60 protein-coding genes and 1 tRNA gene are annotated in these 54,949 nt (G+C 66.1%); 40 read left to right on the forward strand and 21 right to left on the reverse strand.

The window, feature by feature from the left end; genetic code table 11:
* Positions 1-185 precede the first annotated feature (185 nt).
* Both pdeM and JJ918_RS13795 read right to left on the reverse strand, forming a co-directional pair.
* Positions 186-896 (reverse strand): ligase-associated DNA damage response endonuclease PdeM, encoded by a 711-nt coding sequence (gene pdeM, locus JJ918_RS13790; protein ID WP_291888415.1) that lies wholly within the window; start codon positions 894-896, stop codon positions 186-188.
* A 277-nt stretch (positions 897-1,173) separates the two neighbouring features.
* Entirely contained in the window at positions 1,174-3,654 is a 2,481-nt protein-coding gene (locus JJ918_RS13795; RefSeq protein ID WP_291888418.1) for a ligase-associated DNA damage response DEXH box helicase, read from the reverse strand.
* A gap of 330 nt (positions 3,655-3,984) precedes the next feature.
* Between JJ918_RS13795 and JJ918_RS13800 the strand changes: the two genes are divergently transcribed.
* The 11 genes from JJ918_RS13800 to JJ918_RS13850 all read left to right on the forward strand — a co-directional run bounded on the left by JJ918_RS13800 (position 3,985) and on the right by JJ918_RS13850 (position 11,657).
* Entirely contained in the window at positions 3,985-4,929 is a 945-nt protein-coding gene (locus JJ918_RS13800) for a hypothetical protein (RefSeq protein ID WP_291888421.1), read from the forward strand.
* Between the two features lie 95 nt (positions 4,930-5,024).
* Complete coding sequence (locus tag JJ918_RS13805; protein ID WP_291888424.1) at positions 5,025-5,855, forward strand: mechanosensitive ion channel domain-containing protein; 831 nt, start codon at positions 5,025-5,027, stop codon at positions 5,853-5,855.
* Positions 5,856-5,920: 65 nt separating this feature from the next.
* The gene (locus tag JJ918_RS13810; protein WP_291888427.1) at positions 5,921-6,226 is read left to right on the forward strand and encodes a DUF6460 domain-containing protein; all 306 of its coding nucleotides are present in this window, start codon (positions 5,921-5,923) and stop codon (positions 6,224-6,226) included.
* A gap of 73 nt (positions 6,227-6,299) precedes the next feature.
* Positions 6,300-7,130 carry a PleD family two-component system response regulator gene (locus JJ918_RS13815; protein WP_291888429.1) on the forward strand — a complete coding sequence of 277 codons (831 nt, stop codon included), beginning with the start codon at positions 6,300-6,302 and terminating at the stop codon, positions 7,128-7,130.
* Between the two features lie 96 nt (positions 7,131-7,226).
* A complete protein-coding gene (locus JJ918_RS13820) occupies positions 7,227-7,715 on the forward strand; it encodes a PaaI family thioesterase (RefSeq protein ID WP_291888432.1) in 489 nt (162 codons plus the stop codon).
* Entirely contained in the window at positions 7,712-8,143 is a 432-nt protein-coding gene (locus JJ918_RS13825) for a PaaI family thioesterase (RefSeq protein WP_271186461.1), read from the forward strand. Before JJ918_RS13820 ends, JJ918_RS13825 begins: the two co-directional genes overlap by 4 nt.
* Before the next feature lie 193 nt (positions 8,144-8,336).
* On the forward strand, positions 8,337-8,648 hold the full coding sequence (locus JJ918_RS13830; protein WP_291888437.1) for a UrcA family protein: 312 nt from the start codon (positions 8,337-8,339) through the stop codon (positions 8,646-8,648).
* A 220-nt stretch (positions 8,649-8,868) separates the two neighbouring features.
* Positions 8,869-9,204, forward strand: coding sequence for a UrcA family protein (locus JJ918_RS17260; protein ID WP_367277711.1), 336 nt, complete (start codon positions 8,869-8,871; stop codon positions 9,202-9,204).
* Between the two features lie 214 nt (positions 9,205-9,418).
* Positions 9,419-9,733: a UrcA family protein gene (locus JJ918_RS17265; RefSeq protein ID WP_367277712.1), complete on the forward strand. Its 315-nt coding sequence runs from the start codon at positions 9,419-9,421 to the stop codon at positions 9,731-9,733.
* A gap of 136 nt (positions 9,734-9,869) precedes the next feature.
* Positions 9,870-10,193 (forward strand): UrcA family protein, encoded by a 324-nt coding sequence (locus JJ918_RS13845; RefSeq protein ID WP_291888446.1) that lies wholly within the window; start codon positions 9,870-9,872, stop codon positions 10,191-10,193.
* 96 nt (positions 10,194-10,289) lie between these two features.
* Positions 10,290-11,657 carry an MATE family efflux transporter gene (locus JJ918_RS13850; RefSeq protein WP_291888449.1) on the forward strand — a complete coding sequence of 456 codons (1,368 nt, stop codon included), beginning with the start codon at positions 10,290-10,292 and terminating at the stop codon, positions 11,655-11,657.
* On the opposite strand, the gene JJ918_RS13855 is transcribed toward JJ918_RS13850, so the two are convergent.
* Both JJ918_RS13855 and JJ918_RS13860 read right to left on the reverse strand, forming a co-directional pair.
* Complete coding sequence (locus JJ918_RS13855) at positions 11,609-12,640, reverse strand: quinone-dependent dihydroorotate dehydrogenase (RefSeq protein ID WP_291888452.1); 1,032 nt, start codon at positions 12,638-12,640, stop codon at positions 11,609-11,611. The two genes, JJ918_RS13850 and JJ918_RS13855, sit on opposite strands and share 49 nt — an antisense overlap.
* The gene (locus JJ918_RS13860; RefSeq protein WP_291888455.1) at positions 12,640-12,996 is read right to left on the reverse strand and encodes a DUF952 domain-containing protein; all 357 of its coding nucleotides are present in this window, start codon (positions 12,994-12,996) and stop codon (positions 12,640-12,642) included. The genes JJ918_RS13855 and JJ918_RS13860 overlap by 1 nt, the downstream gene beginning before the upstream one ends.
* A 462-nt stretch (positions 12,997-13,458) precedes the next feature.
* Here JJ918_RS13860 and JJ918_RS13865 point away from each other — a divergent pair, with 462 nt between their 5' ends.
* Together JJ918_RS13865 and JJ918_RS13870 are read left to right on the forward strand one after the other, a co-directional pair.
* Complete coding sequence (locus JJ918_RS13865) at positions 13,459-14,079, forward strand: helix-turn-helix transcriptional regulator (protein WP_291888457.1); 621 nt, start codon at positions 13,459-13,461, stop codon at positions 14,077-14,079.
* Between the two features lie 57 nt (positions 14,080-14,136).
* Positions 14,137-15,549: a cytochrome P450 gene (locus JJ918_RS13870; protein ID WP_291888461.1), complete on the forward strand. Its 1,413-nt coding sequence runs from the start codon at positions 14,137-14,139 to the stop codon at positions 15,547-15,549.
* A gap of 204 nt (positions 15,550-15,753) precedes the next feature.
* Here the strand turns inward: JJ918_RS13870 and JJ918_RS13875 are convergent, their stop codons facing one another.
* From JJ918_RS13875 to JJ918_RS13890, 4 genes are all read right to left on the reverse strand, one after another.
* Complete coding sequence (locus JJ918_RS13875) at positions 15,754-16,734, reverse strand: acetyl-CoA carboxylase carboxyltransferase subunit alpha (RefSeq protein ID WP_291888465.1); 981 nt, start codon at positions 16,732-16,734, stop codon at positions 15,754-15,756.
* 102 nt (positions 16,735-16,836) lie between these two features.
* Positions 16,837-17,772: a site-specific tyrosine recombinase XerD gene (locus JJ918_RS13880; RefSeq protein ID WP_291888468.1), complete on the reverse strand. Its 936-nt coding sequence runs from the start codon at positions 17,770-17,772 to the stop codon at positions 16,837-16,839.
* Positions 17,769-19,415, reverse strand: coding sequence for a hypothetical protein (locus JJ918_RS13885; protein WP_291888471.1), 1,647 nt, complete (start codon positions 19,413-19,415; stop codon positions 17,769-17,771). Before JJ918_RS13885 ends, JJ918_RS13880 begins: the two co-directional genes overlap by 4 nt.
* On the reverse strand, positions 19,384-19,524 hold the full coding sequence (locus JJ918_RS13890; RefSeq protein ID WP_291888474.1) for a hypothetical protein: 141 nt from the start codon (positions 19,522-19,524) through the stop codon (positions 19,384-19,386). The genes JJ918_RS13885 and JJ918_RS13890 overlap by 32 nt, the downstream gene beginning before the upstream one ends.
* Positions 19,525-19,631: 107 nt before the next feature.
* Between JJ918_RS13890 and JJ918_RS13895 the strand changes: the two genes are divergently transcribed.
* From JJ918_RS13895 to JJ918_RS13905, 3 genes are read left to right on the forward strand one after another with little or no spacing between them, the layout of a single operon-like run.
* On the forward strand, positions 19,632-20,171 hold the full coding sequence (locus JJ918_RS13895; protein WP_291888477.1) for a shikimate kinase: 540 nt from the start codon (positions 19,632-19,634) through the stop codon (positions 20,169-20,171).
* Entirely contained in the window at positions 20,168-21,271 is a 1,104-nt protein-coding gene (gene aroB, locus JJ918_RS13900; RefSeq protein ID WP_291888479.1) for a 3-dehydroquinate synthase, read from the forward strand. Before JJ918_RS13895 ends, aroB begins: the two co-directional genes overlap by 4 nt.
* Entirely contained in the window at positions 21,268-22,554 is a 1,287-nt protein-coding gene (locus JJ918_RS13905; RefSeq protein ID WP_291888482.1) for an HlyC/CorC family transporter, read from the forward strand. Before aroB ends, JJ918_RS13905 begins: the two co-directional genes overlap by 4 nt.
* On the opposite strand, the gene JJ918_RS13910 is transcribed toward JJ918_RS13905, so the two are convergent.
* The 3 genes from JJ918_RS13910 to JJ918_RS13920 form a co-directional block, all read right to left on the reverse strand.
* Positions 22,551-23,330 (reverse strand): DUF3313 family protein, encoded by a 780-nt coding sequence (locus JJ918_RS13910; RefSeq protein WP_291888485.1) that lies wholly within the window; start codon positions 23,328-23,330, stop codon positions 22,551-22,553. The two genes, JJ918_RS13905 and JJ918_RS13910, sit on opposite strands and share 4 nt — an antisense overlap.
* Positions 23,331-23,408: 78 nt before the next feature.
* The gene (locus JJ918_RS13915) at positions 23,409-23,675 is read right to left on the reverse strand and encodes a BolA family transcriptional regulator (RefSeq protein WP_291888488.1); all 267 of its coding nucleotides are present in this window, start codon (positions 23,673-23,675) and stop codon (positions 23,409-23,411) included.
* A gap of 69 nt (positions 23,676-23,744) precedes the next feature.
* Positions 23,745-24,923, reverse strand: a complete 1,179-nt coding sequence (locus tag JJ918_RS13920; protein ID WP_291888491.1) for a succinylglutamate desuccinylase/aspartoacylase family protein — start codon at positions 24,921-24,923, stop codon at positions 23,745-23,747.
* 178 nt (positions 24,924-25,101) lie between these two features.
* Between JJ918_RS13920 and JJ918_RS13925 the strand changes: the two genes are divergently transcribed.
* The 8 genes from JJ918_RS13925 (at position 25,102) to arsC (ending at position 31,742) form a co-directional block, all read left to right on the forward strand.
* Positions 25,102-25,716 (forward strand): DnaJ domain-containing protein, encoded by a 615-nt coding sequence (locus JJ918_RS13925; RefSeq protein ID WP_291888494.1) that lies wholly within the window; start codon positions 25,102-25,104, stop codon positions 25,714-25,716.
* A 326-nt stretch (positions 25,717-26,042) separates the two neighbouring features.
* Positions 26,043-27,530 carry a PAS domain-containing methyl-accepting chemotaxis protein gene (locus JJ918_RS13930; RefSeq protein WP_291888496.1) on the forward strand — a complete coding sequence of 496 codons (1,488 nt, stop codon included), beginning with the start codon at positions 26,043-26,045 and terminating at the stop codon, positions 27,528-27,530.
* Positions 27,531-27,691: 161 nt separating this feature from the next.
* Entirely contained in the window at positions 27,692-28,681 is a 990-nt protein-coding gene (gene cobS, locus JJ918_RS13935) for a cobaltochelatase subunit CobS (RefSeq protein ID WP_291888498.1), read from the forward strand.
* Positions 28,682-28,770: 89 nt separating this feature from the next.
* On the forward strand, positions 28,771-29,334 hold the full coding sequence (locus JJ918_RS13940) for a DUF1993 family protein (RefSeq protein WP_291888501.1): 564 nt from the start codon (positions 28,771-28,773) through the stop codon (positions 29,332-29,334).
* A gap of 83 nt (positions 29,335-29,417) precedes the next feature.
* Positions 29,418-29,780 carry a helix-turn-helix transcriptional regulator gene (locus JJ918_RS13945; RefSeq protein ID WP_291888504.1) on the forward strand — a complete coding sequence of 121 codons (363 nt, stop codon included), beginning with the start codon at positions 29,418-29,420 and terminating at the stop codon, positions 29,778-29,780.
* Entirely contained in the window at positions 29,777-30,271 is a 495-nt protein-coding gene (locus tag JJ918_RS13950) for an ArsI/CadI family heavy metal resistance metalloenzyme (protein WP_291888506.1), read from the forward strand. Before JJ918_RS13945 ends, JJ918_RS13950 begins: the two co-directional genes overlap by 4 nt.
* A 14-nt stretch (positions 30,272-30,285) precedes the next feature.
* Entirely contained in the window at positions 30,286-31,323 is a 1,038-nt protein-coding gene (gene arsB, locus JJ918_RS13955; protein WP_291888508.1) for an ACR3 family arsenite efflux transporter, read from the forward strand.
* Positions 31,320-31,742, forward strand: a complete 423-nt coding sequence (gene arsC, locus JJ918_RS13960) for an arsenate reductase (glutaredoxin) (protein ID WP_291888511.1) — start codon at positions 31,320-31,322, stop codon at positions 31,740-31,742. Before arsB ends, arsC begins: the two co-directional genes overlap by 4 nt.
* Positions 31,743-31,748: 6 nt before the next feature.
* Here arsC and JJ918_RS13965 read toward each other — a convergent pair whose 3' ends face one another.
* Together JJ918_RS13965 and JJ918_RS13970 are read right to left on the reverse strand one after the other, a co-directional pair.
* A complete protein-coding gene (locus JJ918_RS13965) occupies positions 31,749-32,597 on the reverse strand; it encodes a flagellin (protein ID WP_291888514.1) in 849 nt (282 codons plus the stop codon).
* Between the two features lie 110 nt (positions 32,598-32,707).
* Entirely contained in the window at positions 32,708-32,932 is a 225-nt protein-coding gene (locus tag JJ918_RS13970) for a hypothetical protein (protein WP_291888517.1), read from the reverse strand.
* Between the two features lie 137 nt (positions 32,933-33,069).
* Between JJ918_RS13970 and cobT the strand changes: the two genes are divergently transcribed.
* Positions 33,070-34,980: a cobaltochelatase subunit CobT gene (gene cobT, locus JJ918_RS13975; protein WP_291888519.1), complete on the forward strand. Its 1,911-nt coding sequence runs from the start codon at positions 33,070-33,072 to the stop codon at positions 34,978-34,980.
* Positions 34,981-34,990: 10 nt separating this feature from the next.
* Entirely contained in the window at positions 34,991-35,959 is a 969-nt protein-coding gene (locus tag JJ918_RS13980) for an esterase-like activity of phytase family protein (RefSeq protein WP_291888522.1), read from the forward strand.
* A gap of 213 nt (positions 35,960-36,172) precedes the next feature.
* On the opposite strand, the gene JJ918_RS13985 is transcribed toward JJ918_RS13980, so the two are convergent.
* Together JJ918_RS13985 and rpmB are read right to left on the reverse strand one after the other, a co-directional pair.
* Positions 36,173-37,921, reverse strand: coding sequence for an amidohydrolase (locus JJ918_RS13985; protein WP_291888525.1), 1,749 nt, complete (start codon positions 37,919-37,921; stop codon positions 36,173-36,175).
* Positions 37,922-38,045: 124 nt separating this feature from the next.
* Entirely contained in the window at positions 38,046-38,330 is a 285-nt protein-coding gene (gene rpmB, locus JJ918_RS13990; protein ID WP_271186427.1) for a 50S ribosomal protein L28, read from the reverse strand.
* Positions 38,331-38,357: 27 nt separating this feature from the next.
* On the opposite strand from rpmB, the gene JJ918_RS13995 reads away from it, so the two are divergent.
* The 8 genes from JJ918_RS13995 (at position 38,358) to JJ918_RS14030 (ending at position 45,005) form a co-directional block, all read left to right on the forward strand.
* On the forward strand, positions 38,358-38,519 hold the full coding sequence (locus tag JJ918_RS13995) for a hypothetical protein (protein WP_291888529.1): 162 nt from the start codon (positions 38,358-38,360) through the stop codon (positions 38,517-38,519).
* Positions 38,520-39,332 (forward strand): DUF3108 domain-containing protein, encoded by an 813-nt coding sequence (locus JJ918_RS14000; protein ID WP_291888531.1) that lies wholly within the window; start codon positions 38,520-38,522, stop codon positions 39,330-39,332. It begins immediately after the preceding gene.
* A 68-nt stretch (positions 39,333-39,400) separates the two neighbouring features.
* Positions 39,401-42,004, forward strand: a complete 2,604-nt coding sequence (locus JJ918_RS14005) for a helicase-related protein (protein WP_291888534.1) — start codon at positions 39,401-39,403, stop codon at positions 42,002-42,004.
* The gene (locus tag JJ918_RS14010) at positions 42,001-42,312 is read left to right on the forward strand and encodes an RNA-binding S4 domain-containing protein (protein WP_291888537.1); all 312 of its coding nucleotides are present in this window, start codon (positions 42,001-42,003) and stop codon (positions 42,310-42,312) included. Before JJ918_RS14005 ends, JJ918_RS14010 begins: the two co-directional genes overlap by 4 nt.
* Positions 42,313-42,348: 36 nt before the next feature.
* The gene (locus JJ918_RS14015) at positions 42,349-42,798 is read left to right on the forward strand and encodes a TerB family tellurite resistance protein (protein ID WP_291888540.1); all 450 of its coding nucleotides are present in this window, start codon (positions 42,349-42,351) and stop codon (positions 42,796-42,798) included.
* Between the two features lie 64 nt (positions 42,799-42,862).
* On the forward strand, positions 42,863-43,204 hold the full coding sequence (gene fdxA, locus JJ918_RS14020) for a ferredoxin FdxA (RefSeq protein ID WP_271186422.1): 342 nt from the start codon (positions 42,863-42,865) through the stop codon (positions 43,202-43,204).
* A 222-nt stretch (positions 43,205-43,426) separates the two neighbouring features.
* Entirely contained in the window at positions 43,427-43,945 is a 519-nt protein-coding gene (locus JJ918_RS14025; RefSeq protein WP_291888543.1) for a CarD family transcriptional regulator, read from the forward strand.
* Between the two features lie 148 nt (positions 43,946-44,093).
* A complete protein-coding gene (locus tag JJ918_RS14030) occupies positions 44,094-45,005 on the forward strand; it encodes an RNA polymerase factor sigma-32 (RefSeq protein ID WP_291888545.1) in 912 nt (303 codons plus the stop codon).
* Positions 45,006-45,087: 82 nt separating this feature from the next.
* Here JJ918_RS14030 and JJ918_RS14035 read toward each other — a convergent pair whose 3' ends face one another.
* Complete coding sequence (locus JJ918_RS14035) at positions 45,088-45,729, reverse strand: thermonuclease family protein (RefSeq protein ID WP_291888547.1); 642 nt, start codon at positions 45,727-45,729, stop codon at positions 45,088-45,090.
* A gap of 265 nt (positions 45,730-45,994) precedes the next feature.
* On the opposite strand from JJ918_RS14035, the gene JJ918_RS14040 reads away from it, so the two are divergent.
* The 3 genes from JJ918_RS14040 (at position 45,995) to JJ918_RS14050 (ending at position 47,830) form a co-directional block, all read left to right on the forward strand.
* Positions 45,995-46,549 carry a methyl-accepting chemotaxis protein gene (locus tag JJ918_RS14040; protein WP_291888550.1) on the forward strand — a complete coding sequence of 185 codons (555 nt, stop codon included), beginning with the start codon at positions 45,995-45,997 and terminating at the stop codon, positions 46,547-46,549.
* Between the two features lie 134 nt (positions 46,550-46,683).
* Complete coding sequence (locus tag JJ918_RS14045; protein ID WP_291888552.1) at positions 46,684-47,340, forward strand: hypothetical protein; 657 nt, start codon at positions 46,684-46,686, stop codon at positions 47,338-47,340.
* A gap of 79 nt (positions 47,341-47,419) precedes the next feature.
* A complete protein-coding gene (locus JJ918_RS14050) occupies positions 47,420-47,830 on the forward strand; it encodes a cupin domain-containing protein (protein WP_291888556.1) in 411 nt (136 codons plus the stop codon).
* 195 nt (positions 47,831-48,025) lie between these two features.
* Here the strand turns inward: JJ918_RS14050 and JJ918_RS14055 are convergent, their stop codons facing one another.
* A complete protein-coding gene (locus JJ918_RS14055) occupies positions 48,026-48,541 on the reverse strand; it encodes a restriction endonuclease (RefSeq protein WP_291888558.1) in 516 nt (171 codons plus the stop codon).
* A 60-nt stretch (positions 48,542-48,601) separates the two neighbouring features.
* Here JJ918_RS14055 and JJ918_RS14060 point away from each other — a divergent pair.
* Positions 48,602-48,678: transfer RNA gene (locus JJ918_RS14060), tRNA-Arg, on the forward strand.
* Between the two features lie 19 nt (positions 48,679-48,697).
* On the opposite strand, the gene JJ918_RS17270 is transcribed toward JJ918_RS14060, so the two are convergent.
* Entirely contained in the window at positions 48,698-48,940 is a 243-nt protein-coding gene (locus JJ918_RS17270; RefSeq protein WP_367277713.1) for a DUF2188 domain-containing protein, read from the reverse strand.
* Positions 48,941-49,074: 134 nt separating this feature from the next.
* Between JJ918_RS17270 and JJ918_RS14065 the strand changes: the two genes are divergently transcribed.
* The gene (locus JJ918_RS14065) at positions 49,075-50,286 is read left to right on the forward strand and encodes a DUF418 domain-containing protein (protein WP_291888560.1); all 1,212 of its coding nucleotides are present in this window, start codon (positions 49,075-49,077) and stop codon (positions 50,284-50,286) included.
* A 4-nt stretch (positions 50,287-50,290) separates the two neighbouring features.
* Here JJ918_RS14065 and pgeF read toward each other — a convergent pair whose 3' ends face one another.
* The 3 genes from pgeF to JJ918_RS14080 are packed head-to-tail and all read right to left on the reverse strand — an operon-like array spanning position 50,291 to position 53,479.
* Positions 50,291-51,079, reverse strand: a complete 789-nt coding sequence (pgeF, locus tag JJ918_RS14070) for a peptidoglycan editing factor PgeF (RefSeq protein ID WP_291888564.1) — start codon at positions 51,077-51,079, stop codon at positions 50,291-50,293.
* Positions 51,076-52,512, reverse strand: coding sequence for a protein adenylyltransferase SelO (locus tag JJ918_RS14075; RefSeq protein ID WP_291888567.1), 1,437 nt, complete (start codon positions 52,510-52,512; stop codon positions 51,076-51,078). The genes pgeF and JJ918_RS14075 overlap by 4 nt, the downstream gene beginning before the upstream one ends.
* A 40-nt stretch (positions 52,513-52,552) precedes the next feature.
* Positions 52,553-53,479, reverse strand: a complete 927-nt coding sequence (locus tag JJ918_RS14080) for an alpha/beta hydrolase (protein ID WP_291888569.1) — start codon at positions 53,477-53,479, stop codon at positions 52,553-52,555.
* A 156-nt stretch (positions 53,480-53,635) separates the two neighbouring features.
* Here JJ918_RS14080 and JJ918_RS14085 point away from each other — a divergent pair, with 156 nt between their 5' ends.
* The gene (locus JJ918_RS14085; RefSeq protein WP_291888571.1) at positions 53,636-54,928 is read left to right on the forward strand and encodes a hypothetical protein; all 1,293 of its coding nucleotides are present in this window, start codon (positions 53,636-53,638) and stop codon (positions 54,926-54,928) included.
* The last annotated feature ends 21 nt before the right edge of the window (positions 54,929-54,949 follow it).

Genomic DNA, 54,949 nt, shown 5'->3' on the forward strand with positions numbered 1-54,949 from the left:
ACCGCCTCATTTCTCCCAACCGCCTCATTTTTCCCGGACGGAGGCCTGCGCAGGCAGGCTGCAGATCCGGGACCGACCGAAGATCATTTCAAGCGATGTGTTTCCCGTCGATCCCGGCGCTTCCGCCCGGCTTTCGCCGGGCTTCCGGCCGGGAAAAACGGAGGGCTATTTGGGCATCCAGGGGGTCATCCATCCCCCACACACTTGCCGCCCGCCACCGGCCAGACCTTCTCCCGCCCCATCACCAGCGCATCCGGTACGCGGCCGAAGCAGCGGGAGAAGGCCTCGTCGCAGACATTCAGCCCCCCCGTGAACGCCCCGAAGGCGGGCATGACCAGCCTCGTGCCGTCCGTCGCGAAACACCTCCGCCTCAGCGCGCGGCCGTTGCGGCGGATTTTGGCGGCGGGGTGGAGGTGGCCGGCGATTTCGCCTTTCGCTTCGCCCTCCGTGGGTTCATGACGGAAGACGAGGCCGGCGAGTTCGACGGTCTCGTGCACTTCGCCGCCGAATTGCGGCGGCGGGGCGGGGTCGTGATTGCCCTCGATCCAGATCCAGCGCGGCACCGACGCCACCAGGGCGGCGAGCGCGGCGGTGTCGTCGGCGTGCATGCGGCCGGCGGCGCGCAGATCGTGAAAACTGTCGCCCAGGGCGATGACGGTGGAGGGGGTGTGGCGGGCGATGCCGGCGGCGAGGCGTTTCAGCGTCGCGCGGGTGTCATAGGGCGGCATCAGCTGGCCGCCGGCCGCCCAGGCTGAACCCTTCTCGAAATGCAGGTCCGAAGCGACGAGAATGCCGGCCCCGGGCACAGCGAGCAGGCCCGCCGGGTCGGCGAGGACCGGGATGCCGGCGATGGCAGTTTTCAACATGTCGGCCGGCAGGTGCGGTGGGGCGTTCATGGGTGTGGTTATCGCGCAAACTTCCTGGCGGGGTAAGCAAGGGGTGCAGGTTTTCCTGTGGGCTCTCGAAATCCATAAACCGCCGTCATCCCACGGTCGCTGCGCAGCAGCGATCCGGGGGACCTCAGCCAACCCGTTCGCATGCCGCACGCGCCTCGCTACAGAGTGAAGCCGTCACCCTGATAGCTAAGGTCCCCCGGACCACCCGCCCGCGCTGCGCGCGGGCTGGCCGGGGGATGACGCTGTTTCATGATTTCGATTCGGCGCCCGACAGGCCCTAATCAAGCCGCATCGCCTCCGCGATCAGGTCTTCGGACGAGACATCTTCCAGGATGCTTTCATGGCCCTCGCCATAGACCGGTTCCTTGCCAATCTCGAGCATGACGGGCACGGCGAGCGGGGAGATGCGGTCCAGATCGACATGTTCGATATGGCCGCGGACACGGGCGAGCGCAGTGCCGAGGCGGTGGATGTCCAGAAGGCCGGTGCCGGCATCGGCCCAGGCGGCTTTGAGGAGGATGTGGTCGGGCTCGTGCTCGCGCAGCACATTGTAGATCAGGTCGGTGGAGATGGTGACCTGACGGCCGGTCTTTTCCTGGCCGGGAAAACGGCGCTCGATCAGGCCGGCGATGACGGCGCAATTCCTGAACGTGCGCATCATCAGCTGGCTTTCCGCCAGCCAGGCATCGAGATCGTCGCCCATCATGTCCTCGGAGAAAAGCGCGTCGAGATCGACCCCGGACATGTCGCGCAGCCCCCAGACCGAGAGCGCGTATTCATTGGCGACGAAGCCCATGGGGCGCATCCGCATGCGCTCAAGCCGGCGGGTGAGCAGCATGCCCAGCGTCTGGTGCGCCAGCCGCCCCTCGAACGGGTAGCAGACGAGATAGAAGCGCGCCGAACGCGGGAAGGTCTCCACCAGGAGGCCGTCGGCCCGGGGCAGGCGCGAGCGCAGCTTCTGCAGCTCGAGCCAGTCGCGCACCTGGTCCGGCAGGGCATGCCATTTGCCCGGATCCTGCACCATGTCGCGCACCCGGGCGGCGAGATAGGTGGAGAGCGGAAACTTGCCGCCCTGATAGGAGGGGATGCGCGGATCTGTGTCGCTGGAGCGGGTGACGCGGGCGGTCATCTCCTCGATCCCCTCGAAGCGCAGCACCTGGCCGGCGAACAGGAAGGTGTCGCCGGGCACGAGCTGTTCCAGGAACCATTCCTCGATCTGGCCGAGCCTGAAACCGCCGCGCCCCTTTGAGGAAACGACCACATCGAGCATGGGGGCCTCGACAATGGTGCCGACATTGAGCCGGTGGCGCTGGGCGATCTGCGGCGTGCGCACACCCCAGCGCCCGTCCTTGCGCCTGATGAGACGGCGGAAGCGCTCATAGGTTTTCAGCGCGTAGCCGCCCGTGGCGGTGAAATCGAGCAGGCTGTCGAAGGTCTCGCGATCGAGTTCGGCGTAGGGCGCCGCGCTGCGGATCTCGTCATAGAGGTCGTCTTCGTCGAAAGGTTCGCCGCAGCCGCGGCCCATGATGTGCTGGGCCAGCACGTCCAGCGCACCGGCCTTCAAGGGCTCTCCGTCGAGCGCATTCTCCGTGACGGCCTCGGCAGCGGCCTGGCATTCCAGATGCTCGAACCGGTTGGTGGGCGCGAGCAGGGCTTTCGAGGGCGCGTCGAGCCGGTGATTGGAACGGCCCAGACGCTGGATCAGGCGCGAGGAGCCTTTCGGCGCGCCCATCTGGACCACCAGGTCGACATCACCCCAGTCGATGCCCAGATCGAGCGTCGAGGTACACACCACCGCTTTGAGCTTGCCGGCCGACATGGCCGCCTCGACCTTGCGCCGCTGTTCTGGCGAGAGCGAGCCATGGTGCAGGGCGATGGGCAGGTTTTCGGTATTGATGTTCCAGAGTTCCTGGAAGGTCATCTCGGCCTGCGAGCGTGTGTTGACGAAGACCAGCGCCATCTTCGCGGCCTTGATGCGCTGATAGACGTCGGCCATGGCGTGACGGCCGGAATGGCCGGCCCACGGAATGCGCTCGCCCGGATCGAGGATTTCCACTTCCGGCCGCGCGCCGGCCTGGCCGCGCACGATGCGGGCAAAGCGGGCCTCTTCTCCCGTCTGCGGCGTCAGCCAGCGGGCCAGCCCGCCCTCGTCGGCCACCGTCGCGGACAGCCCGGCCCGCCGCACATCCGGCGCCCATTGCGCGATGGCGGCAAGGCCCAGGCTGAGGAGGTCGCCGCGCTTTTGCGGCGCGATGGCGTGGATCTCGTCGATGACGATGCGCTTGAGGTCGCGGAAGAAGGCCTCGGCATTTGCCGTGGCGCAGAACAGGGCGAGCTGCTCCGGCGTGGTGAGCAATATGTCCGGCGGATGGGCGCGCTGGCGCTGGCGTTTGGACGGCGAAGTGTCGCCGGTCCGGGTCTCGATGCGAATATCCAGCCCCATCTCGCTGACCGGCGTCATGAGATTGCGGGCGACATCGACCGAGAGCGCCTTCAGCGGCGAGATATAGAGCGTGTGCAGACGGTGCGGCCGCTGCTTGCCGGGGCGCTCGGACACGATCTCCGCCAGCTCGATCAGGCTGGGCAGGAAACCGCCCAGCGTCTTGCCGCCGCCGGTGGGCGCGATCAGCAGTGCATCCTCGCCGGCCTGCGCTGCAGCGATCATCTCCAGCTGATGCGCACGCGCCGCCCAGCCGCGGCTGGCGAACCAGTCGGCGAAGCGGGCAGGAAGCAGCATGTCGGCCTGGCTGTCGGGCATGAGGGTTCGCTGGCGCTTCGGGCGACAAGGGGTATGCGGCCGACGCCTCATATACCGTCACCCTGACGAAAGTCAGGGCCCAGTTCGCAAGGCTGCCTTGAGCCAAACCTGGCCCGATTCAGCTTTAGGACCTGGGTCCCGGCTTTCGCCGGGATGACGGTATATGAGGCGTCGAGTTCCTGGATCGATGATCTAGCGCATTGCGGACGCCTGCGCGAGCCGCGAGGCGGAACGAACGGGGGACAAATCCGCGGAGCGTCCCCCTGCAAAGCCTGCCCCGTTTTCGCCATGCTTGCAGGCGTAGAGTAAGGCAGCGAGGGATTTGGGACCATGACGGCTTCCGTCATCGATCGTTTTGTGGCGCTGGACAGCGCCTTCCGCGAGCATTCACGCCGCGGCGAACGCATGTATGCACGCTTTGCGGCCCTGTCGGGCCTGTCGAGCGATGCGCCGCCTGAATTCCTGGTCTCCCGCGCCATTGCCATCCGCGATGAGCTGGATGCGGGCCTGGGGGCGTGGAAGGAGCCGGGCAAGTCGATGCGCCTGGTCTTCGCAGCGGCCCTGGCCGCCGCCGGCCGTACGGCGCCGCACTTTTTCGACACGCGCAGCGCGCTGAACCGCCGCCGCAAGGAGCGCGGCGGGCGCGGCCTCAATCATGGCGGTTCCTGCGCGGCGCTGGCCTTGGTGTCTGCTGGTGGCCTGCCGCACCATGTCGACGCCTTCTACGACATTCTCGAAGCCATCGCCGCGCCCTGGTGGCGCCGCGACAGTGCACGCGAGGAAATGGTCGCCGCGATCTTTGCCGCCATGGGCGAGATGCCGCACGAGGCACTGGAACGGCTCGACACGGCCCGCGAAGCGCTGCGCACGGCCGGTGTGCCCAAGAGCCACGCCGAAGCGGCCGCCTGCGAGATCGCCTTTTTCGACTTCGATCCGGCCGCCATCGCCCCGGCCTGGACCACGCTGAACACCGCGGTGCGCGGCCGTTCGGCCCTGCGTCACGGGGTGGGCAAGACCGGACTGGCGGTACTGGCTGCCCACGGCAATGGCCGCGCGACGGCCGACGCCCTTGTCGCCAGTTTCGAAGCCGTGCGCGCCCTGAAGCCGAAACCGTCCGGCGATGTGGCCGCGAAGCTGGCCATGCGCCTGGCCCAAGCCCAGACCGGCGAGACCGCGCCGATCGCTGCGGCGCGCGACCTGGCTGCCATCCTCGCCGCCCAGGCGGCGATGATCGCCGCCGTGGCCGCTTCGACCGCCGTCGTCGCCGCAAGCTGACCCGCCTGCCCGCCGTCCGCTGCAACCGCATTCCCCTCTCCCCCCAAGGGTGGTAGGAGCGAATACGGGACGACCTGCAAGCGGAGAGCGAGAGCATGAACGTCGAAGAATTCCTCAATCCGGAAACCATGGCGGTTCTCGCCGAGCGCGCCATCGCGGCCGGGACGAACCTTGTTCTGGCCATCCTGATCCTGATCATCGGCTTCATCGTGGCCGGCATGGTGAAGAGCGGTGTGCGCAAGGCGGTCTCGCGGTCCAGCCGCATGGACGCGACGCTGGCGGGCTTCTTCTCCTCGATCGCCTACTATGCCGTTGTCGCCGTGGTCCTCATCGCCGTCCTGGCGCGCTTCGGCGTGCAGACGGCCAGCCTGGTGGCCGCGCTCGGTGCAATCACCCTGGCTATCGGCTTTGCGCTGCAGGGCACGCTGTCGAACATCGCCGCCGGCGTGATGATCATCGCCTTCCGCCCCTACTCCATCGGGGACTGGGTGGAAGTGGCCGGCGTGGCCGGCGGTGTGAAGGACGTCAATCTCTTCACCACCGTGCTGGCGACCGGCGACAACAAGAAGATCATCATCCCCAATGGCCAGGCCTGGGGCGACATCATCACCAACTATTCGGCGAACCCGACCCGGCGCGTCGATTTCACCTTCTCGATCGATTATTCCGACGATATCGACAAGGCGATGGACGTGATCAAGTCGACGCTGGGCGCCGATGCGCGCATCCACAAGGATCCCGAAATCTTTACCGCGGTTGCGGCGCACGGCGCGTCCTCGGTGGATATCGTGACGCGTGTCTGGGTGAATACGGGCGACTATTGGGGTGTGCATTTCGACGCCATGAAGAGCGTCAAGGAAGCCTTCGACACGAACGGCATCTCCATCCCCTACCCGCACCAGGTCAATGTCGAGAAGAAAGACTGACCGGCCTCTTGTGATCGGGGCCGTCATGGCCCCGATTGCGCCCCATTTGGACGTAGAGTGAGCCCATGAGCGAGAATTCGACACCGCAGCGCCGCAGCTTCGTGCAGCGCCTCGTCAGAATGTCCACCGCCGACATTCTGCGTCTGGTCTTCCTGTGCGTCCTGGCCGGCTTCCTGCTGGCCGCACTGAATGTGAACCCCGGCGACCTCTGGGTCGACTTCTTCGGCACGCTGGCCGAGAGCTGGGGCCGTTTCATCCGCTTCATCACCGAAAGCGCCGGCTGGGCTGTCGAATACTTCCTGCTGGGTGCGGTTCTGGTCATCCCGATCTGGATCGTGTTCCGGGTCCTGCGGACGCTGGGCCGCGAATAGCGCCCTGAAATCAACCACCTGTTAACCGGCTTATTTTGCGACTTGGCAATACTGAGTTGCTAAGACCGGGCGCATGAACGCTGCAGCCCACGATATTCTCGGCATCGACATGACGTCGAGCGAACCGGCCGCGCCGCCCTCCAGGGGACGGCCGCTCCTGCTGCAGTCCAACCCGTTCCTGCGGTCCATCCTGATCTCGCTGATGCGCGAGGCCGGCTCGCAGGACGTGCTCGTCGCGCGCTGTGCCGACAGCGCCCTGACCGTGATGGACCAGAGCCTGCCCAGCATGATCGTCGCCGACTGGAACGATCAGGAAGAGGCATCGGAAGACCGGCTGCGCCTGGTGCGGCGGATCCGCGAGAGCGAGAGTGCCATCTACCGCCGCACGCCGATCATCATGGTGTCGCAGCCGCGTTCACGCCGCGAGATCGAGATGGCGCGCGATGTCGGCGTCACCGAGTTCATCATCACGCCCATCGCCCCCGTCACGCTGCAGACACGGATCCGCTCGCTCTACGACATGCCGCGTGAATTCGTGGCCTCGCCGCGTTTCAACGGACCGGACCGCCGGCGCCGCAAGCGTCACGCCGCGGGCCCGAGCTACAAGCGCACAGCCGATGTCGATGCCGGTCTGACGACGCCGATGGCCGCCGCCCGCGCCGCCGCCGTTGCGCTGGTCAACGAGACCCAGCTGAGCGGCGATCCGCTTGCCGTTCGGGTCGGCCGGTCGCTGCAGCGTTTCATCTCGCATATCCGCGACTACACCTCCGTCGAGGCCGAGGTTGCCAACATGCACCGGGCTGCGCTGGCGCAGCTGACGCGGATGGCGGAAGACGGCAATCCGCTGCGCGAGCCCGTCGTGACCGGCCTGGAACAGGTCGTCGACAAGCGCATGCGGCGCTGACGACACACCCGGTCACACGCGCCCCTGTCCTGAAAACAAGTCTGGCAGACCGGACGGCCCTGCCGTATCACCGGATAAACCGGATACGGAACCGCCATGGACGACGATATTCAGCACCGTCTCGACACGATCGCCCCGCTGATCGTGGACGGGTCTCCCCACGCTGTGGCGCTGGGCTTCCGCATCGACCGGCTGACGCCGGGCAAGGCCGCAATGAGCGCGCCCTACAGCGAAGCCCTGATCGGCGATCCGGAAACCGGCACCTTGCATGGCGGTGTGATCACCGCCCTTCTGGACCATGTATGCGGCATGGCCGCCTTCGGCGGGCTGGGCGCCAAGGATACGCCGGCGACGCTGGACCTGCGGATCGACTATATGCGCCCGGCCAGACCGGGACAGGACATCCACGCCGAGGCCGAATGCCTGAAGTCGCACGGGCTGGTTGCCTTTGTGCGGGCCACGGCCCATGACGGCGATATCGACGATCCGGTCGCCATCGCCCAGGCCGCCTTCATGATCACGCGCGCCTCCAAGGCCGCCCAGGAGCGCGCCATGAAGGCCATGCGCGGGGAGCATCCGCTGTGAGCCGCGCCCTGCTCGACACGCTGATGACAGCGCCCTATGTCGCCCGTTTCGGGGTGCGTCTGGAAGTGAAGGGCACCGAGCTGACCGGTGTCCTGCCCTTCGACAATGACCTGGTCGGCAATCCGCTGATCCCGGCACTGCATGGCGGCGCTGTGGGGGCTTTTCTGGAGATCGTGGCCTCGGGCTCGCTGCTGCTCAGCCAGCCGCTGCAAAAATTGCCCAAGCCGATCGATGTCGCCATCGACTATCTGCGTCCGGCGCGGGCCCAGGATGTCTATGCCCGGGCGATCGTTGCGCGTTCGGGCCGCCGGGTCGCCAATGTCCGCGCAGAGGCGTGGCAGGGCCGCACCGACGCGCCGGTCGCGACCCTGCACGGTCATTTCCTGATCACGCCGGAAAGCAGCGATCCCGCACCAGTCCAGCGCTGACGCGGAACCATCCCGACACGCAAGACAGGCTTCGATGACGGCGCCATGTCAGCCGCTACAGCGCTTCCGCATGGCGGGCCTGCACGCGTGAGGTGCGATCGGTCACGGCGCTGAGACGCAGGTGCGCGAAGAGGACGCCGCGCCGGCAATCGCCTGCGCCTGGCCCCGAATCACCCCGTCCTGGAGACCCCGCATGATCCGCGTTCTGCTCGCCGCCGCCCTTCTGGCCACCTCTGCCGCTCCGGCTTTCGCCAACGACACCCGCACCGTGGAAATCCGTTACGATGTCCGCGATCTGACCCGCCCGGAAGGCATCCGGGACCTTGAAGCCCGTATTGCCGACGCCGCTGAACGCGTCTGCGAACTGGACTCCCGCCGCCTGTCCGACCGCCAGGCCGAACGCCGCTGCGAAGCCGAAACCGTCGCGGACGCCCTGGCTTTGGTTCGCGCCAAGGCCGGCGAGCCGGCCCTTCGCCCCGCATCGGCCGAAGCATCCACCAACTGATCCTGTTTGCGGAAAGCGGGCCGCTGCATGCGGTCCGCTTTCTCCTCTCCGCCTGCAAGACCCGGCAAACCTGCGCATTACCGCGACGACAGTTTGTGAACACGAGCTTTCACCGTTTTAGGGTGCAGGTCACACCACCGTCAGACGAGAATTGCGACCATCCTCCTGCGGCATGCGGTTCACAAGGGGTGAGCCAGCCGCGCCAAGGGAGGTTTCCACCATGCTCGCTCGTATACTTGTTTCCGCATCGGTCGTCCTGGCCGCCGGCTCCGCAGCCTGGACCGACGACGATGACCATCGCTCGCAGGTCATTACCGTTCGTCCGTTCGAGCTGGCCGATCCAGTCGCGCGCGAAGAACTCCAGGTCCGGATCGAAAATGCGATTGAATCCGTCTGTCGCTTCAGCGGCCAGCGCGATCTTGCCAGCCTGAACAATCGGCGGCGGTGCAGGACCGAAACGCGGGAAAGTGTCGAATCCCAGCTCGGCTTCCCGATCGCGGAACTGAAAGACCGGCACCTTGACCGGCAGCTCGCCCTTCACCTGACCTCCCACTGACCCTGTCAGTGATCGACTCGTGCAAGGGCTCGCACGGTCCGTCACCGGGCGGAAGAAGAAACAAAGGGATACCGTCGCCCGGTAACCGATCATACGATTTTGCATGACCGACCAACACGACAAAGATGCGACCTCCTCTGGTATTCCCTTTTTTTCACACCAGATGGCTATCCGCTGACATTCGAATTTGAATGACGTCTTCGCGGAGGCCCCAATGCCCAGATTTACCCCTACCGCCCTGGCGCTGGCCTTGCTTTGCGCGCCAGCATCGCACGCCCTTACGCCACCCCCATCCATCGAGATCGAAGTCGATCGGCGCGAGCTTGCCGATCCGGACCGGCTGCCCGCCCTGCAGTCGCAAATCCGCGATGCCGCAAGGCGTGTATGCCGGGAATATGTCATCGACGATCTGTTGCGAGCCTACACCCTGCATGACTGCATCGAGGCCACAACGGCGCAGGCCATGAGCCAGCTCGAAGCACTGAGAGCCGCCGACCAGCCTGAAATCCAAACACCCCGCGGCAACTGACAGCCCATACATTATTGAATTATTGCGCTGCATCATTTTTGCTGCATCGCCGTGGACAATCGCTTTCGACGCAATAATGTTTAACCCAACAACCCCATTCAAACGCGTATAGCGCCATCTCGACTGGAGTTCTGCCATGACCCGCATCGCCATCGCCGCCCTTGCCATCACCCTCGCAGCGCCCGCCGCTTTTGCGTCGCAGCCGGTGTCCGGCATCGCCATTGAGGTCACCGACGCCGACCTGAACGACGACGCCCGCCTCGCCCGGATCGAAACCAGCATCAGCGAAGCGGCCGAACAGGTCTGCCGCAGACAGGTTATTTCCGACCTGCTGCGCGCCTACACGCTGCGGGACTGCATCGAGGCCACCACCGAACACGCCATGGCCCAGCTGGACGCCCGCCGCGGCGTCACCACGCTGGCCGCAGCCGAAAACCAGGTCGCCAGCTCCGAACACTAGGCGACCCGTTCGTTGCCCGGCCCCTCCCGGCCGGGCAACGCCCACCTCCCGCGAAAGACATTTCCCCTCGCGCTGGAAACGCGCTAGGTGCCCGGCATGTCGATCGCGCCCCTTACCCGCACCGATGTCCTTAAGCGCGCCTGGCCACTGGTCTTTGCCAATGCGGCCGTGCCGCTGGCCGGCGTGACCGACACTTTCGTGCTCGGCCTGTCAGGCGAGACCGCCGATCTGGGCGGTGTGGCACTGGGCGGCGCCATCTTCTCCGTTTTCTACTGGAGCTTCTATTTCCTGCGCATGGGAACGACCGGCCTGACCGCCCAGGCCGACGGCGCAGGCGATACGGCCGAGATCCAGCGCATTCTGATACGGGCTTTCGCGATTGCCGGCCTGCTGGGCTTCGCACTCTTCATCCTGCGCGACGCGATCGCCTGGGGCGGGTTCGCCGTGCTGCAGGGGACAGCCGACGTCGAGGAAAAGGGGGCTCACTACCTGCTCGCCCGGGCCTGGGGCGCACCCGCCGCGCTGGGCGCCTTCGCGCTGTCCGGCTGGCTGATCGGGCTGGGCCGCAACGGCGCCACGCTGGCTCTCTATGTCATCTTCTCCCTGACCAATATCGCGCTGGACCTCTGGTTCGTGCTGGGCCTTGGCTACGGCCCCGGCGGCGTTGGCGCAGCAACCGCGATTGCCGAATGGGCCGGCCTTGCCGTCGGCCTGGTCTTCGCAGCACTGGTGCTTCGGCAGCAGGGCGGCTGGACCGATGGCGCGACGGACCGCACACGCCTCGTCGATCCAGGCGCCCTGCGCGAGATGTTCCAGGTCAATATCAATCTGATGATCCGCACCTGGTCGCTGGTGATCGGCTTTACCTGGTTCGCCAATGCCGGCGCCCGCCAGGGCACGGCGCCGCTGGCCGGCAATCACGTCCTGCTGCAGATCATCTCGCTGTGGGCCTTCGTGCTGGATGCCTTCGCCTTCGTGGCCGAAGCCGAGGCCGGCCGGGCCTTCGGACGCAAGTCGCTACCTGCCCTGCGCCGGGCCGTGCGGCTGACCGGCGAGCCCATGTTCGCGGCCGGCGCGGTGTTTGCGGTCGCAACCTTCCTGTTCGGCGCCGACGCGCTGGCCCTGGTGATCGAGGATGCGGATACACTGGCCGCCGCACAGGCCTATCTGCCCTGGTGCGCCATTGTGCCCTTCCTGGGGGCAGGTGCCTGGCTGATGGACGGGGTGTTTATCGGCACAACCAGCGGCAAGTTCCTGCGCAATGCCGGCCTGGCCGCGGTCGCAGTCTATCTCGCGGCCGACGCCATCTTGTCGCCCATGTTTGCCAATCACGGCGTCTGGGCTGCCTTCCTGATTTTCTATGTCGCACGCGGCGGCGCGCTGGCAGCGGCCTACCCGGCTCTGGAGCGCCGGCTTCAGCCCGCACCGACAGCCTCGGACACCGAAGCGAACCCGTCGGCCTGAAGCCGCTCGACCAAGCCGTCCTTGATCTGCTGTACCAGGCCGGGCCCGTGATAGACGAGGCCGGTATAGAGCTGGATCGCATTGGCCCCGGCGCGGATCTTGGCATAGGCCGCATCGGCACTGTCGACACCGCCGACACCGATGATCGCCAGGTCCGGCCCCGCCGCCTCGCGGAACAGGCGCACCAGCTGCGTCGAACGCTCGAAGATCGGCGGGCCGGACAATCCGCCCGCCTCGCCCATATTCGCGCTCTTGAGGCTTTCCGGACGCAGGATGGACGTGTTCGAGACGATCACGCCATCAAGACCGTGGCGCGCGACGGCCTCGACCATCACCCCGGCCTCACTGTCATCGATATCCGGCGCGATCTTCAGGAAGACCGGAACCTGGCTGCCAATTGCAGCAACGGCCGCCAGCAGCGTGTCCAGCGCACCGGAGGATTGCAGCGTGCGCAGGCCGGGCGTGTTGGGCGAGGAAACATTGACCGTGAAGAACTGCGCCAGCCCCTGCAGCGCCTCCAGACAGGTCACGTAGTCCGCGACACGGTCCTCGCTATCGAGATTGGCGCCGATATTGACGCCAACGACACCGCCCCTGCGGGCGCGGCGGGCGAGATTGCTGCGAAAGCGGGCCAGCCCCTGATTGGGGAAGCCCATGCGGTTGATCACCGCCTCGTCATCCTCGAGCCGGAAGATACGCGGGCGCGGCTTGCCATCCTGCGGCCGCGGCGTGACAGCGCCGCACTCCACAAAGCCGAACCCCATGGCAAGCAGCGCGTCCGGCGCTTCGGCGTTCTTGTCGAAGCCTGCAGCAAGGCCGATCGGATTGGGCAGGTCGATCCCCGCGAGGCGTATCGCCAGACGCGGATCGTCCGCGCCGCGCTGCCGGGGCCCCAGCCCGGCCTTGAGACCGAGAATGCCCAGCCTGTGGGCGCGCTCGGGATCCAGCCCTTTCAGCCAGTGTGTCGCCTTGTCGTGCAGCATCAGTCTCGCTCCAGCTCGGCGGGCAGCACCCAGTCGCCCTCGTCATTGCGGCGCACGTGGCGCAGGCCCCGCACCGCACTGGCCGGGATATCGCCATAGACATGCGGGAAAAGCGCACCGCCGCGCGACTTCTCCCATTTCACCGTATCACCCAGCGCTTCCAGATCGATTTCGACCAGGAGGAGGCGCTCATGCGCGTTATAGTGCTTGACCAGCGTGCCCTCGACCTGGTCAGCGGCAGATAGGTGGATGAAACCGTCCGCGACGTCGTGGGGGTCGCCGGAAAAGACGCCCTCCATCATGACGGCGGCCCAGCGTTCAGGCACGGCGAGTCGATATGCGGTTTTCGGTGTCATGCCTGACGGGGTAGCCCTGCCCGCCAGACGTGGCAAGGCCGGGCGGCAATTGCGATCCGGTTCGCAGATGCTATATTGGGAATTGGAGTGCGGACGAGCCTTACGGCCCGCCCGCTTTCCTCAGATCATGATGAAGACCCGGATTCGAACGTGCCAGCTCGTCCGGGTCTTTTTCATTTCCAAGGTGATGCTAAGTGGTATAGGCCACATGACATCACTCCAATCTGAAGGCGAGGCCCTCTCGCCTCGGTCGGGGTGGCCCATCCTCCCCGAGCGCGCCGCTGGCCCGGCGCTGCTGCTTTCACCTTCAAACCGATCCGCAATCAGCACGCCTGAACACCCGGATTGCGTACATATACCATATAATGCATCTTTTGCGTGTATATCAATCCGGGCAAGCGCTCTCCGGTTGCAAGCCGCTTCGCGTTTTCCCAAACCCGCTCGTCGCACTAAACTCGGGCCATGTTCACGCACGAAGAGATCTGGCGGGGGATTGACCGCCTGGCGGCCCACGCCCAGACCAGCCCCTCCGGGCTGGCGCGACGCGCCGGGCTTGACTCCACCACCTTCAACCCGTCCAAACGTTTCTCACGTGATGGCGAAAAACCGCGCTGGCCCTCGACCGAGAGCCTCGCCAAGGCCCTCGCCGCGGCACACATGGACTTCACCGGCTTTGCCGATCTCGTCGCGGGCAAACAGCGCACGGACAATCTGAGAACTCATAGCCTGGCTGACAGTGCAGGCGCTTTCGATGCCGGTGGCCTGCCGCGTGGCGAGGGCTGGGCGCGCATCCCCTTCCCCGGTCTGGCGTTTGACAAGGCCTATGCGCTGACCGTCGAGGGCGACGAGATGGAACCGGTCTTCCGGGCCGGCGATCGCCTGGTCGTCACACCGGACGACCCGCCGCGCGAAGGTGACCGGGTCGTCGTGCGCGAGCGCGGCGGCGCCATCTGCGCCTGGAGGCTGGGCGTACAGACCGTCCAGACGCTCACCCTGCACGCCCTCAACCCCGCGCGCCCGGACCGCAAGCTGGCCCTGAGCGAACTGGACTGGATGGCGCGCATCGTCTGGGCCAGCCAGTAGCAAGCCGCGACCTTTCGCGCATGGGCGGCGCGTGCCGGCCGCACTAGATTGAGGGAAATGTCAGGCGAGAACGTGATGAACCAGGTCTTCCAGCCGCCCAAACCGCCCTATGCCGTCTACAGCGGCGTCGGCAAGCTGCGCCCGTCGGACTACTGGATCTATTTCCGGGCCATGCGCCGCAATCCGCTGGAAGTCTGGGGCGAGCATCATTTCTCGATCCGGCTCGCGCCCTTCCGCTTCCTCGGCCGCTCCAGCTTGATCGTCAACGATCCGGACGCCATCCATCACTGCTTCGTCACGCGGTCGGACAATTTCACCATGAACCCGCTGCGCCAGGCCGTGCTGAAACCCTTCCTGCGCGACGGGCTGCTCACCGCCGAGGGCGAGACCTGGAGCAAGGCGCGCAAGGCCGTCTCGCCCGTCTTCACCCCGCGCAAGGTCAACGCGTTCGCGCCGCAGATCCGGCAGGTGTGCGAAGACGCTGCCGCCGCATTCGAAGCGATCGACGGGCGCACCATTCCGGTGTCCGACGCCATGGTCGATCTCACGCTCGACGTGCTGATCGAGACCCTGTTCTCCGGCGACGAGGCGCTGGACAAGGCGCGCTTCACGGCGGGCATTCACCAATTGCTGGAGATCAGCGGCATCCCCCATCCGTTCGATCTGTTGCACCTGCCCGGCTGGATCCCGCGGATCGGCCAGGGCAAGTCGCGACGGGTGATCGCCGATCTGCGGCGCCAGGTCTCCGACGTCGCCGCACAGCGCCGCAAGGCGCCCTCGCCGGAGGAGAGCGGCCGTGCGCCGGACTTCCTTGACCTGCTGCTCGGCGCAGGACTGGACGACACGGCGGTAACCGACAATCTCCTCACCTTCCTCGCCGCCGGACACGAGACCACGGCCCGCTCGCTGGCGTGGACGCTCTATTTGCTGTCGCGCGCGCCCGATGTGCGCGACCGGCTGGAAGCCGAGATCGACGCGGCTGCGCTGGACGACACAGATCCGGCAAGCTGGGCACAGGCGCTGCCCTGGACCGAGGCCGTCATCAAGGAGAGCCTGCGCCTCTACCCGTCCGCCCCGATGCTGGCGCGCACCTCGCGGGAGTGGGATATCGTCGCCGGCTTGCCGGTTCCCGCCAGGACCGACGTTCTCGTCTCGACCTGGCTGCTGCACCGCCAGCGCGACATCTGGGCCGAGCCCGACAGCTTCCGGCCAGAGCGTTTTCTGGGCGAAGCCGGCAAGGCGATCCCGCGCGACGCCTACCTGCCCTTCGGACTGGGACCGCGCGTGTGTATCGGCGCCCGTTTCGCGATGATGGAAATGGTGATCGTGCTTGCCTGCCTCTTGCGGCGTGTTCGCTTCGAATTCGACGGTCCGCGCGATCCGCGCCCGGTCATGCGCATCACCCTGCAACCGGACAATGAGGTTCCGATGCGGGTTTCGCGACGTGGCGAGGACGAGCGGATATCTTGAGGTTCTTCATTGTCATCCCGGCCAAATGCCCCGCGCAGGCGGGGCGTGGAGCCGGGCCCCATACGCGCCAATGCCGCCCGCAAGCAGGCTGGATATCAGCGACAGCTGGATAAGCCCCCGGGATTATGGGTCCCGGACTTACGCCCGCCCCAAGGCCGGACATCCATCCGGGATGACAAGTTGAGGGGAAGCAATCACCCCGATTTAGCCGCCATTCTCCATGCGGCCGATGGCGAGGAAACGCTCGCGGCGCTGCTTGCGCAGGGCTTCCGGCGATTGGCCGTCGAGTGCGATCAGGTGTTTCTCGATCGCATTACCGACCGCGCGCATGATCTCCGCCGGGTGACGGTGGGCACCGCCGATCGGTTCGGGAATCACCTCGTCGACGATCTTCAGCTCCAGAAGGTCCGGTGCCGTCACTTTCATGGCGACGGCGGCATCCTTGGCGCGCGCCGAGTCCTTCCACAGGATCGAGGCACAGCCTTCCGGCGAGATCACCGAATAGATCGAGTGTTCCAGCATCATCACGACATTGCCTGAGGCCAGCGCCACGGCACCGCCGGACCCGCCCTCACCGGTAACGGTAGAGATCAGCGGCGTGCCCAGATTGATGCAGCGCTCGGTCGAACGGGCAATCGCCTCGGACTGGCCGCGCTCTTCCGCGCCAAGGCCCGGATAGGCACCGGCCGTATCGACGAAGGTCAGCACCGGCAGGTCGAACTTCTCCGCCATATCCATCAGGCGGATCGCCTTGCGATAGCCTTCCGGGCGCGCCATACCGAAATTGTGCTTGATGCGGGTTTCGGTGTCGTGGCCCTTCTCGTGACCGATCACCACAACCGAACGGCCGCGGAAACGGCCCAGGCCGCCGACAATGGCGGCGTCCTCGGAAAAGCGGCGGTCGCCGCACAACTCTTCGAAATCCTCGATCAGCGCCTTGCGGTAGTCGCGGAAGTGCGGGCGTTCCGGATGCCGGGCCACCTGCGTCTTGCGCCAGGGATCGAGCTTGGAATAGAGCGCGGCAAGCTGTTCATTCGCCTTGTGGCGAAGACGCGCCGTCTCTTCCGCCGTATCGGGCGAATCCTCGCCGGACGATCCGGCCAGCGACTCCAGCTCTTCGATCTTGGCTTCCAGTTCGGCCAGCGGCCGCTCGAAATCGAGATAGGTACGTGTGGGGTCGGACATGCCCTGCCAACGCCTGTGAACGCAAAAAGGAGCCGGCAACCTAGCCAGCTAGCGAGACGGTCACAAGCCTTCGTGACCGTGCTTACGCATACGTCAATCCCGTCAATCACCGCTGGAGCCGCGTGCCAGCGGGTGTGCTGTCTGCACCAGCGTCTTCAACCGCTCGTCCAGCACATGCGTGTAGATCTGTGTCGTCGACACATCCGCATGCCCCAGCAGCATCTGCACACTGCGCAGATCGGCCCCGCGTGCCAGGAGGTGCGTGGCAAAGGCGTGGCGCAGCACGTGCGGCGAGATTTTGGCCGGATCCAGCCCGGCCGCAACAGCCAGATCGCCGAGAATCTGGGCGAAACGCTCGCGGGTCATATGGCCGCTCTTCGCGGTCCGGGACGGGAAGAGAAAGCGCTGGGCCCGCTTGGCGCGCCCGGCATCGGGCGGCAAATGCGTCTCGCGCACCGCCCTGTAGGCATCGACCGCTTCCAGCGCATTCGGCGTCAGGGGAACAAGGCGCTCGCGGCCGCCCTTGCCGGTGACATGGATACAGCGCTCGGCCCGCACAAAGGCGTTGAGCGGCAGCGAGACCAGTTCGCTGACCCGCAAACCGCCGGCATAGAGGATTTCCATCAGCGCGCGGATACGCACGCCATTCGCGCCTTCGATACGGCTGGCCGCATCGAACAGCGCGTCGACATCCGCCTCGCTGAGAATCTTGGGCAGGCTGCGGCCCTTCTTCGGCCCTTTGAGCGCCGCGGCCGGATCATCGGCCCGGCGTCCGTCGGACAGGAGAAAGCGGTAGAAGCGCTTCATCGCCGACAGGCGGCGCGCCGCGGTGGAGGCCGACAGCCCGTCCGAGGCCAGCCCTGCCAGCATGGCTTCAAGATCGGCTGTCGACGCCTCGGCCAGGGCCGTGCCGCGGGCTGCCAGACGGCCCGCGATATCGTCGAGATCGCGGCGATAGGCCTCCAACGTATTGAATGCCGCACCGCGTTCGGCGGCCATCATGTCCAGGAAGAGCGCAATGTCCCGGTTGGCGCTCACAGGGCCGACCTGACGACCCGTTCCAGCAAGACCGACAGGGCCGCCCGGCGCAGTCCCGCAGCATCCAGCGCGGCAATCGCCCGCGCCGTAGCATCGGCATTCCCTGCCGCGGCCGGATCGGCCAGGACCGAGATCGCCAGCAAGGCAGCCTCACCGCGCGCATCGGCCCGCACGGCAGCATCCATGGCGGCCAGACCGGCCGGCGTCGCCGCCGCTTCCTGTGCCAGAAGCATCGGGCGCAAGCCTTCCGGCATCGGCGCCCCCAGACGGGTCAGGGCCAGCATGTCGGTCGCCACGGCCGGGCCATGGGCCTCGAACCAGGCCGCCTGCACGGCTTCATACGTGCCGCCGCGCAAGTCATCGCCGGCAATCGCGATCGCCATGTCCAGCGCAACCATGCGGCGCGGGCTGGGCGGCACCCATTCCGGCTGCGGCGGCAGCGACATCGGCGCAGCAACGCCAGCCGCAGACGGCTTACCGTCCATATCGGGTCCGGCCGGAGCCAGACCCGGCACAGGCTGCGGACGGGCGGGACCATTGACCAGCGCATCGCGCCATTCACGCGCCAGACCGGTCTCGCCGACCAGCAGCGCGGCCAGCGCGATCTCGTAGCCATGTTCCAGCGTCACGCGCGTGATCGGCACGGTCTCGATTTCGCGGCCGTGGTGACGCGCGACATGGACGAAGCGGCCACCACCGCCCGTATCGGCCAGCATCAGCCCCAGCGCCTGACCCGCGAGCTCGCGGTCATAACCCTGGGCGATAACCTCCTCGAGCGCATGGTGACGTTCCATGCCTTCCATCGATCCGGCAGCGACGAAGAGCGCCATCGGATCCTCGCTCGAGGACGCGCGCCGCTCCATGCCGTGATGGGCGACTTCGCGCAGCCAGGCCGGCGCGGTCTCGTCGACGGCCGGTGCCGGTTCGCCCGGCGCGTGCAACGCCCGGCTCATCGCCCATTCCAGACCGTTGTCGGCAGCGGGCGCATCCGCGTCCAGCGTCGTATCGAGCATGATGGCGAACAGGCGCGCCTCGAAACCCTCATCCGGTTCCTGGCTGCGCGCGAGCTCGGCCGTCAGTTCGGCCGCGCCATCCCGGCCGTCGAGCGTCAGGCAATAGGCCCGCACCCGCAGCCAGTAGGCGTCTTCGCGGCCCTGGGTCATCGCATCGGCCGTGCGGCAGGCGCGTTCGGCATTGCCGGTGGCAAAGGCAAGCTCGGCGTGCCAGCGCGCCAGGGCCGGCGTGCGGTTGATACCCGGTGTGCGCTCGAGCAGGTCGAATGTGTCATCGGCACCGGCCGCGGCAAGCAGCAGATCGATCCGCAGCGCTGCAAGCTCGGCATCGCCACGTCCACCCGCCGGCGGACGGCCGCCGGATACTAGGACGGAGCGTGCGATTTCGGCCAGGGTTTCGCTTGTATAGCCATCGCCTTCAGCGGCCGGCAGCCGCGACAGCACGGCCTGCGCCATCGCGCGATCCGTGCCCGCCCACAGGCGGTTGCTCATCGCAGCGCCCGGCAGGCCGACTTCCAGCGGATCGAGCGCGTCCAGGCGCTCCACCTCGATCGGATCCTGAGCCAGGGCGGTACCGCCCAGCAGCGCCGCCAGCAGGCTAGCGCGGGAAATTGTCTTCCAACTCGACACGTACATTCTCCCGGGTGGGTTCCAGCCCATTCGCGATCACGGCCAGCGTCCCGAAGCCGGCCAGAACCAGCACGCCGACAACCAGCACTCCAATCAGGAAACCCCGCATTCGCCCTACTCCATGACGTTTGAAACCGGTGCGATCGGCTGCACCGGACCTCCGTGCGGAGCCTAACCGTGATTGCGGCGATTTCCAGACCGTTTATACCGCTAGGCATGACGCGAACTCTCGAAACGGATCGTCCCATCGTGCTGATCGGCCTGATGGGGGTCGGCAAGACCACGGTCGGCCGCCGGCTGGCCAAGGCGCTTGGCCTGAAATTCCGGGATGCCGATGAAGAAGTCGAACGCGCCGCAGGGCGTTCGGTTTCCGAGATCTTCGACGATTTCGGCGAGGCCGCCTTCCGTGATGGCGAACGCAAGGTGATAGCCCGCCTGCTGGACGAACCACCCATGGTGATTGCCCTGGGCGGCGGCGCCTTTGTCGATCCGGAGACGCGCGCACGCATCAAGGAAAAGGGCGTGTCGGTCTGGCTTCAGGCCGATGTCGACACGCTGGTCAAACGCGTCTCCCGGCGCGACACCCGTCCGCTGTTGCGGGATCAGGACCCGCACAGCGTTCTGCAGCGCTTGCTCGAAGCCCGCACACCCGCGTATGCAGAAGCGGACATCCATGTCGATGCGTCCGCCGGATCGCATCAGACAACACTGGACCTGATCATGCGGGCGCTGGAAGCCCGGGAGGCCGAGGCGTGAGCGACATACTTTCCGTGTCCGTCGGGCTAGGCGCGCGCAGCTATGACGTGCTGGTCGGCGCCGGCGCATTGAAGGCGGCGCAATCGCGGCTGGGTGCGCATTTCCCGCGCGGGCGCGCCATTCTGGTGACCGACCGTACCGTTGCGGGCCTGCACCTGAAGACCGTGTCCGACTGGCTGGAAGGCGCCGGACTGCGCGCCGATCCGATCGTGCTGGAGCCGGGCGAGACGACAAAAAGTTGGGCGGGCCTGCAACACCTCGTGGACACGCTGCTCGACCGCAATATCGAGCGCTCCGAGGCGGTCATCGCGCTGGGCGGCGGCGTGATCGGCGACCTCACCGGCTTCGCCGCCTCCATCGCCAAGCGCGGCGTGGACTTCATCCAGATCCCCACAACGCTGCTCTCGCAGGTCGACAGCTCGGTCGGCGGCAAGACCGGCATCAATACCAGCCATGGCAAGAACTTCGTCGGCACTTTCCACCAGCCCCGCCTGGTGATTGCCGATGCCGACCTGCTGGCCAGCCTGCCCCTGCGCGAACGCCGCGCCGGATATGCCGAGATCGTCAAGGCTGCGCTGATCGGCAACCGGCCGCTGTTCGACCGGCTGGAAGCGGCGGGCGAGACGGCCCTCGACGGTGAGACACTGAGCGAAGCCGTCGCCGCGGCCGTGGCGTTCAAGGCGCGCATTGTCGCCGAGGACGAGCGCGAGGCCGGTGCCCGCGCCCTGCTCAATCTCGGGCATACTTTCGGCCATGCCTTCGAAGCCGAAGCGCCCAAGGACAAGATCCGCCATGGCGAAGCCGTCGCCGCGGGCCTTGCGCTGGCGTTCGGCTTTTCGGTGCACAAAGGGCTCTGCCCGGCCGGGGATGCCGACCGGGTGCGGGCGCATCTGCACGCGGCCGGCTTGCCCGATAGCCCGACGACGCTGGCCCATGCCGAATGGGATGCGGAACGCTTGATCGACCGCATGCGCGATGACAAGAAGAACCGGGACGGGCGGATCGCCCTCGTCCTGGCACGCGGTATCGGCGAAGCCTTCATCGATCGCGATACCGACGAGACCGACCTGCAACGCTTTCTGGAGACCCAGCTCTCATGAGCCTCGACTGGACCCTGATCGGCCCGGTGCTGATGATTATCGGCCTTCTGTGCCTGTCTGCCTTCTTTTCCGGATCCGAAACTTCGCTGACCGCGACGTCGCGGGCCCGCATGCTGCAGATGGAACGCGACAAGCATCCCGGCGCGGCCGTGGTGAACAAGCTGATCGGCGACGGGGAAAGCCTGCTCGGCTCGATCCTGCTGGGCAACAACCTCGTGAACATCGCCGCCTCGATGATTGCGGGCCAGCTGTTCGAGGACCTGCTGGGCGGCAATTCGGTACTGTGGGCCACGCTGATCATGACCTTCACGGTGCTGATCTTCGCGGAAGTCCTGCCCAAGACCTACGCCCTGTCCAATCCCGACCGCTTCGCCCTCACCGTGGCGCGGCCGATCCTGCTGGCGGTGAAGGTTTTCGCGCCGGTGGTGCGGGCCGTGCAGGTGGTGGTGCGCGGCACGCTGCGCATTTTCGGCGCCAATGTGGAAGGCCCGGTCCTGTCGGCCCATGACGAACTGCGCGGTGCGATCGCCCTGCACCATGAGGAAGGCGGCGTGGTGAAGGATGACCGCGACATGCTGGGCGGCGTGCTCGACCTGCGCGAGCTGACGGTCGACGACATCATGGTCCACCGCAAGTCGATCCTGATGATCGATGCCGACAAGAAGCCGGCAGAGATCGTCACCGAGGCGCTGCACAGCCCGCACACCCGCCTGCCGCTCTATCGCGAGGACACGGAGAATATCGTCGGCATCCTGCATGTGCGCGACATTGCCCGCGCGCTGCACGAGGCCGATGGCGATGCGTCGGTGATCGATATCGATGCGCTACGCCGCGAACCCTGGTTCGTGCCGGAAACGACCGAGGTGCTCGACCAGCTCAACGCTTTCCGCGAAAAGCGCGAGCACTTCGCCCTGGTCGTCGACGAGTATGGCGCGCTGATGGGTCTGGTGACGCTGGAAGACATTCTCGAGGAGATCGTCGGCGCCATCGAGGACGAGCATGATATCGCCGTCGAGGGCATCCAGCCGGACAATGAGAACGGCTCCTGGCTGGTCGACGGGGCGGTGCCGATCCGCGATCTCAACCGCGCGCTGGACTGGGAGCTTCCCGACGAGGAAGCCGTCACCATCGCCGGCCTTGTGATCCACGAAGCCCAGACGATCCCGGAACGCGGCCAGGTCTTCCAGTTCCACGGCGCGCGCTTTGAAGTCGTCGAACGCCGCCGCAACCAGATCACCAGGCTGCGGGTTTCGGTGAGCCCGGACGAGCTGGACGCGCTTTAACCGGCGGCCTCCGCAGCGTCGTCTTCATCCTGGCCGATCTGGTCGAAATAGGCATCGCACGTACCGCGCGGCGTCTCGCCTTCGCTGACGTCATAGCCGGCCCTGGCCTCGACGACGAGATCGCCGAAGGCGTCGGCGAAAATGCTGGCGAGTTCGTTGGCATCAGCCAGATCGCCGAAGGCTGCCGGTCCGTCGAGCACGGTGGTGAAACCGCCGCCCGAGGCGAGGTGGTTCTGGGACGCCCAGCGGATCGCGGCGAGCTGGGTGCCGTCCTCGGCGAGGATTTCGCCTTCCGCTCCCAGCGCGCCGATGCCGATGGGCACGCGCGGATTGAGCGGCCCCGGCACTGCTGTGCCGATCACCCGTGACAGCCCCGTAGTTGCAACATTATTGCGACGCAGCCCCGTCACAGCTGCACTCAACCGTGCCGTTGCGGCCCCCTCTTCCGGCTCCGGCAGCACGGAGAAGCCGCCGCGCGCGAAACGCTGGCAGATTTCCTTGGAGAGGACCGCGCGCAGGCGATCGAGGCGCGCACCATCCAGATCGCCATCGACCTCGGCTCCGGGCGCGATTTCCACCAACGGCAGGTGCAGCACCGACAGAGCCGACAGCGCTTCGCCGTCGGCATATTCCATCACCGGCACCAGCCGGCGTTCGCCCGGCACAAGCTGCGCATCGTTCGACAGGGTGGTCGGGGTTTCAAAAGCCGTGCTGCAGCCGGCCAGCAGAAGTGCCACCCCGCCCATGACGGGAAGAGCCGATCGGGACATGCGCATGGAGAGGACGCCTCGCTGTTGCCGGTTACAGCCGGGCAAGCTAGCGCGCCCTTGTGTCATTTCAACGTTCTGGCGCGATTATTCTCCCGGCGCGCGGGCGCGGATGACGAGGGCGTGGATCTGCCCCGCCAGCTCATGGGACAGGGCCTCGTTGACCAGGCGGTGACGCTCGACCCGTGAGCGGCCGGCAAAGGCGTCCGCCACGATCTCGACGGTGAAATGGCTTTCCCCGCCCGGCCGCGCACCGGCATGTCCGGCGTGCAGATGGCTGTCATCGCGCACATCCAGCTGTTGCGGCGAGAGGGCCGCTTCGAGCCGGGCCTGGATCGTGTCCCTCATGGACATGGCAATACTCCACAAGTCTTGACGCGTCCGACCATAACCGCGCGGACGGCACCGATGCCATGCGCGGTGTCAGTGATCGGCCGCAACCGCCAGCACCGCCTCGGCGGCCAGCCGCCCGACCGCATGGCTCTCCTCAACGGAGGCCTCGTCGGCAAGCTCGACGGTCAGCCCGGCCACGCCGAAGGTCTGCAGCGCCCAGGCCTTGGACGTGCCGGCATCGCCATTATGTCCCTCGATCCAGTCCGGCTGCGGGTCGAGCGCGGCTGTGAAGCGCGCCGCCATTTCGGCCATCAGTGCGTCGCCGCGTGCGGCAATGCCGGCGGGCGGATTGTAGACCAGGGTGCGGCGGGTGGAGTGGAAATCGAGGAAGACCTCGACATCGCGGCCCTCGGCCTCCCGGCGGATCAGCGCCTGCAGCGCGGCGACCTCGGGCTGGTCGGCCTCGAACCAGTCGCGATTGAGGTCCATGCCACCGGAGTTCAGGCGCCAGTGGCCGTTTGCCATGCCGTCAGGATTGGCCAGCGGCACCAGCACCAGGCGATAGCCGGCCAGCGCACCGCCGTCATGGGCCTCGCCGATCGCTGTCGCGAAAGCCTCGAAGGCGCGGCCGCCGGAGTATTCCGGCGGATGCTGGCGGGTCAGCGCGACCAGAAGACGGCCGGCATCGGCGGGTCCAGCGACCAGCGCCTCGAGCGGCCGGCCTTCCAGCGAGCGGCCATATTCGACAGAGGTGAAGCCATGGGCATTGGCAAAGGCCGCGGACCAACCGGCCACATCGGCCGGCGTATAGGTCGGCTGGGCGGAAATCCGCGTGCGGCCGGCGGGCAGGTCGAGCGTCAGCCGGGCGCGATTGTCCTCTTCAAGGACTTCGATAAGCGCCGGATCCACCCTCTGCCAGTCCTCGCCCGGCCGGCGGATGCGAGGCTCGTAGCGATGACGATAGCCGCCATAGTCCAGCACGATCTCGACAGGTCCCGCTTCCTCGCGCTCGATGTCGAAGGCGAACCAGGGGCTGGGATTGATCCACGGGGCGATCGCGACTTCCGGATCGGTGCGCACGATCACGGCCTCGGCCGAACGCGCCAGGCAGCGGTGCTGTCCGGCGGTGGGGAAGTCGGCATGCAAGCTCACCCCCTCGGCCCGGCACAGGGCCGCAGTCTCCGCTGCAGGCGGCAGGGTGGCACAACCGGTCAGACCGAGACCGCCGGCCGCGAGGGCGGCGAGGAAGGAGCGGATGTGAAGTGTCATGGCAGTCTCCGGCGCTGTCACCGGATCACGACGCCCCGGCTCTGGCGACAGCGGAGCCGAGCCCATTTCGCCTGTCAATCTGGCGTGAACGCCTTTCGCAGCGGCCAGGCTGCGCGATGACGCAAATTTCAACAGGCATTTCATTGCCGCTTTACCGACGCATGCCCATAATTGGCGCATGTCCGGCGCCTATGACTACAAACCGCGGTTCAAGGATATCCGCATCAAACCGCCCCGGGACGAGCCGGCGCCGGAGGAACGCGTGTGCGAATGGCCCGGTTGCCGCAAGCATGGCGACAGCCGCGCGCCCAAATCGACCGACCGGCTGAACGAGTTCTACTGGTTCTGTCAGACGCACGCGTCGGAATACAACAAGTCCTGGAATTTCTTCGAGGGCATGAGCGAACACGCCGCCCAGTCCTTCCGGGAAAGCGCCGCTTACGGCCACCGGCCGACCTGGAGCTGGCGCAATACGCATTCGGCAAGTTCGAAAGCCCAGCGCGCCAGCCGCGACTTTGCCGACGGCTTCACCGATCCTTTCGGGATGTTCGGCGACCGCCGCGATCCGCACAAGGAAGCCCCGCGCGAGAAATCGATGGGGCGTCTCCAGTCCAAGGCGCTGGAGACGATGGGGCTGGACGCCGATGTCGAACCGGCCAAGGTTCGCCGGCGCTATGCCGAACTGGTGAAGCGTTTCCACCCGGACGCCAATGGCGGCGATCGCTCGAGCGAGGAACAGCTGGGCCGCGTGATCGCCGCCTACCAGATCCTCAAGAATGCGGGCATGGCCTAAGCCACAACATTCAGGCCGCACAATTTTTGTTTGCCCCTGATCCGTAAAACAGCCTCAAATAGTCACAAGATGGATCACAGCACTCGTGCTAATCTATTATTATACTTGTTTCAAAACGAGACCGTTGACTAATAAAATAACAATTCCTTGATTTTTATGGAGTTTTTCCGTAAATACTTCAGAAACTAGGCACTGAATATTTGCCCTCTATTCGGCCGTTAACTTTCTGTTCACAGGTGCAGCGCGAAATCGATTCAAATTCGAATAAAAGAATTCTCGCCAACAAGCCTCCCCGGCCCAACACGAGATAGCGACGGGACATCGCCATGCTGCACCTGATGAATTCGGGCAAAAGCCAGATTGCCGACAAGTACGACGCCATTGCCCGCTCACAGGCCGTGATCGAATTCACGCCGGACGGCAAGATCCTGACCGCCAACCGGAACTTCCTCGATGCCCTGGGTTATGAACTGGACGAGATCGTCGGTCAGAACCACGCGCTGTTCGTCGAACCCGAATATGCCGCCACACCCGAATACCGGCAGTTCTGGGATGCGCTGCGGGCCGGCCAGTTCCAGGCCGCCGAGTACAAGCGGATCGGCAAGGGCGGCCGCCCCGTCTGGATCCAGGCGAGCTATAATCCGGTCAAGGACGCATCGGGCCGCACCTATCGCGTGGTCAAGTTCGCGACCGACGTCACCCAGCGCAAACTGGCCAATGCCGAAGTGAACGGCAAGCTGGCCGCGCTCGACAAGTCGCAGGCGATCATCGAGTTCGAACTCGACGGCACCATTCTGACGGCGAATGAGAATTTCCTGAAGACGCTCGGCTATACGCTCGACGAAGTCCGCGGCCAGCACCACCGGCTGTTTGTCGCGAAGGACGAGCGCGATACACCGGCCTACAAGGAGTTCTGGGCAAAACTGGCCCGCGGCGAATTCCAGGCCGCCGAATATCGCCGGATCGCCAAGGGCGGGCACGACGTCTGGATCCAGGCCAGCTACAACCCGATCCTCGACATGGACGGCAAGCCCTTCAAGGTCGTGAAGTTTGCAACCGACATCACCGCCGAGGTGAGCGAACGGCATCGCCGTGCCGACGCCCAGCGCTCGATCGCGGCCGATCTGCAGAAAATCTCCCGGTCTGCCTCGAACACCTCCTCGCAGACCGCCAGCGTGGCCGCGGCCGCTCAGCAGGCCTCGACCGGTGTGCAATCGATCGCTTCGGGTGCGGAAGAACTGTCCGCGTCGGCCGCCGAGATCAGCCAGCAGATGTCGCGTGCATCCCAGGTCAGCCGGGAAGCCGTGGAGCAGGCCGACAAAACCGACGCCACGGTCCGCACGCTCTCCGAAGCCGCTCAGCGTATCGGCGAGATCGTCAACCTGATCACCGCCATCGCGGAACAGACCAACCTGCTTGCGCTCAATGCGACCATCGAGGCGGCGCGCGCCGGCGAAGCCGGCAAGGGGTTCGCCGTCGTTGCATCCGAAGTGAAGGGCCTGGCCAACCAGGCATCCGCGGCGACCGGGGAAATCTCGGCGCAGGTCTCCGAAGTCCAGGGCGCAACGCAACGGGCCGCCGATGCCATCTCCTTGATCCGCAACACCATCTCGGAAGTCGAGAGCATGTCGACGGCCGTCGCCGCCGCCGTCGAGGAACAGACATCGGTGACATCCGACATGTCCCGCAACATGCAGGACGTCGCCCAGGGCGTGACGGACATCTCGAAGGCGATCCAGGAAATCGACGCGGCCACCCGCGACGTGGAGAGCTCGACCCGCAGCGTCGAGGAACTCGCCCGGCAGATCGCCTGATCCTGCTATCCGCACACATCGGACAGCCGGGGCAATTTGCCGCCCCGGCTGTGTTCGCCGCATTGACTTGAAGCCGGTGCGGCCTTGCAATACCTGTCGATATCAAATCCAGGCGTCAGGCAGTCCCTGCCCAAAGGCGCGCAACGATAAAGACCGGTTCGATGAGCGAAGACTTCCCCCTGGCTGCCCCCGATACGACCGCTGACACAAAGGCCCTGTTCGGCTTCGATGCCGGCTTTGAGGTGCCGATGTTCTCCAGGGCGGACGAACACACGCCGAAGATCGATCCGGACTATGTCTTCGATCCGGCGACGACACGGGCCATCCTGGCGGGCTTTGCCTATAATCGCCGCGTGATGGTCCAGGGCTATCACGGCACCGGCAAGTCGACCCATATCGAGCAGGTCGCCGCGCGGCTGAACTGGCCGATGGTCCGGGTCAATCTCGACAGCCATGTCAGCCGGATCGACATGGTGGGCAAGGACGCCATCGTGCTGCGCGACGGCAAGCAGATCACCGAATTCCAGGAAGGCATCCTGCCCTGGGCCCTGCAGCGCCCGGTCGCGCTCCTGTTCGACGAGTACGATGCCGGCCGCCCCGACGTGATGTTCGTGATCCAGCGCGTACTGGAAGCCTCGGGCTCGCTGACCCTGCTGGACCAGACCAAGGTGATCCGGCCGCACCCCTTCTTCCGCCTGTTCGCAACGACGAACACGATCGGCCTGGGCGACACGACCGGCCTCTATCACGGCACCCAGCAGATCAACCAGGGCCAGATGGACCGCTGGTCCATCGTCTCGACGCTGAACTATCTGCCGCGCGAGACCGAGAATGCGATCGTGCTGGCCAAGATGAAAAAACTCTCCGCCAGCGAGGACGGCCGGAAAATGGTCGCCGACATGGTGAAGGTTGCCGATCTCACCCGCGATGCCTTCATCAATGGCGATATCTCCACGGTGATGAGCCCGCGGACCGTGCTGACCTGGGCCGAGAATTACGAGATCTTCGGCGATCTGGGCGCGGCCTTCCGCCTGACCTTCCTGAACAAATGCGACGAGCTGGAACGTCCGACCATTGCGGAATTCTACCAGCGCGTCTTCGGCGAGGACCTGCCGGAAGCGCCGATCAAGGCGGAAAGCTCGGCAGCCTGACACCGCAAGTCACTGACGGCCGTGTTGACCCCCGGTGCACACCGGGGGCACGGTGCCCGCGTCACTTCAAGACGGGCGGGGAGCCAGGCATGACGTTAAGCGATCTCTTGCTGCCGACCTACCGGCAGATGCTCACCGCGCTGGCGGCCTGGCTGCGCAAGGCCGAGGAGCAGACGGGCAATGCCGACGCGCTGCTGGCGGCGCGGCTCGCACCCGACATGTTCCCCCTGTCGACCCAGATCCGCTTTGCCTGCCTGCAGGTCCATGAGGGTGGCCGCCGGCTGCGGCATGAGGCCTTCCCCGACGCGATGGACGCCTTGCTGAACGAGGGGCGTCAGGGCGGCGACAATCCCGGCACAATGGCCGAGGCTCTCGCGCGGATCGACGAGGCCGTGGCCTATCTCGACAGCTTGTCCGCCGATGCGCTGGATGACGGCGCGAGCCAGCCGCTGGCGCTGGAATTGCCGATGGGTATCGCCTTCGACCTCGACGACGGCGAACGCTATGCCCGCGACTGGGCCCTGCCGCAATTCTACTTCCACGTCATGACGGCCTACGCGATCCTGCGCCGTGAAGGCGTGGAACTGGGCAAGGCCGACTATGTGGCGCACATGTTTGCCTATCTGCGCCCGGGAACCGCGCCCGCCGGCTGATCCACTGACGGCTGATCTGCTGGCGGCTGAACATCGCAGCAAAACCGGCTTGCGCGGCCTCATAATTCAATTATCGTTGAAATATGGAATCAGAAACCGCCGTCCGCCGCCTCGCCGCCCTGGCCCAGCCCAGCCGCCTTGCCGTCTTCCGCCTGCTGGTGAAAGCCGGACCCGACGGGATGGCAGCAGGAGAGATCGCCCGCGCGCTCGATATCGCGCCCAACACGCTGTCGGCTCAGCTGAACCTGCTGTCGCAGGCCGGTCTGGTCCGCCAGCGCCGCGACGGACGCTCGCTGATCTACAGCGTCGAGTTCGAAACCATGTCGGCACTCCTCCTTTATCTGATGGAGGATTGCTGCCAGGGCCATTCGGAGATCTGCACCCCGGTTGTCGAGGCGGCCGCACGCGGCGCCTGCTGCCCTACACCCCAGGAGTCCCTGTCATGAAACGCCTGCACGTCCATCTCGCCGTCGACGACCTACAAAAGGCCATCACCTTCTACTCCACCCTGTTCGCCGCCGGTCCGACGACGACCAAGCCCGACTACGCCAAATGGATGCTCGACGATCCGCGGGTCAATTTCGCGATCAGCGCGCGCGGGGGACGTCCGGGCATCCAGCATCTGGGCATCCAGGCGGAAGACAAGACCGAACTCGACGAGGTCTATGAACGCCTCTCGCGCGCCGGTGCCGAGACTCTCGAGGAGGGCGAGACGACCTGCTGCTATGCGCGGTCGGAAAAGAGCTGGGTCGCCGATCCCGTCGGAACCAATTGGGAAGTCTTCCGCACGATGGGCGAAAGCACCGATTACGGTCACGATCTCGGCGAGGCGCCCGCACCGGCGGTCATCGCCAACGCTCCCCACAAAGCCGGAGACGGTGGCTGCTGCACGCCCAAGGCCGCACCGCGGCCTGACGGACAAGCCTGCTGCGGCTGAGGGAAGCGGGATCGATGAACACGTTCGAACGCTACCTGTCCGTCTGGGTCGGTCTGTGCATCCTGGCGGGGATCGGGCTTGCTCAGCTCGTGCCCGGTGTGTTCGCCGCCCTCGCCGCGCTGGAATATGCCAATGTCAATTTCGCCGTGGCGGTGCTGATCTGGGCGATGGTCTGGCCGATGATGATCGCCGTCGATTTCGGCAGTCTCAAGCGCGTCGGCGAGCGGCCCAAGGGCCTGGTCATCACCCTGGTGGTGAACTGGCTGATCAAGCCTTTCACCATGGCCTTTCTCGGCGTCGCCTTCTTCAAGCACATCTTTGCCGGACTGATCCCCCCGGCCGAGGCCGACGGCTATATCGCCGGCCTGATCCTGCTCGGCGCGGCGCCGTGTACCGCCATGGTCTTCGTCTGGTCGCAACTCACCCGCGGCGACGCCACCTACACCCTCGCCCAGGTCAGCGTGAACGATGCCATCATGGTGTTCGCCTTCGCCCCGATCGTCGCCCTGCTGCTGGGCGTGACCGATATCGCGGTGCCCTGGGAAACGCTGATCCTGTCGGTCGCGCTCTATGTGGTGATCCCGCTGATTGCCGGCATCGCGATGCGTACCCTCCTGGTCCGCCAGGGCGGGGAAGAGGCTGTCACGCGCTTTACCGGCCGCATCAAACCGGCCTCGATCCTCGGGCTTCTGGGCACGGTCGTGCTGCTGTTCGGCTTCCAGGGTCATGTCATCCTGGAGCGCCCCCTGCTGATCGCCCTGATCGCCGTGCCGATCCTGATCCAGTCCTACGGCATCTTCGCCCTCGCCTATGGCGCCGCCTGGGCCTGGCGCGTGCCGCACCCCGTTGCCGCCCCCTGCGCGATGATCGGCACATCGAACTTCTTCGAACTGGCGGTCGCCGTCGCGATCAGCCTGTTCGGGCTCAATTCGGGCGCGGCGCTGGCGACCGTTGTCGGCGTGCTGGTGGAAGTGCCGGTCATGCTGTCGCTGGTGGCCTTCGCCAACCGCACCCGCCGCCATTTCCCCGCACCGGAGACACCCGCGCCATGATCGTCATCCATCACAATCCGGACTGCGGCACATCGCGCAATGTCGTCGCCATCGTGAAAGCGGCGGGCGAGGACCCGGTCGTGATCGAATATCTGGAAACCGGCTGGACGCGGCCGCAACTGCTCGGCCTGTTCGCAGCCGCCGGCCTGACGCCCCGCCAGGCGCTGCGCGAGACCAAATCTCCGGCAGCGGAACTGGGCCTGCTCGAGCCCGGCGTGTCCGATGCGCAGATCCTGGATGCCATGCTGGAGCATCCCGTTCTGGTGAACCGCCCCATCGTGTGCACGCCGCGCGGTGTCCGCCTGTGCCGGCCCAGCCCCGGCGTACTCGACCTGCTGGAGACCTGGCCTTCAGGCCCGTTCGAACTGGAAGACGGCACGCCCGTGATCGACGCAAGCGGCGCCCGGGTCAGCGGCTAGCGGACCTTACTGGAAGAAGCGCAGGATGGTGCGCGGCGCCTCATTGGCGATCGCAAGCGCCTGCAGGCCCAGATCCTCGCGCACCATCAGCGCCTTTAGCTTGGCCGATTCCCGGCCGAGATCGGCGTCGACCAGACTGCCGATACCGGCATCGGTCACGTCGATCTGCTTGACCAGGAGGGTGCGCTGGATCTCCAGCGTCTTCAGGCTGACGCCCAGGCGCGAGATCGAGGCATTGACCGCGTTCATCGAGGCTTCGAAATCCGCCACCATGGATGCGTCCGGCCGGGTGGCGAGACCGCTGGCATCGGTTTGCGGCAGGCTGGCCGGCAGGGTGGAGTCGAAAATCCCGCCGCCATCGCTCAGATCTTCCGCGGCAATCGCCATCTGGGCGTTGGGGTTCTCCGAAACCAGCACCGAGATATCGGCCGCCCCGGCTTCGAGCAGGTTGATATCGTTGAAGGACGCGTTGGCGACGAGGTGCTGGGCCTGGTTACCCAGGGCGACAAAGTCGTTCATCAGGGTGCGCCAGCCCTGTTCGTCGAGCGAGGTGTCGGTGGCGGCGACGAGCTTGCCCTGCATTTCAACCATCAGATCGGAAATGCCTTCGGCGGCGGCGAGCGCCGTTTCCACGACGCCGGTGGCCAGATCCATCGAGGTCAGCGCCTCGCCGCGCGCACCATTGGACGCGCGCATGCCCTGGGCCAGGGCCCAGATCGCGCCGCCATCGCTCGCGCTGCCAATCTTGAGCCCTGTCGCGATACGGGTGTGCACTTTCACACTATCCCGTTGCAGCATGTCCATATGCTGCAGCGCAGAGTTCACGCTGGCCATGGAATGGACCGAATAGGTCATCCAGCCTGTGTCTCGCCACCTGTCGGGCCCACTTTTTCCGGGCTCCACCGGACAGGATGCCGTGATGTGGTTATCAAGTCCTTTCCGGACTGTTCATGGATTATGCCGCGTCAGACCGCGTCCAGCGCCTTGGCGACCTTGCGCAGCTGGGTCTCGCCGCCGCCGGGCATGCCCTCGCCGGACGCGACGACCAGCTCCTCGGCATCATGCTGCCAGCGCTCGAGAATTTCCTTTTTCTGTTCGCGCGAGAGCGTGTCGTCGCGGACGACATCATCCGGCTCGCCGAATGTGCCTGCCGGGTCCAGAAGGGCTTTTTCAAAATCAACCTTGGTCATGACCGGGCCTCCTTTCAGGTTGCGAAACAACCGGTACTCTCAAAACGCGTGGCGGCGGTGCCGGTTCCGCTGAAATGCCATGCAGGCGGACGCTTTACCGCCCTCGCAATTTCGTGCGGATGGATTAGGTTGCGCTTATGAGCCAGCCGCCCAGAGACCCGGACGCGTTCAAGCGCGCCCTCGCCATCACCACCCGCGCCATCGCCGGCGACAAGGATCTCGATGTCCGCTATGGCGGCGAGATTGCCGGCCTGTCGGGCGGACGCATCGTGCTGCCCAATCCCGGCCCCGAGCCGTCGGCCGCCGCCGCAGCAGCCGTGCGCGGCCGCGCCGATGCGCTGGCGCTGCGCCTGGCACATCATGACGAAGCGGCCCATCTCGGCGCCCTGCCGCCCGGCGCGACGGCGCGTGCCATCTTCCATTCCGCCGAGCAGGCGCGGGTGGAAAGCCTTGGCGCCCGCGATATGCGCGGCATGGCGAACAATCTCGATGCCGCCCTTATCGCCCGCTGCCGCCAGAAGGGCTGGCAGCGCGTGGAGGACCGCCAGGCCGCACCGATGGAAGAGGCCGTGGCGATGCTGGTCCGTGAGCGGATCACCGGCCGGCCGACCCCGCCGGAAGCCGACGGGCTGATGAAGCTGTGGCGCGACCAGCTGGAAACCGTTGCCGGCAAATCGCTCGACGCCCTGGCGCGCAATGCCGGCGACCAGCAGGCTTTTGCCGATCTCCTGCGCACCGTGATCGAGGATCTCGACCTGGCCGACGAGCTGGGCGGCGATCCCGAACAGTCGGAAAACCAGGACGATGACGATGAGGGCGTCGATCGCGAACAGCGTACCGGCGAGGACGAGCAGGATGACGGCAAGGACGGCGAACAGCCCGACACGCCGGACGCCTCGGGCACGGCCGGCGACGAGGAAGAGATCAATGCCGAGGGCGAGGACGCCGATACGCGCGTCGACGCCATGGATGATGAAGGCGCCGCCCAGACCGCGATGCGGCCCAACTGGCAGCCTTCCGGCGAAGGCGATGCCAAGGCCTACAAGGTCTTCACCCGCGAATTCGACGAGGTGATCCAGGCCCAGGATCTGTGCGATGCGGACGAGCTGGAGCGCCTGCGCAAATATCTCGACAATGCCCTGAAGGGGCTCGACCAGGTCGTCGGCCGTCTGGCCAACCGCCTGCAGCGCCGCCTGATGGCGCAGCAGGAACGCGCCTGGCAGTTCGACCTCGAGGAGGGCGTGCTGGACGGTTCGCGCCTGGCCCGTGTCATCGCCGACCCCACCCTGCCCCTGTCCTACAAGCAGGAGAGCGATACCGAATTCCGCGACACGATCGTCACCCTGCTGCTGGACAATTCCGGCTCCATGCGCGGCCGGCCGATCATGGTGGCCGCGGCCTGCGCCGACATTCTCGCGCGCACGCTGGAGCGGGTCGGCGTGAAGACGGAGATTCTCGGCTTCACCACCAAGGCCTGGAAGGGCGGCCGCTCGAAGGAGCAATGGCTCTCCGAAGGCAAGCCGCCGCATCCGGGCCGGCTGAACGATCTGCGCCACATCATCTACAAGTCCGCCGACACGCCCTGGCGCCGCGCCCGCACCAATCTGGGCCTGATGATGCGCGAAGGCCTCCTGAAGGAGAATATCGACGGCGAAGCCCTGCTGTGGGCCTGGAAGCGCATGGGCGCCCGGCCGGAACAGCGCCGCATCATGATGGTGATCTCCGACGGCGCACCGGTCGATGACGGCACCCAGTCGGCCAATTCACCGGGCTATCTGGAACGCCATCTGCGCGAGACCATCGCCCTGATCGAGAACCGTTCGGAAGTCGAACTGCTGGCGATCGGGATCGGCCATGATGTCACACGCTGGTATCGCCGCGCGGTTACCATCAATGACGTCGAACAGCTCGGCGGGGCCATGACGGACCAGCTGGCGGCCCTGTTCGACGAGGATGGCGGCCCGGGCTCGCGTTTTTCCAGCCGGGGCGAGACGGCGACATCGGGCCTGAAACGCGGCGACTGGGCCTCCCTGGCCGGCGGCCGCTGAGGAGTTTCACATGATGCGTTTCGGTCTTGCTGCGGCGGCTCTCTGTCTGGCGCTGCAGCCGGCATCCCATGCCCAGACGGTGACCGCGGCAGCCCTGCCGCTGGATGCCGGCCCCGAAGAACAGGCTGCGCTGGGCCGGCTGGACTATCGCGGCGGGCTTGTCCTGGCGTCGGACGATGAACGCTTCGGCGGCCTGTCGGCCCTGGAAGTCTCGGCCAATGGCACGCGTCTTCTGGCGCTCTCCGACAGCGCCTGGTGGGTCACCGGTGCACTGGCCTGGGACGACGCCACGAACACGCTGACCGGTTTCAGCGAGCTCTCCATCTCACCCGTGCGCGACAGCGATGGCCGCCATTTCGAGGGCCGCTCCGGCGACAGTGAAGGCCTGACCGCGCTGGGCGATGGCCGCTATGCGGTGAGTTTCGAGCGCCGCCACCGCGTGCTGACCTATGCGCTGGGCGAGGACTGGTCGTCCGTGGAAACGGCCCTGCCCGAAACAATGGATATCCCGGAAGCCCTGTCCGGCCTGCCGGACAATCGCGGCCTTGAATCCCTGGCCCGCACGGATGATGGCCACCTGCTGATGGGCGTGGAATATCCGACCGATCTGAGCCTGGGCCATGCGCTGTGGGTGGGCGGCGATACGGGCTGGCAGCGCTTCAGCCTGCATTCGCGCCCCTCATTCGGGCTTACCGGCATGGCCGCACATGACGGCACGATCTACGCCGTGGAGCGCTTCTATTCGCGCGCCGCCGGCAACCGGATCGGCATCATCGCCTTCCCCGTGCCCGAAACCGGCGCATCGGCCACGATCACACCGGAAACGCTCGGCCGGATCGACCCGCCCCTGCCCGTCGACAATTTCGAGGGCATCGCTGTGATCGAACGCGGCGGCGAGACGCTGGTCCTGATCATCTCCGACGACAATTTCTCGAACCGCCAGCGCACCCTGCTGATGGCATTTGCGGTGGGGGAGTAGTTCACCTCAACACCCTGTCATCCCGGCCGGAAGCCCGCGCAGGCGGGTTGCAGGGCCGGGACCCATAAGCACTGGATTCACCCGGAAGCCGGCTCGATATCAGCGACATAGCGAGCTGGAGCTGCAGGAAGCGTATGGGTCCCGGACTTCCGCCCCGCCTTCGCGGGGCATTCATCCGGGATGACAAAATAAGCAGACGCCGGCCTGTGCCGCCTACTCCGCGCGGTCCCAGACAATCTCCCCCTCGACCACCGTCATCACCGGTTCGACCTCGAGGATCTCCGCTTCGGGGATGGTCATGATGTCGGCGGAGAAGACGGTGAAGTCTGCGCGCTTGCCGGTCTCGATCGAGCCCAGCTCGTCCTCGCGGAAGGAGGCATAGGCCGGCCAGAGCGTGAAGAGTTTCAGCGCGTCGCTGCGCGAGAGGGCTTCCTCGGCATGCCAGTTCTCGCCCTGGAAACCGGAGAGATCGGCGCGTGCCGTGGCGGCATAGTATTCGATCCGCGGATCGCCCTGCTCGACCGGCGCATCCGATCCGCCGGTGATGTGTGCGCCGGCGTCCAGCAGGCTCTGCCAGGCATAGGCGCCTTCCAGCCGGTCATCGCCCAGCCGGTCCGGGGCGAAATGCAGATCGCCGATCGCGTGCGAGGGCTGCATCGACGCGATCACACCCAGTTCGGCAAAGCGGGGGATGTCGTCCGGGTGGACGATCTGGCTGTGCTCGTCGCGCCAGCGGTGCTCGGCCAGGGCGCGGTCTTCTGCGGGAACCTGGTCCAGCGCCTCGCCGACCCAGTCGAGCAACGAGCGATTGCCGCGGTCGCCGATGGCGTGGACATTCATCTGGATCCCGTCACGCAGGGCCTGGGTCATCATGCCCGTCGTCTCGTCCGCTTCCGCGATGCGCAGACCGGACGTGTCCGGCCGGTCGGAATAGGGCTCCAGCAGCGCCGCACCACGCGAGCCCAGTGCCCCGTCCATATAGAGTTTCACGGCCCGGGTGATGACGCGGCCATCATCGGCCACACGCGGCACGTCGCCGGCCGCCAGATCGGCATAGCCGTCCGGATTGATCGAGACATAGACGCGGATCGGCAGGCGGTCCGCTTGGGCGAGATCCTCGATCATCGCCACGTCGGACCAGGGCACGGACATGTCGTGTGCGCCGGTCCAGCCCAGGCTGGCGAGACGATCGGCGCCCTCGGCATAGGTGTCGGCACGCTCGGCTCCGGACGGCTGGGCGACGAGTGCCTGGGCCGGGCCCATGGCGGTATCGATCAGCATGCCGGTCGGCTCGCCCGCTTCGTCGAACAGGATTTCCCCGCCTTCCGGCGCCCGCGAATCGCGATTGATCCCGGCAGCCCCCAGCGCGGCGGAATTGGCGACCAGCGCGTGGCCGTCGGCGCGGACCAGCACGACCGGATTGTCCGGCGACGCCGCATCCAGATCGTCCCGCGTCGGGAAGCGGCCCTCCGGCCAGTGGGTTTCGATCCAGCCACGCCCGAAGACGACATCGCCCGGCTGGGCCGCCTCGACCGCACCGGACACACGCTCGACCAGCTCGGCGACCGAGACGACGTCGTCCAGATTGAGCAGGCGTTCACGCTGGCCGACGCCGAGCACATGGATATGGCTGTCGGTAAAGCCGGGATACATCGCGGCGCCATCCAGATCGACGAGGCGCGTGGCCTGCCCCACCCAGATATTGGCGCCGGCCCGCGGTCCGGCAAAGACGATGCGGCCGCCCTGGACAGCAACGGCCTCGACCATGGGGCGGGTATCGTCGGCGGTGTAGATGGGGCCGCCGAAGAAGACCATGTCGGCGGCGGGAATGCCGCCATCATCCGGTGCAGGTTCGGCCGGGCGCGGTGTGGCCGGCGCCTCGGCGGCGGGCTCGCCGCTGCCGCAGGCGGCCAGTGCGAGTGCGCCGAACGCAGCGGCGATTGCGGAAATCCTGTTCGTCATGACTGCCTCCCCCCGGACCTTCACGTCCGAAAACCGCGAGGAAGCTAGCGGCATGCCGCGCATACGACAACGCCCGCTGCAGGAACAGCGGGCGTTGATCGAATTCGGTCAAGTCCGGAAGCGCTTAAGCTGCCAGAGCCTTCTTCAGGTCGCGCTTGATCTTCAGGGCGCGGTCCGAGAGGCTCTCGTCGCGGGCCTTGAGGAGGAAGGCATCCAGGCCGCCGACATGGTCGACAGAGCGCAGCGCCTTCGCAGCGATGCGCAGCTTGAAGTTACGACCCAGCTTTTCCGAAGCCAGTGTGACATCGCACAGGTTCGGCAGGAAACGGCGGCGGGTCTTGTTCTGAGCGTGGGACACATTGTTCCCCGTCATCACGCCCGTGCCGGTCAGTTCGCAGCGACGCGCCATAGTCGCACCTTTCACATAGAATAATCCGTGCGCACCGATCTTGCGAGCGGCGCGAGAGCGGGCGAGATAACGGAGCGGCGCGACGGCGTCAAGCTTGCTGCGTTCATCTTGCAGCCGGTTTTGTTCGGTTATTGCAGTTGTTATATCGGGGTCAAGCTGGCGGCGGTGCATAGCCGAGGAGAGTTTTGAGTGAAAAACGCGTGGGTTATCGGAGCCATGGCGCTGGGCCTGACCGGCGCCGTGCCGGTTCTTGCAGCTGACGATGCCGCAGACAGTGCGGCAGGCAGCGGTCCGCTGGGCATCACCGTGCAGTATTCCGGCTCGGTCATGATCTTCCAGGTCGCCGATATCGTCGTGAACGGCCAGTTCGCCAATGACGATTACAGCGCCTCGGCGCGGCTGACGACGGCCGGGCTGGCCGCCCTGTTCTCCGATGCGGACATCGAGGCCGGCGTGTCCGGCTATCGCTACGGCCCCCGGCTGCAGCCCTGGCGCTACAGCCACTACAATCATGCCAGCTCGAAGAACCGCACGGTCGGCATCGACTTCCCCGACGGGGTAGCCACGCCGGATATCGAGCCGCCCTTCGGCAATATGGGCGAACCGCCCGCCACGGCAGAAGAGCGCGCCGGCGCCGCCGATCCGCTCTCGACCCTGCTCGCCATCGGGCTGGGCGCTGCCTCCAGCAGCGATTCGCTGTGTGACGGCCAGCTGCCCGTCTTCGACGGCCGTGCCCGCTATAATCTGCGCTTCGAGGATGGCGGTACCGAGCGGGTCCGCACCCGGGCCTGGTCGGGCGATGCCCAGATCTGCCACGCCTATTACGAGCCGATCTCGGGCTATGAGGCCGATGAGTTTCCCGACGATGACACCATCTCCCATCCGATCACCTTCTGGATGGCGCCGGTGCATGGCGGCGATCTCTATGTCCCCGTGCGCATCCGGACGAATGCCGGCTTTGGCGGGGTGACGATCACCGCCCGCTCGATCCAGGAAAGCTGATCCTGCATGCCGGGTGCCGGTGAGCAGCCTTGCGCTGCCCCCGGCGTCCGGCCTAAGGAGGGGGCGTCATGTTGGCGCGCAATGACGGTCCCGGCCAGATAACGGCCGCGCTCGGACCGACCAATACCGGAAAGACACACCTCGCCGTCGAGCGGATGCTGGGCCGGTCCTCCGGGATGATCGGCCTGCCCCTGCGCTTGCTCGCGCGCGAAGTCTATGACCGGGTGGTGAAAACCAAGGGGCCGGCCGCCGTCGCGCTGATCACCGGCGAGGAAAAGATCGTGCCGGCCTCGGCGCGCTATTTCATCTGCACCGCCGAGGCCATGCCGGTGGAGAAACGCGTCGCCTTCGTTGCCATCGACGAGGTGCAGCTGGCCGCCGATCCGGAGCGCGGCCATGTCTTCACCGACCGCCTGCTGCGCGCCCGCGGCACCGAAGAGACCATGATCCTCGGCTCGGGCACGATGACCCGGCTGATCCGTGAACTCGTGCCGCGCGCCGATACCGAGCATCGCGAGCGCTTCTCCCAGCTGAGCTATTCCGGCCCCGCCAAGCTGACCCGCCTGCCGCGCCGGTCGGCCGTCGTCGCCTTCTCGGCCGAGGCCGTCTACGCCATCGCAGAACTCCTGCGCCGGCGGCGGGGCGGGGCTGCGGTCGTGATGGGCGGTCTGTCACCACGCACCCGCAACGCCCAGGTCGAGCTCTACCAGTCCGGCGAAGTGGATTTCCTCGTCGCCACCGATGCCATCGGCATGGGGCTGAACATGGATATCGACCATGTCGCCTTTGCCGAAAGCCGCAAGTTCGACGGCCGCCGCCGGCGCCGGCTGACCCCGGCCGAGCTGGGCCAGATCGCCGGGCGCGCGGGCCGTTTCCGCTCCGACGGCACATTCGGCGAGACCGCAGACTGCCGGCCGTTCGAGCCGGATGTCGTCGAGGCTGTGGAAGCGCACACATTCGCACCCGTGGAACGCCTGCGCTGGCGCAATCCCGATCTCGACGAGAGCTCGCTGGAAGCCCTGCAATACTCGCTCGGCAAACCCTCGCGCCATCCGGCGCTGGAGCGGGTCGGCGAAGCGATGGACGAGCGGGCCCTGGGCGTGCTGGCTGCCGACCGCGAGGTGCGCGAGCGCGCCACCGGCCGCGACGGGGTGAGCCGGCTGTGGGATGCCTGCCGCCTGCCCGATTTCCGCAAGGCGACGCTGGACGCCCATGCCCGTCTGGTGAAATCGATCTACCTGCACCTGACCGGCCCCGGCAATCGCCTGCCCGACGACTGGCTGGCCGGTCATCTGGAGCGGCTGAACAAGACCTCCGGCGATGTCGACGCCCTGGCCTCGCGGCTCGCCTATGTGCGCACCTGGGCCTATGCCGCGCACCGGGCCGACTGGACGCACGACCCCGATCACTGGCGCGGCCGCACACGGCAGATCGAGGACGCGCTGTCCGACGCCCTGCACGAACGGCTGATGCAGCGCTTCGTCGATCGCCGCACCAGTGCGCTGGTAAAAGGCCTGCGCGACGAGCGCGATCTGCTGGCCGGCGTATCGCACACGGGCGAGGTGACGGTGGAGGGTCATTTCGTCGGACGGCTTGACGGACTGACCTTCAGGCCCGATGCAGAGGGCCGCGAGCTGGCCGCCCGCACCCTGAAGTCCGCAGCGCTGAGAGCGTTGCGACCCGAAATCAACCGGCGCCTCGGCGCCCTGGCTAGGACAGACATGACAGACCTGACCTTCACCGATGATGGCCAGATCATCTGGAACGGCGAGACCGTGGCCCAGCTGATCCCCGGTCCCGGCCCGCTGAAGCCGGCGATCAAACTGGTCGGCGGCGATCTGGGAACGACGGAAGCCCAGACGGCCGCCCAATCGACGCTGGAAGCGCGCGTGCGCGAGCATATCGAGACGGTTCTGGCACCCCTGTTCAAGCTGCGCGAGGCCGGCCAGTCCGACGAGCTGCCCGGCCCGGCGCGCGGTGTTGCCTGGCGCCTGCACGAGGCCGGTGGTGCCCTCGCCCGCCTGACCATTTCCGAGGAAGTGCGCGCCCTGTCCCAGGACGAGCGCCGCGCCCTGCGCGCTGTCGGCGTGCGGATCGGCGAGCACATGGTCTATGTGCCCGAGCTCGTGAAACCCGCCCCGGCGCGGCTCAACGCCCTCCTGCAGGCGATCGCGGCCGGGTCGACCGATATCAGCTGGCTGCCGGCTCCGGGCCTGACCTCGATCGCCAATGACCGCGGCCGGTCGCGCGCCGATTATGCGACCGTCGGCTTCTATCCCTGCGGTCCGCGCGCCGTGCGCTTCGACATGCTCGAACGCCTCGCCGATACGCTGCGCGATGCCCGCGCGGTCGATCAGGAACCCGGCTTCCCGCTGACCGCCGACATGACGGCGCTGCTGGGCTGTTCGGTCGAGGACCTGCGCGGCACGCTGACCACGCTCGGCTACAAGCGCATCCAGAAGGGCCCGGATCCGGAGAAGGCCGAAGGCGAGCGCTGGGACCGGCGCAAGCGGCGTCCCCAGGCCCGGCCCCGGCCGAAGCCGGCGGCCGCAACACCGCCGCCTGCCGACAGCCCGTTTGCCGCTCTGGCCGCGCTGAATGTCGCCGGCGCGGGTTCCACGAACGGCCGCAAGCCGGCCCGCAAGCGTAGCCGCAAGGCCTCCAAGCCGTGAGCGAGGCGGGCAAGGCACAGCGGCTGGACGTCTGGCTGTGGCATGCCCGCCTGTTCAAGACCCGCACCCTGGCCACCCGTATCGTTGCGAAGGGGCAGATCCGCGTCGAAGCCGCCGGGACAACACGCCGGATCACCAAGGCTTCGGCCCTGGTTCGTGAGGGCGACACATTGACGCTCCCCCTGAATAATCAGATTGTTCGGCTCGAAATTCTGGGTCTGGGCGAACGGCGCGGCCCGGCGGCCGAAGCCCGCCTGCTCTACCGCCGGCTCGACGAAGCCGGAGAGCCGTCCGAGCCCGCCGCCTAAATATGCCGATAAACCCGGACCTTAGAGGACCCGGCCATGTTCGAATCCATCAAGCGTCTCTTCACCGCCGAGACGGGCGAATCCCATCCCGAACTCGATCCGCACGTCGCGGCGACGGCCCTGCTCGTCGAGGCCGCACTGGCCGATGGCATCTATGCCGACTGCGAGCAGGACCAGATCCGCGCCATCCTGTCGGCGGCCTTCTCGATGCCCGAAGACAAGGCGGCCCGCGTGCTTGAACAGGCCGAGAGCCTGGCCGAGACTGCGGTCGATCATCACAGCTTCACCAAGGTGGTGAAGGCCTGTCTGGACAAGCAGGAACGCGTCGCCCTGGTGGAGCAGTTGTGGCGCGTCGCGCTGGCCGATGGCGAGAAATCGCCCTTCGAGGACGCCTTCATCCGGCGCATCACGCCCCTGCTGGCCGTCGGCGACCGGGAGCGCGTCTTCGCCCGCTCGCGTGCAGAAGCGCACATGCGGCCCCGTTGACAAAACCGCGCCTGCGGCCCATGTCCCGCCGGCATACCTGCCCCGTCCATGAAATCCGGCTGCCATGACCTATATCGTCACTGACGCCTGCGTGCGCTGCAAATATACCGATTGTGTCGAAGTCTGCCCCGTCGACTGCTTCTACGAGGGCGAGAATTTCCTCGTCATCCATCCGGACGAGTGCATTGATTGCGGCGTCTGCGAACCGGAGTGCCCGGTCGAGGCGATCAAGCCGGACACCGAGGACGATCCGGACGGCAAGTGGCTGGCCGTGAACTCGAAATTCGCCGAGATCTGGCCGAACATCACGGTGCGCAAGGATCCGCCCGCCGACGCCGACGCGATGGCCGAGGAAGACGGCAAGTACGAGAAGTACTTCTCCGAAAAACCCGGATCGGGCGACTAGCCGCGCCGGGTTAACCAAACGCTACCGTTTGGAAATTTCCGTAGTTTGTGATATGTTCCACAGATTGATGGGCAGTGCATGTGGCGCTGCCCGCTTTTCTGTGCGGTGGCTTGCACGCAGGATTAGTCGATCTCGGAGCCGGGTGGGTGCCGGAACAACTTCGGGAGCGATGTGCGTGCTATTGGATGCCACCGGCAAGGAAGGCCCAACCAGAGAGCATCCATGACGAAAAAAACCGCCAACGACAACAAGTCTTTCAAGCAAGGCGACTTTATCGTGTACCCGGCCCACGGTGTCGGTCAGGTCACGGGCGTTGAGAAGGATACGGTCGCGGGTTTCGACATCGAAGTCTACGTCGTCACGTTCGAACAGGATAAAATGACGCTGCGCGTGCCGACCGCCAAAGCCGACGTGTCGGGTATGCGCCCGCTGTCCAGCGACCGCATCGTGAAGGACGCGATGAAGACGCTGAAGGGCAAGGCCAAGGTGAAGCGCACCATGTGGAGCCGCCGGGCACAGGAATACGAAGCGAAGATCAATTCGGGCGACCTGATCATGATCGCCGAAGTCGTTCGCGACCTGCACCGTGCAGAAGACCAGCCCGAGCAGTCCTATTCCGAACGTCAGCTCTATGAATCCGCGCTGGACCGCATGGTCCGCGAACTGGCTGCCGTCGAGAATATCGAGCACGACAAGGCCCGTGAAATGCTGTCGGTCTCGCTGGCCAAGAAAGCCGCCTGATCCGTCACACATTGCAACGCCCAGACAGACGCCCGGCTCCGGCCGGGCGTTTTTCTTTATGCATCCGCTGCGGCAGCACTGCCCCCTGCCCGGCCCGGTGATCCGCTCCGCTCCGCCCGCCGTATGAGACGGTGAGGAGGATGTGAGGATGCCTGCAACCCGGACTGCCCCCGAGACAACCGCCGCCCCGCGCCAGCGCGACGCCGGCGAACAGCGCTTTGTCAAAACCGCCATGGCGGTGCCGCTCCTGTCACGCGAGGAAGAGCAAGAGCTCGCCCGCCGCTGGGCCGAGCATCGCGACGAGGCTGCTCTCCACCGGCTGACCGAGGCTCATATGCGCCTTGTCGTTGCCACGGCCGCCCGCTTCCGGCGCTACGGCCTGCCCTTCTCCGACCTGATCCAGGAAGGCAATATCGGCCTGATGAAAGCAGCGGAGCGGTTCGATCCCTCCCGCGATGTCCGCTTTTCCACCTATGTGACCTGGTGGGTGCGCTCCTGCATCCAGGACTATGTGCTGCGCAACTGGTCGATCGTGCGCACCGGCACGACCTCGGCCCAGAAATCCCTCTTCTTCAACCTGCGCCGCATCCGCGCCCGCACGGGCGATGTCGATGGCGGCGGGCTGACGCCGGAGAACCGCCGCCTGATCGCCGAGGAGCTGAAGGTGCGCGAGGAGGATGTAGACATGATGGCCTCGCGCCTGAGCGCCGTCGACCGGTCACTCAACGCGCCGGTCGGCGAAGAGGACCAGATGCAGTGGCAGGACCTGCTGGTGGACGAGACCTGTGCGCCCGAGGACGAGGTGATGGACCGCACCGACAGCGAGCGCCGCAAGGCGTGGCTGGGCCAGGCCATCGACACGCTGAACCCGCGCGAACAGCTGATCATCCGTGAGCGCCGTCTCAGTGAGGAAGGCTCGACCCTGGAAATGCTGGGCGACCGCCTGGGTATTTCCAAGGAGCGCGTCCGCCAGATCGAGACTGCAGCGCTGGACAAGATCCGCCGCGCCCTGACCGAACGCCACGGCGATCCGGCTACCTGTGGACTGATCCCGAACTGATCCAGAACTCGATCCCGGCGACGCCTGCCGGTGACGGCAGGCGGACGGCTGGTCTTTCACACGCCGCACACGGCCGACCGTATCAATCGACCAGGACTTCGATCCGTTCAGGATGATCGATGCGGATCATCGGACCGTTCTCGTCCTCGATCCAGCCGCGCACCCGGATGCGGCGTGTCTCCAGCGCATCGGGGCCCAGACCGGCCTCGATGAAGGCCGGGGCATCCTCCGCCTCGATCATGACGGTGAAATCGGTCCGGTAGTCAGCGCCGAAGTTGAGATAGATGCGGCCCGAGCGCAATTGCGTCGCTTCCACCACCCGGCCCTCGACCAACTGCACCGATCCGATGTCCTGGGCCAGCGCATCGGGATGCGTGTCGCGCACGGCATGGGCCGGGTTCGCCCACAGCCCGCGCCGCTGGTCCCGCGCAAACGCTTCGAGCACCAGAAGATCGCGCGCCGCGGCCCGGTTGTCCGCGTGGCTGAGCACCCGGGCGGCCCCCGATTCGACCAGGCGGGCCTGCAGCCAGGTTTCACCACCCGCCTCGTCCTGAACATGCACCTGCGCCAGCGCACGGCCATAGCGATCGCGCTCCTGGCCGGCATAGGCGAGGCGCACCGGATGGTCCGCCGCTTCAGCCTCCAGCAGCGCCCGGCTCAGGGCTTCGTCCGGCGCATCCAGCTCGGCCAGACGCACCTCCAGCGTGCTGTCGCCAGTGTCCACGGCGAGCGTTAATGCACCGGAAACTTCAGTGACTTGTCCGTTTTCACCCGGTGTGAAAGGGTCGGCACCGAATGAGCAGGCCGCCAGGGCCAGTAAAAACAGGAGGGGCATGATCGCGCGCATCGCTTTCCGGCTTTCCGTTCATTCCATGGTTATACCACTTGTAATTGCATTGCAAGCCTCGCTTGCGTCCCGCGTGTTTACCAATCCGTTTACCATCTGCGCGTAATGATCCGGGCAGCCAACAACCAGGGACGCTCCCACGATGAACGCCTATGCCTCTTCCGACGACGCGATGACCCATCCGGCCGGCGCGTCCGACAGCAATTCCCGCGCGGTCGCCGAAGCGGTCGGCGAGACGGCCGCCCGCGCCTCGCAGGGCGCCGAGGCAGCCCAGATCGCCCGCGATGCGATGAACCAGGTGGAAGAGTCCAGTCAGGTTCTCGAACGCCGTGTCGAAGCGCTGACCGACGCGTCCCAGCGCATCAATGCGATCCTGTCGACCATCGAGGCGATCGCCAGCCAGACCAACCTCCTCGCCCTCAACGCCACGATCGAAGCCGCCCGTGCCGGCGAAGCCGGTCGCGGCTTTGCCGTTGTGGCTGGCGAAGTGAAGGCGCTGGCCGGCCAGACCGCCAAGGCCACCGAGGACATTGCCTCGCGCATCGCCGCCCTGGACACGGAAGTGAAGGAAATCCTCGACGGCGTACGCGGGTCCGGCCAGTCGGTCGCCCGCGGCAAGGCCGCCGTCGACCAGATGACCCAGGCGACCCAGGAAGTCGCCCAGCAGCTCAACACGCTGCGCCAGACCATCGGCTAGGCTTTCGCCAGGCCGGAATGCAAAGAAGCGGCGGGGCCAGGCTCCGCCGCTTTTTTTTGTGCGCCGGAATATCTTTAAATTGTTGTTGTGATTTGATACAACTTTGACTCACTCGCTGAAAACGGGAGTGAGATATGCAACCGGAATCAAGGATCACAAAGGACGGCCTGACGGAAATCATCGTCGCGTCGGACAATACCGAGGACGTCATTGTCCGCTCATCGATCGGCTACACGCCGCAATACGTGACCGACGTCTATGGCCGCACAAAACGCGTCACCAAGGACGTGACCTTCGCCAAACTTCTGCGCCGCCTGAAACACGATCTGCCCGAGCACGAGCTCGTCAGTATCGGTACGCCGGTCAATTTCAACATCGCCCCCACCCATCTGACGCGGGTGGAGATGCAGTTCGAGACCGATGACCAGGTCGAAAAATGCCTCAAGGAGATCGGTGCGTCCGACATGATGATCCGGGCGCGGGTCCAGCCGGCCTGGGACTGGCAATCCCCCATGCTGCACGACCGCCACGTCGTCCTGCATGTCGGCTGGTATGACACCGTCTACTTCATGCAGTTCAAGGACATCTTTCTCGGCGACCTTCATTGCCGTTACTCGGCGAAATTCGATTTCGACCCCCGTGAGGCGAAGATCACGCATTTCCGCTATGACGCGCACGGAGACCTCGAAGAAATCGGCGAGTTCAACGCCGCAGAGCGCGAGGCGGATGCCATCAAGGAAAAAGTGGAGTTCCTGCGGATATTCCGCGACGGGTCATCGGAAACGACTTGATACGCGCCGGTCTGAGGTGCGACTCTTCGCAATCGCGCCGCCGCACTGACGGCGGCCCGGTTGCCAGGAGATATGCAAGGTGCTCGTCGGAAAGCTCAGGGACGCGCCGCTCGAACCGGTCAGAAGCCGGTCAACGGCGGAGATTTTCACGCTCTACAAGTCTCTGTCGGAACCGGCCGGCATCGGCTCGGTATCCGTGATGTTCGAGACGCTCGCGCCGGGGCACCGCGCGTCCTCGCCGCATGTCCACAGCACCAGGGACGAGTTCTATATCGTCCTGAAAGGGTCCCCGACCGTGCATTCGGGTACCCAAACCGCCACCCTCGCCCCCGGCGATTATGTCGCTTTTCCGGCCGGCCCAGGCGACTTCCACTACCTGCACAATCCCACCGACACGGAGGTCGAGCTGATCACGATCGCGTCCTGCCCGGACAATGATGTGATCGAGTATGCGCCGGTCGGGCCCGAAACGCGGGCCAGTGCGGAATAACCCGCACACCCATTCCCCGCATCGCAGGCTTCAGCCGTCCGGAAAAACCGGCTAAGACGCCCGTCTGGCGGCCCCGTAGCTCAGCAGGATAGAGCAACGGATTCCTAATCGGTGGGTTGGCGTCCGGAAGGGCGTTTTGGTTCAGCACCTTGGGATCGTGGCGGGGTCGATGAGCACCGGATAGGTACCGAACCGCTAGTCCAGACCGCCGGACTCTCGTCGTTCGACGATGTTTCCGCTTTCGTCCCGTATTTCTACGGTTGTGCGCTCAGTCAGGCTGATACGCGCTACTTCAGTTTCTTTGACGAATATCCGCTCAAGAAACCGGGCCACATAGCTGTCCAATGAAGATCCCTCCTCGATTTCGAGTTGATCGATCTTTTCAGCCTCGGCGATCTGTTCGGCACCCTTCTGAAGACCGGACCGAGAGACCACGATACCCCCTTCGGCGTCGGCATCCTGAACGCGATAGACGAAGCCGCCCATGGCCTCCCCCTCCATCGGCCTATTTCGGTTCTTGACCTCGATGAGCACGAAGTTGCCATTTTCGCGGTAGGCGACGACTTCCACATTTATTCGATCTCGGCCCGACCGTTTTCCAGCGACCGTCGCATCCCTCTCGACGTGAGTGAAACCCAGGCTCGCCTTGATATCGTCGATTATGCCGTAGGTGAGGTCCTCGTACGTCTTCCAGTCAGGGGTGTCTCTCATGGCGACCTACCAATTGCGGAACGGGATGACCTTGTATACGACAGCCCTGCCGTTGTTTGGGTCCCCGTAGCTCAGGTGGATAGAGCACGAGATTCCTAATCTCGGGGCCGCAGGTTCGAATCCTGCCGGGGACACCAGCCTTTCAAAATGGTGCGACTAGTGCTTTCGGTCTTTCGGCGGGTTCGGGTCGTTTCCTGGCGGGACCGTGTCAGAGTCTCGCCAACGACCGTCACGGCCTTGAATACGCACCTCTCCGCCGCCAAGGTTCTTCACTATCTCCTTGGCTCGGCCTTCAGCTTCCTTCTGGGTCCGAAAAACCCCACTGGCACGCTCGGCTCCGCCGCCGGTGACGGCCCAGCCGTCGGCATGTTTCACAACGTATCGATCATTACCACTCATCAGCGACCTCATCTTCACACTGCAGACAGTATAATCGATTCAAGGACGGAACACAAAGAGAACAAACTCGCGCACCCCTCTGGCATTCTTCTTGCTCGCCTCGCAGGGGAAATCCCGGGAGGAGACAGCGCGCCATGACCCAATCCATCGCTGCCGAACATGTCGCCAAGCGCGAACGGCTTGATCATCTCGATGTCCTGCGCGGTCTGGCCGTGATCGGGCTGCTGTTCGCGCGCTTCCCGGCCAAGGGCGGCTCCATTCTCGCAATCGAACACCCGGACATTCTCGGCTGGTCCATCGGGGAACAGGTGATCTGGTTCCTCAATTCGGTCCTGGTCGACGATGCGATGCGCGGCCTGTTCGCCCTGCTGTTCGGCGTCTCGCTTTGGATGATGACGCGCCCGCGCGAAGGCGTCGCCCTGGCCGAGACCTATACGCGCTACCTGGCGCGCACGGCCGGCCTGTTTGCCTTCGGTCTTGTCTTCCACGTGATCCTGCTGGCCGAAGCCTCGGACATCCTGCACGTTTATGCGCTGGCCGGTGTCGTCGCGCTGGCCCTGTCGCGGCTGGATCCGCGCCTTCTCGTGCTGGGCGGTCTGGGCGGGTTCGGCCTGCTCGCGCTGCACGAGTTCACCAATGAACTGACCACCGCACCGGTGACCGAGGCCAGCCTGGCCGATGCGGCGGCCTATCATGCCGGTTCCTACCTCGACCATGTCCGCCTCTCCCTGGTGCAATTCCAGTCCTGGAGCCTGTCGACGGGCATTGTCTGGAAATGCCTGGAAGCAGGCAGCTACATGCTGCTGGGCCTGGGCCTGTTCCGTATGGGCGCCTTCACCGGCTGGTCGGCCGGACGCCTGACAGCCCTGCTGGCTGCGGGCTATGGCATCGGCTTCGCCTTGTGCGGCGGTGTCGCCGCAATGGCTGCGGCCGGCGGGTTCGAGATCGTGGTGAAATCCCATCCGCTGACCACGCTGGGCAAGCCTTTCATCGTGCTGGGCCATGCCGCGCTGATCATGCTGGCCATGCGGGCCCCGGCCCTGCGCCCGGCCCTGATGGCGACGCTGGCGCCGGTCGGACGTCTGGCCCTGACGCTCTATCTGGGCGGCACGGCGATCGCGCTCTTCGCCTTCACCGGTGCCGGCCTCGCGCTGGGTCCGTTCGACCGCTACGGCATCACGGCCGCAGCCCTGATCGGTGCCGTCGCGCTCATCGTCTTCGCCCGGCTGTGGCTGTCGGTGTCGAAACAGGGTCCGCTGGAATGGGCGCTGCGGGTGTGGAGCTCGGCCTCGGGCGATCTCGCTTGCCGGCTTCTGCCGAAACCGCGGGCCGTCCAGAACGCCTGAGGGCTCAAGCCCCGGTCAGGGCGATAATGCCCGCCTGGCCGCCGAACAGTCCGCTCTCGCCACGATGGTGGGCGCGGCGGGCGGAAAACAGGCGGGCCTCTTCGCCATAGGTGCACAGGGGGGAGCGTTCGATCGCCCCTTCCGGCACACCCGCCAGTACCAGCTGGCGGCGGCAGGCCTCGCCCACATCGAGCTGGGCGCCGCCTTCCGGATCACGCGGCGAGACAATGCCGCCGGTATGTTCGAACGCGGCCTCGAATTCAGCGACGACTTCCGGTCCGACGCGATAATTCGCCGGCGATATCGACGGGCCGATGGCGGCCAGCAGATCGGCCGGACGTGTGCCATAGCGCGCGGTCATGGCCTCGATCGTCGCGGCGGCGACGTTCACCACTGTGCCGCGCCAGCCGGAATGGATCGCCGCCACGGCGCGGCGCACAGGATCGAACAGCAGGATGGGCGTACAGTCGGCGGTCTGGCAGACCAGACCCAGGCCCGGCCTGTCCGTGATCAGCGCATCGCCCTCACCGGCCGGCTGATCGCCCTTCGGCCAGCCCTCGACGGTGACGACGTCACGGCCATGCACCTGCACGGCGAAGACCAGATGATCCAGCCCCAGCGCCTCGCGCACACGGTCGCGGTTTTGCGAGATGTGTGCCGGATCATCGCCGCGCGACCGGGTGAGGTTGAGCGAGGCATAAGGCCCCTCGCTGACACCGCCCGTGCGCGTGGTGAAGGCATGGACGATGCCGGGCCGGTCGAGCACCGGCATGCGAATCAGATCGAGCGTCATGGCCGAAATCCTAGCCGCCCCCGGCCGAGATCATAGCCCTCGCCGGCGGCGCGGATATCCGCGATGCGCTGCTCGAAGCGCGACCAGTCATCGGCCGCGTCGATCGCCGCCCAGGTCTCTTCCACCACCTCGATCGTCATGGCGACAGGCTCGCTCTTCCCGAACACGGCATGGCCAAGCCGTTCCGGACGCACAGGGTCATGGGCCGCCATCGCCGCGCGCCAGGCGTCGAATGTGTCGCCGGTATAGGCCGATGCCCGTGGCCCGGACATTGCCCGCTCTGCCGAGGCTTCGCCGCAGAACCAGTCGAAGATCACGCCTTCCCAGGGCAGCTGCGAGCGCTCCATGAAAGCCAGGAATGCCCGTACCAGCGCCTCGTCCGCCGCCTCGCCGGCAGACGCCAGGCCGAAGCGGGCCAGGAAAGCCTCCAGCAAGGCGGTGCGGTAGACAGCGGGGAAACTGGCCAGGGCCGTCTCCAGGCTCGACCGGTCTCCTACCAGCGACAGCGCACCGGCAAACTGCTGCAGCGCCCAGAACACGGCCTCCGGCTGGCGCGCGAAACAGTAGAGCCCGGAATGGTCGAAATAGGCCGCCGTGAAGCCGGGTTCATAATGCGGCAGGAAGCGCCAGGGGCCGTAGTCGAAACTCTCGCCCGTGACATTGATATTGTCGGTGTTGAGCACGCCGTGCACAAAGCCCGCCGCCATCCACCCCGCGGCCATGCGGGCATTCGCCGCGATAACCGCCTCCAGCAGCGCGGCGGGCCGGTCTTCTGCCTCCGCGAGACCGGGATAACAGGTCTCGATCACATGCCCGATCAGGGCCTCGATGCGTTCCGGTGCGTGTTCGAAAGCATGGCGCTGGAATGTGCCGAGGCGGACATGGGAATGACCGAGCCGGGTGAGCACGGCCGAGCGTGTCGGCGAAGGCTCGTCATTGCGCTGCAGGGCCTCGCCGGTCTCGAAGACGGCAAAGGCCTTGGAGGTGTAGACGCCCAGCGCTTCCAGCATCTCCGCCGCCAGTACTTCGCGCATGGCGCCTTTCAGTGTCAGCCGGCCGTCGCCGCTGCGCGACCAGGGTGTCGTGCCCGAGCCCTTGGTGGCCAGGTCCAGCAGACGGTCCTGATCGTCGCGCAATTGGGCAAACAGGAAGCCGCGCCCGTCGCCGAGATCGGGATTATAGGTACGGAACTGGTGGCCGTGATAGCGCATGGCGCGCGGCTGCGGCTGGTTATCCGGCAGCGCTTGGAAACGGTGGAAATGCGCGGCGCGTTCGGCCGCATCCAGCGTGTCCAGGCCGACAGGTCCGGCCCAGCGGTCATTCCAGAAGCGCAGATGCGCCTCGGGGAAATCGGCCGGACGCACCGGGTCGGAGAAATCATCGCCCAGGGCGGCGAAGCGCGGATCGGGGCGGTAGGTCGCGGAAACGGTCATGCTACCGAGCTAGGCGCTTGCCCGCCCGAATGCAAACGGATCAGCCGCGCAGCCCGTCGCCCAGCGCCACGGCCGCCGCGTCGACCAGCGCCTTGGCGCCCGGCAATACGGCGGTGAGATTGAAATAGCCGTGCGGCAATCCCTTGCCCAGCGTGTAGTCGACCGGCAGGCCCAGCGCGATCAGCCGGTCGCGATAGGCCTTGCCCTCATCCAGCAGCGGATCGAGCTCGGCCGCGAAGATATGCGTCTTGGGCAGGCCGGCCAGATCGCTCTCGAACAGGGGCGAGACCCGCGGATCCTTCGCCAGCTCCGGATCGGGCAGATAGGCCAGCGCGATCTTCTCCAGCGTGAAGGCGGCCAGGAGATGCCCCTCCAGCGCCTTCAGCCGCGGCTTGCGCCGTTCAACCAGCTGCAACAGCGGATAGATCAGCAGCTGGAAGCGGATCTGCTCGCGCCGCGCCTGGGCGAGCATGGCGGCCAGCCCGCCACCCGCACTGTCACCGGCCACGGCGATGCGCTGCGGGTCGGCGCCGGCGCGCGTCTGGCCCTCATCCGAGACCAGCCAGTCGAAGGCGGCCAGCGTGTCCTCGATCGCCGCGGGAAAGGGATGCTCCGGCGCCAGGCGATAATCGATCGCCATCAGGCGCGCGCCGCTGTGCGCGGCCAGCCGCCGGCACTCGCGGTCATGCGTATCCAGATCGCCGATCACATAGCCGCCACCATGCATGTAGAGCGTCAGCGGTGCCGGCCCCACCGACCCGAACGGGATATAGAGACGCGCGGGGATATCGCCCGCCGGCCCCGGAATGGCGAAGTCCTCGACCGCTTCGAGATCCGGCGCCTTCACATCCATGTGCGGCGTGGCATTGCGCAGGGCCTGACGCATGCGCGGCGCCGTGCGGGCCGGTTCGAACGGGTCTTCAATACCGAATTTGACGAGGGCCTCGGGCCATTGGGTCGTGTCCATGATTGAGCAGTTAGCACAGGCCCGTGACAGCGCAACTGCGGCGTGACGGGATGCCGCTGGCCACGCCCGGCGCCACACCTCCCCTGAACCGGGGAGACCGGAACTCCGGCGTCTGGCCTATTTTTTCCGAAGACCATGATCGGACGGGAGAAATACATGTTCAGAACGCTTGTCATCCTGGGGCTTGCCCTGGGGTTCGCACCGGCTGTGCAGGCCCAGCAATCGCCATCCCAGGCCGCGTGTGCCACCGGCGATGGCGAAGCCTGCTTCTATACCGGCGCCGAGTATGCGCAGGGCCAGGGCGTGCCCGAGAACAAGCAGCGCGCTGTCGACTATTTCCTGCGCGCCTGCAATCTGGGTGTGCCGGATGGCTGCAACACGGCGGGCTATCTGATGAGCGTCGGCGAGGGCAATCTCGAGCGGAATGTCGAACTGGGCGTGGAATACATGGCGCAGGCCTGTACGATGGGGCATGAGGATGGCTGCAGCCGCTCGCTGGGCCATTTCATCAGCGCCAGCTCACCGGCGCGCAACTATGCCCGCGCCGTCGCCACCGCCCGGGCCGGCTGCGAGGCGGGTGTCCGGAACCCGTGCCTGTGGGGGCTGGACTGGAGCTGGGACGGCAATTCCGGCGACCATCCGGACATGATCAATCTGGAAAACGCCGCCTGGTTCGCCGAGCGCGCCTGCGACCGCTATCGCGACATCAAGGGCTGCGACGTCGCCGCGCGTGTCTATGCCAATCCGGAAGCCGCGACGTTCGACCCGGAAAAGGGCCTGCGCTATTCCATCATCCGCTGCGACGAGCAGCAGAGCGGCGGCGATTGCCGCAATGTGGCGGCCGTCTATGTCAGCATCGACGAGTACCGGCTGGGCGCGACCTATTACGAGCGGGCCTGCTCGAACGGTCATGCCAATTCCTGCGACATGGCCCGCCAGTGGCAGACCTATTTCCGCGACCAGGCCGCCTATGAAGCCAATATGGCCGCACTGAACGCCCAGATCGAGGCGCCGCTGGCCCAGGGCCGCTATGGCGATGCCGTGTCGGTCGCGATCAATACCGCCCGTTCGCGCGATCTGGCCGAGCGCGCCATCCTCGCCGCCCGGCAGGCCGGCCGGATGGGCGATATCGCGACGAATGATCTTTATGCTGCTGCGCTGTGGTTCTCGTCGGGCCCGGTACGCCAGGCCGCCGATGCGGAACTCGCAGCTCGCGGCACCGGGCTGGAAGGCCGTTTCGGCACCGGCACCAACTCACCGGGCGCCGCTGACGCCCGCTGGCGCGAACTCTACGGCTCCAGCGCGCCGACCTATACATCGTCCAGCGCGAGCTCCACGCCGCCGCCGATGGCCAGCTCTGCGGATATCTCTGCCGCGACACGGGACCGCTATCGCTATGCCCACTGCGTGATGAGCGGCAGCAATACGAGCGCGCAGGTCTGCCAGTAGAACTCAGAGAAAGCCGTGCGG

It is taken from the genome of Maricaulis sp., assembly GCF_017642925.1.
In the GTDB taxonomy this organism is placed as follows: domain Bacteria; phylum Pseudomonadota; class Alphaproteobacteria; order Caulobacterales; family Maricaulaceae; genus Maricaulis.

Coding starts and splice junctions, on each gene's coding strand:
- pdeM (WP_291888415.1), bottom strand. CDS start 896: ATGAACGCCCCACCGCACCTGCCGGCCGACATGTTGAAAACTGCCATC.
- JJ918_RS13795 (WP_291888418.1), bottom strand. CDS start 3,654: ATGCCCGACAGCCAGGCCGACATGCTGCTTCCTGCCCGCTTCGCCGAC.
- JJ918_RS13800 (WP_291888421.1), top strand. CDS start 3,985: ATGACGGCTTCCGTCATCGATCGTTTTGTGGCGCTGGACAGCGCCTTC.
- JJ918_RS13805 (WP_291888424.1), top strand. CDS start 5,025: ATGAACGTCGAAGAATTCCTCAATCCGGAAACCATGGCGGTTCTCGCC.
- JJ918_RS13810 (WP_291888427.1), top strand. CDS start 5,921: ATGAGCGAGAATTCGACACCGCAGCGCCGCAGCTTCGTGCAGCGCCTC.
- JJ918_RS13815 (WP_291888429.1), top strand. CDS start 6,300: ATGAACGCTGCAGCCCACGATATTCTCGGCATCGACATGACGTCGAGC.
- JJ918_RS13820 (WP_291888432.1), top strand. CDS start 7,227: ATGGACGACGATATTCAGCACCGTCTCGACACGATCGCCCCGCTGATC.
- JJ918_RS13830 (WP_291888437.1), top strand. CDS start 8,337: ATGATCCGCGTTCTGCTCGCCGCCGCCCTTCTGGCCACCTCTGCCGCT.
- JJ918_RS17260 (WP_367277711.1), top strand. CDS start 8,869: ATGCTCGCTCGTATACTTGTTTCCGCATCGGTCGTCCTGGCCGCCGGC.
- JJ918_RS17265 (WP_367277712.1), top strand. CDS start 9,419: ATGCCCAGATTTACCCCTACCGCCCTGGCGCTGGCCTTGCTTTGCGCG.
- JJ918_RS13845 (WP_291888446.1), top strand. CDS start 9,870: ATGACCCGCATCGCCATCGCCGCCCTTGCCATCACCCTCGCAGCGCCC.
- JJ918_RS13850 (WP_291888449.1), top strand. CDS start 10,290: ATGTCGATCGCGCCCCTTACCCGCACCGATGTCCTTAAGCGCGCCTGG.
- JJ918_RS13855 (WP_291888452.1), bottom strand. CDS start 12,640: ATGCTGCACGACAAGGCGACACACTGGCTGAAAGGGCTGGATCCCGAG.
- JJ918_RS13860 (WP_291888455.1), bottom strand. CDS start 12,996: ATGACACCGAAAACCGCATATCGACTCGCCGTGCCTGAACGCTGGGCC.
- JJ918_RS13865 (WP_291888457.1), top strand. CDS start 13,459: ATGTTCACGCACGAAGAGATCTGGCGGGGGATTGACCGCCTGGCGGCC.
- JJ918_RS13870 (WP_291888461.1), top strand. CDS start 14,137: ATGTCAGGCGAGAACGTGATGAACCAGGTCTTCCAGCCGCCCAAACCG.
- JJ918_RS13875 (WP_291888465.1), bottom strand. CDS start 16,734: ATGTCCGACCCCACACGTACCTATCTCGATTTCGAGCGGCCGCTGGCC.
- JJ918_RS13890 (WP_291888474.1), bottom strand. CDS start 19,524: ATGCGGGGTTTCCTGATTGGAGTGCTGGTTGTCGGCGTGCTGGTTCTG.
- JJ918_RS13895 (WP_291888477.1), top strand. CDS start 19,632: ATGACGCGAACTCTCGAAACGGATCGTCCCATCGTGCTGATCGGCCTG.
- JJ918_RS13905 (WP_291888482.1), top strand. CDS start 21,268: ATGAGCCTCGACTGGACCCTGATCGGCCCGGTGCTGATGATTATCGGC.
- JJ918_RS13910 (WP_291888485.1), bottom strand. CDS start 23,330: ATGCGCATGTCCCGATCGGCTCTTCCCGTCATGGGCGGGGTGGCACTT.
- JJ918_RS13915 (WP_291888488.1), bottom strand. CDS start 23,675: ATGTCCATGAGGGACACGATCCAGGCCCGGCTCGAAGCGGCCCTCTCG.
- JJ918_RS13920 (WP_291888491.1), bottom strand. CDS start 24,923: ATGACACTTCACATCCGCTCCTTCCTCGCCGCCCTCGCGGCCGGCGGT.
- JJ918_RS13925 (WP_291888494.1), top strand. CDS start 25,102: ATGTCCGGCGCCTATGACTACAAACCGCGGTTCAAGGATATCCGCATC.
- JJ918_RS13930 (WP_291888496.1), top strand. CDS start 26,043: ATGCTGCACCTGATGAATTCGGGCAAAAGCCAGATTGCCGACAAGTAC.
- cobS (WP_291888498.1), top strand. CDS start 27,692: ATGAGCGAAGACTTCCCCCTGGCTGCCCCCGATACGACCGCTGACACA.
- JJ918_RS13940 (WP_291888501.1), top strand. CDS start 28,771: ATGACGTTAAGCGATCTCTTGCTGCCGACCTACCGGCAGATGCTCACC.
- JJ918_RS13945 (WP_291888504.1), top strand. CDS start 29,418: ATGGAATCAGAAACCGCCGTCCGCCGCCTCGCCGCCCTGGCCCAGCCC.
- JJ918_RS13950 (WP_291888506.1), top strand. CDS start 29,777: ATGAAACGCCTGCACGTCCATCTCGCCGTCGACGACCTACAAAAGGCC.
- arsB (WP_291888508.1), top strand. CDS start 30,286: ATGAACACGTTCGAACGCTACCTGTCCGTCTGGGTCGGTCTGTGCATC.
- arsC (WP_291888511.1), top strand. CDS start 31,320: ATGATCGTCATCCATCACAATCCGGACTGCGGCACATCGCGCAATGTC.
- JJ918_RS13965 (WP_291888514.1), bottom strand. CDS start 32,597: ATGACCTATTCGGTCCATTCCATGGCCAGCGTGAACTCTGCGCTGCAG.
- JJ918_RS13970 (WP_291888517.1), bottom strand. CDS start 32,932: ATGACCAAGGTTGATTTTGAAAAAGCCCTTCTGGACCCGGCAGGCACA.
- cobT (WP_291888519.1), top strand. CDS start 33,070: ATGAGCCAGCCGCCCAGAGACCCGGACGCGTTCAAGCGCGCCCTCGCC.
- JJ918_RS13980 (WP_291888522.1), top strand. CDS start 34,991: ATGATGCGTTTCGGTCTTGCTGCGGCGGCTCTCTGTCTGGCGCTGCAG.
- JJ918_RS13985 (WP_291888525.1), bottom strand. CDS start 37,921: ATGACGAACAGGATTTCCGCAATCGCCGCTGCGTTCGGCGCACTCGCA.
- rpmB (WP_271186427.1), bottom strand. CDS start 38,330: ATGGCGCGTCGCTGCGAACTGACCGGCACGGGCGTGATGACGGGGAAC.
- JJ918_RS14005 (WP_291888534.1), top strand. CDS start 39,401: ATGTTGGCGCGCAATGACGGTCCCGGCCAGATAACGGCCGCGCTCGGA.
- JJ918_RS14015 (WP_291888540.1), top strand. CDS start 42,349: ATGTTCGAATCCATCAAGCGTCTCTTCACCGCCGAGACGGGCGAATCC.
- fdxA (WP_271186422.1), top strand. CDS start 42,863: ATGACCTATATCGTCACTGACGCCTGCGTGCGCTGCAAATATACCGAT.
- JJ918_RS14025 (WP_291888543.1), top strand. CDS start 43,427: ATGACGAAAAAAACCGCCAACGACAACAAGTCTTTCAAGCAAGGCGAC.
- JJ918_RS14030 (WP_291888545.1), top strand. CDS start 44,094: ATGCCTGCAACCCGGACTGCCCCCGAGACAACCGCCGCCCCGCGCCAG.
- JJ918_RS14040 (WP_291888550.1), top strand. CDS start 45,995: ATGAACGCCTATGCCTCTTCCGACGACGCGATGACCCATCCGGCCGGC.
- JJ918_RS14045 (WP_291888552.1), top strand. CDS start 46,684: ATGCAACCGGAATCAAGGATCACAAAGGACGGCCTGACGGAAATCATC.
- JJ918_RS14055 (WP_291888558.1), bottom strand. CDS start 48,541: ATGAGAGACACCCCTGACTGGAAGACGTACGAGGACCTCACCTACGGC.
- JJ918_RS17270 (WP_367277713.1), bottom strand. CDS start 48,940: ATGAGTGGTAATGATCGATACGTTGTGAAACATGCCGACGGCTGGGCC.
- JJ918_RS14065 (WP_291888560.1), top strand. CDS start 49,075: ATGACCCAATCCATCGCTGCCGAACATGTCGCCAAGCGCGAACGGCTT.
- pgeF (WP_291888564.1), bottom strand. CDS start 51,079: ATGACGCTCGATCTGATTCGCATGCCGGTGCTCGACCGGCCCGGCATC.
- JJ918_RS14075 (WP_291888567.1), bottom strand. CDS start 52,512: ATGACCGTTTCCGCGACCTACCGCCCCGATCCGCGCTTCGCCGCCCTG.
- JJ918_RS14080 (WP_291888569.1), bottom strand. CDS start 53,479: ATGGACACGACCCAATGGCCCGAGGCCCTCGTCAAATTCGGTATTGAA.
- JJ918_RS14085 (WP_291888571.1), top strand. CDS start 53,636: ATGTTCAGAACGCTTGTCATCCTGGGGCTTGCCCTGGGGTTCGCACCG.